This window comes from Bradyrhizobium sp. MI1.11 (genome assembly GCF_055811255.1).
In genome coordinates this window covers 139,309-196,979 of record NZ_JBVVPM010000005.1, presented here as the reverse complement: position 1 = coordinate 196,979, position 57,671 = coordinate 139,309, and the positions used below count along the sequence as shown (strand labels likewise).

46 protein-coding genes (1 of these 46 running past the window's edge) are annotated in these 57,671 nt (G+C 64.1%); 26 read left to right on the top strand and 20 right to left on the bottom strand.

The annotated features are described in order from the left end of the window. A protein-coding gene (locus tag AC0L30_RS07555; RefSeq protein WP_007599767.1) for a type II secretion system F family protein crosses the window boundary here: on the top strand, positions 1-752 show its 3' portion. The gene continues 223 nt to the left of window position 1, outside the view; only the last 752 of its 975 coding nucleotides appear in the window; its start codon lies beyond the left edge, outside the window; it ends in the stop codon at positions 750-752. Positions 753-826: 74 nt separating this feature from the next. Here AC0L30_RS07555 and AC0L30_RS07550 read toward each other — a convergent pair whose 3' ends face one another. The 3 genes from AC0L30_RS07550 to AC0L30_RS07540 all read right to left on the bottom strand — a co-directional run bounded on the left by AC0L30_RS07550 (position 827) and on the right by AC0L30_RS07540 (position 3,748). After that, positions 827-1,669 carry a tetratricopeptide repeat protein gene (locus AC0L30_RS07550; protein WP_354200433.1) on the bottom strand — a complete coding sequence of 281 codons (843 nt, stop codon included), beginning with the start codon at positions 1,667-1,669 and terminating at the stop codon, positions 827-829. Positions 1,670-1,763: 94 nt separating this feature from the next. Then, positions 1,764-3,278 carry a metallophosphoesterase family protein gene (locus tag AC0L30_RS07545; protein WP_007599764.1) on the bottom strand — a complete coding sequence of 505 codons (1,515 nt, stop codon included), beginning with the start codon at positions 3,276-3,278 and terminating at the stop codon, positions 1,764-1,766. A 266-nt stretch (positions 3,279-3,544) separates the two neighbouring features. Beyond that, on the bottom strand, positions 3,545-3,748 hold the full coding sequence (locus AC0L30_RS07540) for a hypothetical protein (RefSeq protein WP_007599763.1): 204 nt from the start codon (positions 3,746-3,748) through the stop codon (positions 3,545-3,547). Between the two features lie 200 nt (positions 3,749-3,948). Between AC0L30_RS07540 and AC0L30_RS07535 the strand changes: the two genes are divergently transcribed. Both AC0L30_RS07535 and AC0L30_RS07530 read left to right on the top strand, forming a co-directional pair. After that, complete coding sequence (locus tag AC0L30_RS07535; protein ID WP_354200434.1) at positions 3,949-5,322, top strand: leucyl aminopeptidase family protein; 1,374 nt, start codon at positions 3,949-3,951, stop codon at positions 5,320-5,322. Beyond that, positions 5,315-6,169 (top strand): C40 family peptidase, encoded by an 855-nt coding sequence (locus AC0L30_RS07530; RefSeq protein WP_354200435.1) that lies wholly within the window; start codon positions 5,315-5,317, stop codon positions 6,167-6,169. The genes AC0L30_RS07535 and AC0L30_RS07530 overlap by 8 nt, the downstream gene beginning before the upstream one ends. A 6-nt stretch (positions 6,170-6,175) precedes the next feature. Here AC0L30_RS07530 and AC0L30_RS07525 read toward each other — a convergent pair whose 3' ends face one another. The 6 genes from AC0L30_RS07525 to AC0L30_RS07500 all read right to left on the bottom strand — a co-directional run bounded on the left by AC0L30_RS07525 (position 6,176) and on the right by AC0L30_RS07500 (position 14,664). Then, entirely contained in the window at positions 6,176-7,813 is a 1,638-nt protein-coding gene (locus tag AC0L30_RS07525) for an ABC transporter ATP-binding protein (RefSeq protein ID WP_007599757.1), read from the bottom strand. A gap of 4 nt (positions 7,814-7,817) precedes the next feature. Then, positions 7,818-8,999, bottom strand: a complete 1,182-nt coding sequence (locus AC0L30_RS07520; RefSeq protein ID WP_007599755.1) for an ABC transporter permease — start codon at positions 8,997-8,999, stop codon at positions 7,818-7,820. Next, positions 8,999-10,108, bottom strand: a complete 1,110-nt coding sequence (locus tag AC0L30_RS07515) for a microcin C ABC transporter permease YejB (protein WP_007605353.1) — start codon at positions 10,106-10,108, stop codon at positions 8,999-9,001. The genes AC0L30_RS07520 and AC0L30_RS07515 overlap by 1 nt, the downstream gene beginning before the upstream one ends. Next, a complete protein-coding gene (locus tag AC0L30_RS07510) occupies positions 10,105-11,985 on the bottom strand; it encodes an extracellular solute-binding protein (RefSeq protein ID WP_354200436.1) in 1,881 nt (626 codons plus the stop codon). The genes AC0L30_RS07515 and AC0L30_RS07510 overlap by 4 nt, the downstream gene beginning before the upstream one ends. A gap of 14 nt (positions 11,986-11,999) precedes the next feature. Further along, positions 12,000-13,901, bottom strand: a complete 1,902-nt coding sequence (locus AC0L30_RS07505) for an extracellular solute-binding protein (protein ID WP_007599751.1) — start codon at positions 13,899-13,901, stop codon at positions 12,000-12,002. A gap of 208 nt (positions 13,902-14,109) precedes the next feature. After that, positions 14,110-14,664 carry a c-type cytochrome gene (locus AC0L30_RS07500; RefSeq protein WP_007605350.1) on the bottom strand — a complete coding sequence of 185 codons (555 nt, stop codon included), beginning with the start codon at positions 14,662-14,664 and terminating at the stop codon, positions 14,110-14,112. A 231-nt stretch (positions 14,665-14,895) separates the two neighbouring features. On the opposite strand from AC0L30_RS07500, the gene AC0L30_RS07495 reads away from it, so the two are divergent. Continuing rightward, positions 14,896-15,636 carry a 3-deoxy-manno-octulosonate cytidylyltransferase gene (locus tag AC0L30_RS07495; RefSeq protein WP_007599748.1) on the top strand — a complete coding sequence of 247 codons (741 nt, stop codon included), beginning with the start codon at positions 14,896-14,898 and terminating at the stop codon, positions 15,634-15,636. 21 nt (positions 15,637-15,657) lie between these two features. After that, positions 15,658-16,503, top strand: coding sequence for a prephenate dehydratase (locus tag AC0L30_RS07490; RefSeq protein WP_007599747.1), 846 nt, complete (start codon positions 15,658-15,660; stop codon positions 16,501-16,503). 45 nt (positions 16,504-16,548) lie between these two features. Here AC0L30_RS07490 and AC0L30_RS07485 read toward each other — a convergent pair whose 3' ends face one another. Then, entirely contained in the window at positions 16,549-17,562 is a 1,014-nt protein-coding gene (locus AC0L30_RS07485; protein WP_473404100.1) for an LLM class flavin-dependent oxidoreductase, read from the bottom strand. A gap of 392 nt (positions 17,563-17,954) precedes the next feature. On the opposite strand from AC0L30_RS07485, the gene metF reads away from it, so the two are divergent. The 5 genes from metF to AC0L30_RS07460 all read left to right on the top strand — a co-directional run bounded on the left by metF (position 17,955) and on the right by AC0L30_RS07460 (position 25,222). Then, positions 17,955-18,866, top strand: coding sequence for a methylenetetrahydrofolate reductase [NAD(P)H] (metF, locus tag AC0L30_RS07480; RefSeq protein ID WP_354200437.1), 912 nt, complete (start codon positions 17,955-17,957; stop codon positions 18,864-18,866). Positions 18,867-18,871: 5 nt separating this feature from the next. Next, positions 18,872-22,735, top strand: coding sequence for a methionine synthase (gene metH, locus AC0L30_RS07475; protein ID WP_354200438.1), 3,864 nt, complete (start codon positions 18,872-18,874; stop codon positions 22,733-22,735). 515 nt (positions 22,736-23,250) lie between these two features. Then, entirely contained in the window at positions 23,251-23,382 is a 132-nt protein-coding gene (locus AC0L30_RS07470; RefSeq protein ID WP_007599743.1) for a hypothetical protein, read from the top strand. Beyond that, positions 23,343-24,131: a hypothetical protein gene (locus AC0L30_RS07465; RefSeq protein ID WP_219682920.1), complete on the top strand. Its 789-nt coding sequence runs from the start codon at positions 23,343-23,345 to the stop codon at positions 24,129-24,131. Before AC0L30_RS07470 ends, AC0L30_RS07465 begins: the two co-directional genes overlap by 40 nt. An 83-nt stretch (positions 24,132-24,214) precedes the next feature. Continuing rightward, a complete protein-coding gene (locus AC0L30_RS07460) occupies positions 24,215-25,222 on the top strand; it encodes a DUF3592 domain-containing protein (RefSeq protein WP_088941392.1) in 1,008 nt (335 codons plus the stop codon). 284 nt (positions 25,223-25,506) lie between these two features. On the opposite strand, the gene AC0L30_RS07455 is transcribed toward AC0L30_RS07460, so the two are convergent. Further along, on the bottom strand, positions 25,507-26,136 hold the full coding sequence (locus tag AC0L30_RS07455) for a glutathione S-transferase family protein (RefSeq protein WP_035995420.1): 630 nt from the start codon (positions 26,134-26,136) through the stop codon (positions 25,507-25,509). Between the two features lie 118 nt (positions 26,137-26,254). Here AC0L30_RS07455 and AC0L30_RS07450 point away from each other — a divergent pair, with 118 nt between their 5' ends. After that, a complete protein-coding gene (locus tag AC0L30_RS07450; protein ID WP_354200439.1) occupies positions 26,255-26,674 on the top strand; it encodes a DUF6636 domain-containing protein in 420 nt (139 codons plus the stop codon). A gap of 283 nt (positions 26,675-26,957) precedes the next feature. Here AC0L30_RS07450 and AC0L30_RS07445 read toward each other — a convergent pair whose 3' ends face one another. Together AC0L30_RS07445 and glpK are read right to left on the bottom strand one after the other, a co-directional pair. After that, positions 26,958-27,563: a GNAT family N-acetyltransferase gene (locus AC0L30_RS07445; RefSeq protein ID WP_354200440.1), complete on the bottom strand. Its 606-nt coding sequence runs from the start codon at positions 27,561-27,563 to the stop codon at positions 26,958-26,960. A gap of 266 nt (positions 27,564-27,829) precedes the next feature. Then, positions 27,830-29,335 (bottom strand): glycerol kinase GlpK, encoded by a 1,506-nt coding sequence (gene glpK, locus AC0L30_RS07440; protein ID WP_354200441.1) that lies wholly within the window; start codon positions 29,333-29,335, stop codon positions 27,830-27,832. Between the two features lie 418 nt (positions 29,336-29,753). Here glpK and AC0L30_RS07435 point away from each other — a divergent pair, with 418 nt between their 5' ends. Further along, positions 29,754-31,112 (top strand): MBOAT family O-acyltransferase, encoded by a 1,359-nt coding sequence (locus AC0L30_RS07435; protein ID WP_473404099.1) that lies wholly within the window; start codon positions 29,754-29,756, stop codon positions 31,110-31,112. Position 31,113: 1 nt separating this feature from the next. Further along, positions 31,114-32,007: a hypothetical protein gene (locus AC0L30_RS07430; RefSeq protein ID WP_354200443.1), complete on the top strand. Its 894-nt coding sequence runs from the start codon at positions 31,114-31,116 to the stop codon at positions 32,005-32,007. A 14-nt stretch (positions 32,008-32,021) separates the two neighbouring features. On the opposite strand, the gene AC0L30_RS07425 is transcribed toward AC0L30_RS07430, so the two are convergent. From AC0L30_RS07425 to AC0L30_RS07400, 6 genes are all read right to left on the bottom strand, one after another. Beyond that, a complete protein-coding gene (locus AC0L30_RS07425) occupies positions 32,022-32,795 on the bottom strand; it encodes an SDR family NAD(P)-dependent oxidoreductase (RefSeq protein ID WP_007599725.1) in 774 nt (257 codons plus the stop codon). 125 nt (positions 32,796-32,920) lie between these two features. Then, positions 32,921-34,063, bottom strand: coding sequence for a pimeloyl-CoA dehydrogenase small subunit (gene pimD, locus AC0L30_RS07420; protein WP_473404098.1), 1,143 nt, complete (start codon positions 34,061-34,063; stop codon positions 32,921-32,923). Between the two features lie 188 nt (positions 34,064-34,251). Further along, complete coding sequence (gene pimC, locus AC0L30_RS07415) at positions 34,252-35,442, bottom strand: pimeloyl-CoA dehydrogenase large subunit (RefSeq protein WP_007599723.1); 1,191 nt, start codon at positions 35,440-35,442, stop codon at positions 34,252-34,254. Between the two features lie 132 nt (positions 35,443-35,574). Beyond that, positions 35,575-36,762, bottom strand: coding sequence for an acetyl-CoA C-acyltransferase (locus tag AC0L30_RS07410; protein ID WP_354127154.1), 1,188 nt, complete (start codon positions 36,760-36,762; stop codon positions 35,575-35,577). After that, the gene (gene pimA, locus AC0L30_RS07405; RefSeq protein ID WP_354200445.1) at positions 36,759-38,453 is read right to left on the bottom strand and encodes a dicarboxylate--CoA ligase PimA; all 1,695 of its coding nucleotides are present in this window, start codon (positions 38,451-38,453) and stop codon (positions 36,759-36,761) included. Before pimA ends, AC0L30_RS07410 begins: the two co-directional genes overlap by 4 nt. A gap of 205 nt (positions 38,454-38,658) precedes the next feature. Then, the gene (locus AC0L30_RS07400) at positions 38,659-40,755 is read right to left on the bottom strand and encodes a 3-hydroxyacyl-CoA dehydrogenase NAD-binding domain-containing protein (RefSeq protein WP_354200446.1); all 2,097 of its coding nucleotides are present in this window, start codon (positions 40,753-40,755) and stop codon (positions 38,659-38,661) included. 128 nt (positions 40,756-40,883) lie between these two features. Here AC0L30_RS07400 and AC0L30_RS07395 point away from each other — a divergent pair, with 128 nt between their 5' ends. The 10 genes from AC0L30_RS07395 (at position 40,884) to AC0L30_RS07350 (ending at position 53,113) form a co-directional block, all read left to right on the top strand. Then, positions 40,884-41,750 (top strand): IclR family transcriptional regulator, encoded by an 867-nt coding sequence (locus AC0L30_RS07395; RefSeq protein ID WP_007599713.1) that lies wholly within the window; start codon positions 40,884-40,886, stop codon positions 41,748-41,750. A 66-nt stretch (positions 41,751-41,816) separates the two neighbouring features. After that, positions 41,817-42,614, top strand: coding sequence for an ABC transporter ATP-binding protein (locus tag AC0L30_RS07390; RefSeq protein ID WP_007599710.1), 798 nt, complete (start codon positions 41,817-41,819; stop codon positions 42,612-42,614). Beyond that, positions 42,611-43,324, top strand: coding sequence for an ABC transporter ATP-binding protein (locus AC0L30_RS07385; protein ID WP_007599709.1), 714 nt, complete (start codon positions 42,611-42,613; stop codon positions 43,322-43,324). Before AC0L30_RS07390 ends, AC0L30_RS07385 begins: the two co-directional genes overlap by 4 nt. A 12-nt stretch (positions 43,325-43,336) precedes the next feature. Next, a complete protein-coding gene (locus AC0L30_RS07380) occupies positions 43,337-44,215 on the top strand; it encodes a branched-chain amino acid ABC transporter permease (RefSeq protein WP_007599708.1) in 879 nt (292 codons plus the stop codon). 2 nt (positions 44,216-44,217) lie between these two features. Continuing rightward, the gene (locus tag AC0L30_RS07375) at positions 44,218-45,234 is read left to right on the top strand and encodes a branched-chain amino acid ABC transporter permease (protein ID WP_007599707.1); all 1,017 of its coding nucleotides are present in this window, start codon (positions 44,218-44,220) and stop codon (positions 45,232-45,234) included. A gap of 31 nt (positions 45,235-45,265) precedes the next feature. Further along, on the top strand, positions 45,266-46,501 hold the full coding sequence (locus tag AC0L30_RS07370; protein ID WP_007599706.1) for an ABC transporter substrate-binding protein: 1,236 nt from the start codon (positions 45,266-45,268) through the stop codon (positions 46,499-46,501). A 120-nt stretch (positions 46,502-46,621) separates the two neighbouring features. Next, positions 46,622-47,848 carry an ABC transporter substrate-binding protein gene (locus AC0L30_RS07365; protein ID WP_354200447.1) on the top strand — a complete coding sequence of 409 codons (1,227 nt, stop codon included), beginning with the start codon at positions 46,622-46,624 and terminating at the stop codon, positions 47,846-47,848. A gap of 239 nt (positions 47,849-48,087) precedes the next feature. Beyond that, positions 48,088-49,317 carry an ABC transporter substrate-binding protein gene (locus AC0L30_RS07360; protein ID WP_007599704.1) on the top strand — a complete coding sequence of 410 codons (1,230 nt, stop codon included), beginning with the start codon at positions 48,088-48,090 and terminating at the stop codon, positions 49,315-49,317. 193 nt (positions 49,318-49,510) lie between these two features. Next, positions 49,511-50,794 (top strand): glycerate kinase type-2 family protein, encoded by a 1,284-nt coding sequence (locus AC0L30_RS07355; RefSeq protein ID WP_354200448.1) that lies wholly within the window; start codon positions 49,511-49,513, stop codon positions 50,792-50,794. 222 nt (positions 50,795-51,016) lie between these two features. Then, positions 51,017-53,113 (top strand): putative bifunctional diguanylate cyclase/phosphodiesterase, encoded by a 2,097-nt coding sequence (locus AC0L30_RS07350; protein WP_354200449.1) that lies wholly within the window; start codon positions 51,017-51,019, stop codon positions 53,111-53,113. A gap of 60 nt (positions 53,114-53,173) precedes the next feature. Here AC0L30_RS07350 and AC0L30_RS07345 read toward each other — a convergent pair whose 3' ends face one another. After that, the gene (locus tag AC0L30_RS07345) at positions 53,174-53,695 is read right to left on the bottom strand and encodes a MarR family winged helix-turn-helix transcriptional regulator (protein ID WP_219682933.1); all 522 of its coding nucleotides are present in this window, start codon (positions 53,693-53,695) and stop codon (positions 53,174-53,176) included. Between the two features lie 176 nt (positions 53,696-53,871). Between AC0L30_RS07345 and AC0L30_RS07340 the strand changes: the two genes are divergently transcribed. Genes AC0L30_RS07340 through AC0L30_RS07330 form a run of 3 tightly spaced genes read left to right on the top strand, consistent with a single transcriptional unit; the run spans position 53,872 to position 57,417 of the window. Continuing rightward, positions 53,872-54,912 carry a branched-chain amino acid ABC transporter permease gene (locus AC0L30_RS07340; RefSeq protein ID WP_354200450.1) on the top strand — a complete coding sequence of 347 codons (1,041 nt, stop codon included), beginning with the start codon at positions 53,872-53,874 and terminating at the stop codon, positions 54,910-54,912. A 7-nt stretch (positions 54,913-54,919) separates the two neighbouring features. Continuing rightward, the gene (locus tag AC0L30_RS07335; protein ID WP_354200451.1) at positions 54,920-56,689 is read left to right on the top strand and encodes a branched-chain amino acid ABC transporter ATP-binding protein/permease; all 1,770 of its coding nucleotides are present in this window, start codon (positions 54,920-54,922) and stop codon (positions 56,687-56,689) included. Then, entirely contained in the window at positions 56,686-57,417 is a 732-nt protein-coding gene (locus tag AC0L30_RS07330; RefSeq protein WP_007599691.1) for an ABC transporter ATP-binding protein, read from the top strand. Before AC0L30_RS07335 ends, AC0L30_RS07330 begins: the two co-directional genes overlap by 4 nt. Positions 57,418-57,671: the final 254 nt, after the last annotated feature.

The window sequence follows — 57,671 nt, the reverse complement described above, 5'->3', positions numbered from 1 at the left end:
CGAAGCAGCTCGTCTCGAAGGTCGTCGATGACTTCAACCTGACCAAATGGCTCGCGCAGGAAGCTGCGCGGGACAAGCTCATCATGGCGGGCTATCGAGGCCAGGCGCCCTACATCACCTTCCTGTTCGCCCGCCTGGTTGCCCCGATCGTGCTATTCGTCGGTTCGGTCATCTACGTGTTCCTGATCGCGCACATGCAGCAGTCGTTGCCGATCAAGATCGGCATCTGCGTCGGTGCGGCCTATCTCGGACTTCAGGCGCCAATGCTGTTCCTCAGGAACGCGATCTCCAAGCGCCAGCTCTCGATCAAGCGCGCCTTTCCCGATGCGCTCGACCTGCTCCTGATCTGCATCGAATCCGGCATGTCGGTCGAGATGGCGTTCCGGAAGGTCGCGGTCGAAATCGTGAGCCAGTCGATCGCGCTGTCCGAGGAGTTCACCCTGACCACGGCCGAGCTATCCTATTTGCAGGATCGCAAGGTCGCCTACGAGAACCTCGCGCGGCGCACCGGGCTCGAGGGCGTCAAGTCGGTATGTCTCGCGCTCCAGCAGGCCGAGCGTTACGGCACCCCGCTCGGTCAATCCTTGCGGGTGATGGCGCAGGAAAATCGCGACATGCGCATGAACGAAGCCGAGAAAAAGGCCGCAGCACTGCCGCCGAAGCTGACGGTACCGATGATCCTGTTCTTCCTGCCGGTGCTGTTCGTCGTCATCCTCGGGCCGACGGGGATCAAGGTCACCGAGATGCAATGACGTTAGACGCGGACCGCGCACGGTCCGCGGGCGCCTTCAAGATTGGAAGATCAAGACTCGAAGATCACGTCTGATCAGTCGGGCTGGCCGAGCGAGGCGACCGGAATCCGCTTCGGCGCACCACGCCGGACGTCGTTGCGGGTCAGCATTTCCTTGAGATAGGCGACGTTGGCCACAGCCTGGTCCGGCGGCAGGTCCGCTTTCACGATGGTCTCGGCTTCGGCGAAGCGGCCCTGGAGACCGACGACCAGACCGAGATTCTGCCGCACCCGCGCGTTTGCGCGCGGCGAGGCATAGGCTTGCCGCAGGGCGTCTTCGGCCTTCGGCAGGTCTCTCGACAACATATAGGACAGGCCGAGATTGGAGAGCACACCGGGATCGCCAGGCGCGATCTTGAGCGCGCTCGCATAATAGGAGCGCGCTTCCTCGTGACGGCCCATCTGATCGAGCGCCGTCCCCTGTACCGAGAGCAGGCGCCAATCCGGGTTATCGGGCGAATGCGCCTTCGACAACACGTCGAAGGCTTGCTGGAAATTGCCGTTGTCGGAGAGCGCGCGGCCGTATTGGGCCATCAGCGCCTTGTTGCCGGGATTGGCGATGGTCGCCTGCTCGAGCACGGCGGCGGCCTGGGCGTGCTGGCCGCTGGCGCGCAAGGCCTGACCGTAGGCGAGCGCCGCATCGGCGTCTTTGGGATTGGCACGATAGCGCTCGCCATAGACTTCGGCAGCACGCGCGGGATCGGTGGGAGCGGCTTCCGCTCGCGGCCCGACCGAGCCCGTGACGTCGGAGAGTTTCGACATCGCCGTGCAGCCGCCGAGGCCCATGGCCACCGCCGCGACCAGCGAGGTGGACGCGAAAAGCCGGGCAAGACTGAGCCGTCCAAGACTGAACCGTTCAAGACCGAACCGTTGACGCATGACGCTTTGACTCTCGAGCCGATTGATCGAGCCGAACGCGCCAGCAATAGACTGTTAACCCTAACGGCCGGTTAATTCCCCGGACCCGCGTCCCTCACTGCGGCGCCGGCGGCGGGACCTTGCCGCCGAGACCCGGATCGAGACCGAGCGCCTTTGCCTGCTCGTTCAGGTCTCGCAGCAATTGCAATCGTTGCCGCGTCTCGATCTCGAGATCGATACCCGGGCGCGCCACCCTCGGCAATTCGCGCCGAAGGTCGTCACGATTGACCAGACGCCTCGCGCGGAGCTCGTCGAGCTGAAAATCGTCGATGCCGAGCACATTTGCAGATTGTTCGATCAACCGACGCAGCAGCGATGTCACCGTGGCCGCGGCGTCGACCTCATGCTTGCGTGCGGATCTCGATAACTTGCTTTCGAGATCTGCCCAGACGTGGGAGGTGACGAGATAGACGTGGAGCAAATCGGCCCAATCCGCCTCGCCATCGGCATAGAAGGCGCGGCGCAGCAGGAGCCGGCGGGCGAATGCCGCGACCTGATCCCGTTTCAGCGTCGTGCATGCGTCGATCTCGATGCCCGACTGGACGGCCGGATCTCGGGAAAAATCCCGCCCGGCCGGCAGCCCGACGACGCCGTGCGGCAGGTTGGAATCGAGGAGCCTGAAGACACCATCCTTGCGCGGACGTGAGTAGCGGGCGATCGCGAAGCGATACTCGGTGCGGCCGCCATGGGACATCGGATGGGACATCGGGCCGAAATGGATGACGTTGAAGCCGGCGTCGTCACCGGCCTGCCCGGTCGATGACGGACAGGACAAGACGTAGATCGTGCGCCAGAATGCTTCATCGCTCTCGCTCGACATGGCGCGCGGATCGGGAATCGAATAGCGCGTCAACCCTTCGACATGCCGGTGTCCGTGCAGAACCAGATCGACGTTGAGCGATGTCGCCGCTTCGAGGAAGGTCGCGGGCGCGGCGAGATACATCAGCGGTTCGTCGGGCACGCCGAGAAACCGCTTTCCTTCTCCGGTCGCCTGCGGCAGTGGATGATGGTGCAGCGCCAGCACGCGCACGAGGTTTTCCACCGGCTCGGCATAATCGGCGCGGCCGCCCGAGCCGAGGCTGCCCGCGAGCTCGACGCTCAGCCGCGCGGAATCCGAAACCATGGCGTGATAGGCGCTCTGGTCGACGTTGCCGCTCGCGAGCGTCGTGAGGCTCGCGCGGTTGGAATCCAGCAGCACCAGATCGAGGCCGGCCTGACGGTAGTAGACGCTCTTCGAGGTCCGCGGCAAATGCAGGTAATCATAGACGTCGTAGCGGCCTGCACGCTGGCTCGAGCGCTTGACGTCGTGATTGCCGGCGATTGCCTGGATGTCGGTGAACAGCCCGGTCTGTCGGAAGGACGCGATGACTGCGAGCGCTTCGTCGAGCGCAGGCGGCGTCGGGTCGTCCACGATATCGCCGGTGATCAGCAGGATGCGATCGGGAATGTCCGCGAAGTCCGCCATCCTCTCGCGAATTGCGGCATTGAGCGTCTCGATCGTCGCAAGCAGTCGACCAGACCCGTCCAGATGCAGGTCGGAAATCTGTACGATGACGAACGATCTATCCATTTTGCGTCGCTCATTTGCGAATGTCGCGCCGCGCAAACGATGAGAGAAATGCCTTCGACGATCAGATTCAGGCCGGTTTCAACCCAGGCCGTGATGAGCCAGGTAGCAATGACTTTCGCCACGTGCAGAACCCGCACGACACAATCTAAAATATTGGCCAATAATGCCACAACCGCAGCGCTAGTAAAGCCCCGCGGCCGCTCGCGCGAACCGCGGATCTTGGCATGAGATACGGGGCCCGCCCGATGATGGTTTCGCACACTTGATCAATATTCGATGGCGAGCCGCTTGCGGATTTCGTCAATGCGCTTGTCCAGTGCATCGAACCGCGCGTGAACGGAGCGGTCGTGGAGATAGAAGGCGTAACCGCCGGCAAGGAACGCGAATATCCAATGATGATGCTCGACATAGCCAAAAATCGCCTCGACCGCCTGGCCGATGAATGTGACCACGCTCCACACAAATTCCATTGCATTTCCTCCCGGCCGGCTTTGTCGTCGGCCGCCGGAGATCTCCGCACCCGACGGCCGTTGCCGGAACCTAGCATGGCCCCCTTGCTGCGAGTAGCGGATCGCTGAACGGTGGCAGCAAAGCTGATTGCGGCGGCGGCAAAACTCTGCGAAATCTCGTCCGTTCGTATGACCCGCTCGATCTGGATCCGGACCCGCCAATGCCTTCTGTCTTCGAGACGTCGCCTACCGCCATCCCGATCACCTTCGTCACCAAGTCGAGCTGGGATCAGGTCGCCGAGGGGCTACCGGCGGCGCAACGCCAGTTCGCCATTGCGAGCGCCTTTACCGCAAAGCCGGGCGGCTATCTCGCGCTGCCCGCGCTCGATGGCGCGATCGCGCAAGTGCTGTTCGGGCTCGAGGACGAAGGTGCAAGATCGCGCGACCTGTTCCGACCGGGCGCCCTGCCCGGCCTGCTGCCGCCGGGCATCTATCGCTTCGCCAATGCACCGCACGATGCACGGCTCGCCGCACTCGCCTTCGCGCTCGGCAGCTACCGCTTCGCCCGGTACCGCAAGGCGGATCGCCCCGAGGTCCGCCTCGTGCCGCCCGACGGCGTCGACGCGACCGAGATCAACCGCATGGCGAACGCCGCAACACTGGCGCGCGACCTCATCAACACGCCGGCCAATGACATGGGGCCGGAGGAGCTGGCCGCGGCCGCGCAGGATCTCGCCGCCGAATTCGGTGCAAGCTTTGCCTGCACCATCGGTGACGACTTGAAGACGAATTTTCCGCTGATCCACGCCGTCGGCATGGCATCTAGCCGCGCGCCGCGGCTGATCGACATCGGCTGGGGCGACCCGGCCCATCCCAAGGTGACGCTGGTCGGCAAGGGCGTCTGCTTCGACACCGGCGGGCTCGACTTGAAGCCGTCGAGCGGCATGCTGATCATGAAGAAGGACATGGGCGGCGCCGCCAACGTGCTGGCGCTGGCGCGCATGGTGATGGATGCGAAGCTGAAGGTGCGACTGCGCGTGCTGATTCCGGCCGTGGAGAACGCGGTCGCGGGCAATGCCTTCCGCCCGCTCGATATCTTCACCTCGCGCAAGCGCATCACGGTCGAGATCGGAAATACGGACGCGGAGGGACGGCTGGTGCTCGCCGACGCGCTGGCGCTGGCGGACGAGGAAAAGCCGGACCTGCTGATCGATCTCGGCACGTTGACGGGAGCGGCACGCGTCGCGCTGGGGCCGGATTTGCCGCCCTTTTACACCAATGATGAGGCGCTGGCCGCCGACGTCGCACGATGCGCGGCGAGGGAGAACGATCCGTTGTGGCGCATGCCACTGTGGCCGCCTTACGATGCGTGGCTGGACTCCAAGACGGCCACCATCACCAACGCACCGTCAGGCGGCTTTGCCGGCTCGATCATCTGCGCGCTGTTCCTGCAACGCTTCGTCGAACAGGCCAAGAGCTGGCTGCATGTCGACATCTACGGCTGGACGCCGTCGGCGAAGCCCGCACGCCCCGAGGGCGGCGAGTGCCAGGCCGCGCGCGCGATCTACACATTGCTGAGCGAGCGCTATGCGTGATCCGGGACGAGATCCAAGGCTGACACCCGCGCGCGGCGACCTCGCCGCGAAGTATCTCGAAGGCACGGTGCAGGCGGATCGCTTCGTCACGGGCGAGGAATTCGAGATGATCGAGGCGATCGCGCCCGTGCGCGAGCAGCCGTCGCCGAACGCGATGCTGATGACGCAAGCGTTGCGCGGCGAGCGCGTCACGGTCTACGACCGCAACAGCGAAGGCTGGGCATGGGGTCAGCTTTCCGGTGACGGCTATGTCGGCTGGCTGCCGGACGCAGCGCTCATGAAGCCTGCGGCCGCGCCGACCCACATAGTCAGGGCTTTACGAACCTTTGCCTTCCCCGGCCCCTCGATCAAGCTGCCGCCGGCGGACACGCTGGTGATGGGATCGAAGATCGCGGTTGCACGCGAGGACGGCAGCTTCGCCGTGACGGGCGACCGACAATATCTGCCCAAGGCCCATCTCGCCCCGCTTGGCCATCGCGAGCCGGATTTCGTCGCAGTCGCCGAGCGTTTCGTCGGCACGCCCTATCTCTGGGGTGGCAAGAGCAGCCTCGGCGTCGATTGCTCCGGCCTCGTCCAGATCTCGCTGACATCAGCGGGCATCGGCTGCCCGCGCGACAGCGACATGCAGCAGGCCGGCCTCGGCCGCGCGCTGGAGCCGCATGAGCGGAGCAGCTTGCTGCGCGGCGATCTCATTTTCTGGAAGGGTCATGTCGCCATCGTCCGCGACGCCGACACTATGGTCCACGCCAATGCGCATCACATGGCAACGGCGATCGAGCCGATCGAGCCGGCCATCGCAAGGATCAAGCAAGCCGGCAGCGAGGTCACCGCGATCAAGCGGCTCTGACGGACGCTAAGTCGCCGCAGACCCATTCCCCGCCGTCTCCAGCCGGAACGCCGCCGCAAACAGCGCGCGCGTGTAATCCGTCTTCGGGTTCTTGAAGAGCTCGGCGGCCTGGCCTTCCTCGACCACCTTGCCGCCGCGCATCACGATCAGATGGCTGGCGAGCGAGGCGACGACGCGCAGATCGTGCGAGATGAACATGTAGGTGAGATCGCGCCGGCGCTGCAATTCACGTAGCAGATCGACCATTTGCGCCTGAATCAGCATGTCGAGCGCACTGGTCGGCTCGTCCAGCACGACGAAATCCGGCTCCAGCACCACCGCCCGGGCGATGCTGATGCGCTGGCGCTGGCCGCCGGAGAATTCATGCGGATAACGGTGGCGGGTATCCGGCTTCAGTCCGACGTCCTCGAGCGCCTTGACGACGCGCTCCTCACGCTCGCCGCGCGAGAGCTGCGGCTGATGCACGGTGAGGCCCTCGGCGACGATGTCGGCGACCGACATGCGCGGGCTGAGCGAGCCGAACGGATCCTGGAACACGATCTGCATGTCGCGCCGGAACGGCCGCATCTCCTTGAAGCGCAGGCCCTGGATATCCTTTCCCAGGAACACAATGCGTCCGTTCGACGAGATCAGCCGCAGCAATGCGAGCCCCAGCGTGGTCTTGCCCGAGCCGGACTCGCCGACGACGCCAAGCGTCTCGCCCTTGCGCACGGCGATGCTGACACCGTCGACCGCCTTGATGTGACCGACCGTCTTGCGCATCAACCCGCGTTTGATCGGAAACCAGACTTTCAGGTCGTCGGCCGACATCACCACCGGCGCATCCGGCTGCGGCGGCGCCGGATCCGGCTTCGGCTCCGCGGCAAGCAGGTCGCGCGTGTAAGGATGCTTCGGGGTCTTGAACACTTGCTCGACCGGCCCCTGCTCGACGATCTCGCCGCCCTTCATGACGCAGACCTGGTCGGCGATGCGGCGCACGATGCCGAGATCGTGGGTGATGAAGAGCAGGCTCATGCCGAGGCGACTGCGGATCTCCGCGAGCAGCGTCAGGATCTGCGCCTGCACGGTGACGTCGAGCGCCGTGGTCGGCTCGTCCGCGATCAAGAGGTCAGGCTCGTTGGCGAGCGCCATCGCGATCATCACGCGCTGACGCTGGCCGCCGGAGAGCTGGTGTGGATAGCTCTTCAGCCGCGTTTCAGGCTCGGGAATGCCGACCTGCGTCAGCAATTCCAGCGTCCGCCTGCGCGCCTCGGCATTGCTGGTCGGATTGTGCAGCTGGATGATCTCGCCGATCTGCGCCTCGATCGTGTGCAGTGGGTTGAGCGAGGTCATCGGCTCCTGGAAGATGATGGAGATGTCGCTGCCGCGAATCTCCCGCATCTCCTGCTCCGACCGGTCGATCAGTTCCTGGCCCTTGAAGTGGATGCTGCCCGAAGGATGCGAGGCGTTCGGATAGGGCAAGAGCTTGAGGATCGAGAGCGCGCTGACCGACTTGCCGGAGCCGGACTCGCCGACCAGCGCCACGCACTCGCCGCGCCTGATCTGGAACGAGATCTTGTCGACCGCGAGCGTGGTGACGCCGCCCTGGTGGAAGGCCACCGAGAGCTCGCGCACGCTGAGCAGGGGCTGGTTGATCGCGTCCATTGGCTTACCTGAACGTCTTGCGCGGATCGAACGCGTCGCGCACGGCCTCGCCGATGAAAATCAAGAGCGACAGCATGATGGCGACCGAGAAGAAGCCGGAGAAACCGAGCCAGGGCGCCTGCACGTTGGACTTGCCCTGCGACAGCAGCTCGCCGAGCGACGGCGAGCCGGGCGGCAGTCCGAACCCGAGGAAGTCGAGCGCCGTTAGCGTCATCACCGAACTCGACACGATGAACGGCAGGAACGTCATGGTCGCGACCATCGCGTTCGGCAACAGATGCCGGAACATGATGACCTTGTTCGACACGCCGAGCGCCCGCGCCGCCTGGATATACTCGAAATTGCGCCCGCGCAGGAATTCCGCGCGCACGAGTCCGACCAGCGACACCCAGGAAAACAACAGCAGGATGCCGAGAAGCACGAAGAAGCCGGGCACGAGCACCGACGACAGGATCAGCAGTAGATAGAGCGAAGGAATCGCAGTCCATATCTCGATGAAACGCTGGAACAACAGGTCGATCCAGCCGCCGAAATAGCCCTGCACCGCGCCGGCCGCGATACCGACGATGGAGGAGACGATGGTCAGGCAGAGGCCGAACAGCACCGAGATGCGGAAGCCGTAGATCAGCCGCGCCACCACGTCGCGGCCCTGATCGTCGGTGCCGAGCCAGTTGTATTCGAGATCGCGGCAGCTCTTGAGGCCTTTCTTCTCGACGACAGGCTTGCATTGCGCTTCCGTCAGCATCCAGGTCGGCTTCGACGGCGCCGGCGTCGGCAGATCGAGATTGTGGGTGTCGTAGGAATAGCGGATCAGCGGCCAGACGATGCTGCCACCCTTGTCCTTGATCAACTTCTGCAGATAGGGATCGCGATAGTCGGCCGCCGTTTCGAAATCGCCGCCGAAAGTGGTTTCCGAATAGGTGACGACGGAGGGCCAATAAAGGTGGCCATCATATTTGATCAGGAACGGCCGATCATTGGCGATCAGCTCGGCGAACAGCGACACCACAAACAGGATCAGGAAGATCCAGAACGACCAATAGCCGCGCCGGTTCGCCTTGAAATTCTGCCAGCGGCGCCTGTTGAGCGGCGACGGCACGAACGGTTTGCGCGTGATCGGCACGGCATTGCCGAGCGGCGACTTCGCAGTGGTTTCGATCGGCGTGGTGGGGGCGGCCAGCGTCATCAGACCTCCCGCGCCTCGAAATCGATTCGCGGATCGATCCACATATAGGTCAGGTCAGAGATCAGGTTGATCACGAGGCCGACGAGCGAAAAGATGAAGAGCGTGCCGAACACCACGGGGTAGTCGCGGTTGAGAACGCTCTCGAAACTGAGCAGTCCCAGTCCGTCCAGCGAGAAGATGGTCTCGATCAGAAGCGAGCCCGAGAAGAAAGCGTGAATGAAGGTCGAGGGAAAGCCGGCGATGACGATCAGCATCGCGTTGCGGAAGACGTGGCCATAGAGCACCCTATTCTCGCTGCAGCCTTTCGCGCGCGCGGTCATCACGTATTGCTTGCGGATCTCGTCCAGAAACGAATTCTTTGTCAGGAACGTCATGGTGGTGAACGCACCGAGCCCCATGGCGATCAGCGGCAGCGTCAAATGCCAGAAATAATCGATGATCTTCCAGTACCACGGAAATTGCGACCAGCCGTCTGACGTCAGTCCGCGCAGCGGGAACCAGTTGAAGAACGAGCCACCGGCAAACAGGATGATCAAGAGGATCGCGAACAGGAACCCGGGTATGGCGTAGCCGAGCACGAGCACGCTCGACGTCCAGGTGTCGAAGCGCGTCCCGTCCCTGACCGCCTTGCGGATGCCGAGCGGAATCGAGATCAGGTAGGTCAGCAGCGTCAGCCATATGCCGAGCGAGATCGAGACCGGCAACTTCTCCTTGACGAGTTGCAGCACGCTGACATCGCGAAAATAGCTCTTGCCAAAATCGAAGCGGGCGAAATTCCAGACCATCAGTGCGAAGCGCTCCGGGGCCGGCTTGTCGAAGCCGAACTGCACTTCCAGCTTTTTGATGAAATCGGGATCGAGGCCTTGCGCGCCGCGATATTTCGAATTGATAGCGTCGCCGCCAGCGCCTAACTGCCCCGGGGCGCGTTGCGCAAAGTCGCTGCCGCCCGAAATGCGCGAGGTCCCGCCGGTATCGGCGCCCGAGAGCTGCGCGATCACGCGCTCGACCGGCCCGCCCGGCGCGAACTGCACGACGATGAAGGAGACGAAGAGGATCCCGAGCAAGGTCGGGATCATCAGCAGGATGCGGCGGGCGATATAGGCGCTCATGGCTGTTTCGCCTGCTCGAGCCTGGCGGCTTTGCCGCCCTCGTACCACCAGATGTCGGGGGCACCGACGCCGTTGGCATAACGCGGCGGCTTCTGCGGATGACCGAATTGGTCCCAATAAGCAAGCCGGTGCGTCTTGTTGTACCATTGCGGCACCCAATAACGGCCGGCGCGGAACAGCCGATCGAAGGCCCGGCAGGCGACGGTCAAGTCCTCGCGATTGTCCGCCGCCATGATCTTCTCGATCATGGCGTCGATGGCCGGACTGGCGACGCCCGCGAGATTATAGGAGCCCTTGGTCGCCGCGACCTGCGAGGAAAAGAACGCGCGCATAGCATCGCCCGGTGTCGCCGACATGCTGAAGCGCTGGATCGTGATGTCGAAGTCGAAATCTTCCTGGCGCGCCTTGTATTGCACGGCATCGACGAGGCGCACGCTCGCTTCGATGCCGAGCGTCGCGAGATTCTTGATGTAGGGCGCATGGTGCGGCTGGAACGAAGCCTCGTCCAACAGGAATTCGATCCTGAAGATCTCGCCGTTCGGCAGCACCCTCTTGCCGTCCTTGATCGGCAGGCCGGCGTCGCTGAGCAGTTGCTGCGCCTTGCGCAGCAGGCTGCGGTCCTGCCCGGAGCCGTCCGAGACCGGCGGCGTGAACGGCGCAGCGAACACCTCGTCGGGAATCTGGCCGCGAAACGGCTCCAGCAGCTTCAGCTCTTCCGGCGGCGGAGGCCCGTCGCTCGCCATGAGGTCCGAGTTCTGAAATGGCGACACCGTGCGGGCATAAGCACCGTACATGATGGTCTTGTTGGTCCACTCGAAGTCGAAGGCGTCGATCAGTGCCTCGCGCACGCGGGGATCCCTGAACTTGTCGCGCCGCGTGTTGATAAACCATCCTTGCGCGCCGGAGGGCGTGTCGTCGGGCACGACCTCCATCTTGACGCGACCGTCCTTCACCGCAGGGAAGTCATAGCGGGTCGCCCAGATCCGAGAGGTGAACTCCTCGCGATAGAGATAGTTCTTACCGGTGAAACCTTCGAAGGCGACATCGCGGTCGCGGTAGAATTCGTAGCGCACGACGTCAAAATTGTAGCTGCCGCGACAGGAGGGCAGATCGGCAGCCCACCAATCCTTGACGCGCTCGTATTCGATGTAGCGGTTGACCTCGAACTTGCCGACCTTGTACGGCCCCGAACCCAACGGGATCTCCAGAGACGTTTCGTCGAACGAACGGGAGGCATAGTAGGCTTTCGAGAAGATCGGCAGACTCGCCACATAGAGTGGCACGTCGCGCGCGCGTCCCTTGGCGAAGGTCACAACAAGCGTCGCATCGTCAACAGCTTCCGCGCTGACCATATCGCGCATCTGCACGATGATCAGGGGATGGCCCTTCGTCTTCAGCGACGTCAGCGAAAACGCCGCGTCGTGCGCGGTCAGCTTGGTGCCGTCGTGGAATTTCGCCTCGGGTCGCATCGTGAAGCGATAAACCAGCCTGTCTGCCGATATCTTTACAGACTTGGCGGCAAGCCCGTACATCCCGTCCGGTTCGTCATTGGCGCGCACCATCAGCGGCGCAAAGGTCATGTCCATGCCCTGCGCGCCATCGCCTTTGAGGATGAAGGCATTGAGCGAGTTGAAGGTCTGATAGGATTGATTGTAGGCGCGCACCGACGGGATAAGCGAGAAAGTGCCGCCCTTCGGCGCGTCGACATTGACGTAGTCGAAGTGATGGAAATCGGCGGGATATTTGAGGTCGCCGAAGGCCGACATGCCGTGGGCCTCGGCAGGCATCTCGGACGCTGCCGCGCCCCGGAGCCAGGAGACGCCGAACGCGCCACCGGCACCCAAGGCCAGCACATGCCGGCGTGAAAGCTGCGCCATGCGGAGAATGTCCTTCACGACTTCTTTGCGATCCGCGCCGCCTTGTCCGCGTCGTACCACCAGATGAACGGAAAGCCGGACTGACCGTATTTGGGTAATTCCGCCGGCCGGCCGAACCGATCCCAGCGCGCGGTGCGGACCTTCGTATAAGTCCACTGCGGCACGACGTAGTGATTCCACAGGAGCACGCGGTCGAGTGCCTTGGTTGCCGCGACGAGATCGTCGCGACCCTTGGCGTAGATCACCCGCTCGATGAGCTTGTCGACAGCCGGATTCTTGATGCCGGTAATATTGCGTGAACCGGCGATGTCGGCCGTCTTCGAGGACCAGAATTCGCGCTGCTCGTTGCCCGGCGACTGCGACTCGCCCCAGGAGTTGGTGACGATGTCGAAATCCCACTCGCGCGTCCTGTTCTCGTACTGGGTGGGATCCACCGTCCGCACGCTGACGGCAATGCCGAGCCGTTCCAGCGAAGGCTTATAGAACAGCGTGATCCGCTCGAAACTCGGATCCGAGTTCAGCAACTCCAGGGAGAACTGGGTGCCGGTCTTGACGTCGATCAGCTTGCGGTCGCGCACCTCGTAGCCGGCTTCCTTGAACAGGCGCAGCGCTTCGCGCAGATTGTCGCGCACGGCTTCCGGACTGCCGCCGACTGGATTGGTATAGGCCGTCGTGAAGACTTCGGGCGGAACCTCGGCGCGGACCGTCTCGAGAATCTCGAGCTCCTTGCCCTGCGGCAACCCGGTCGCCATCAGCTCATCGATGCCGTCGAAATAACTGCTGATGCGCTTGTACTGGCCGTAGAAGATCTGCTTGTTCATCTCCTCGAAGTCGAACGCGTAATTGAGCGCGCGTCGCACGCGCGGATCCTTAAACTTGGCGCGGCGCAGGTTCGGCACGAAGGCCTGCATGACGCCCGAGCTGCGATTGGCGAACTCCTCGAGGATCACGCGCTTTTCGGTGACGGCCGGGAAGTCGTAGGCTGTCGCCCAGTTCTTCGCGCTGTTCTCGGTGCGCCAATCGACCTGATCGGCCTTGAAGGCCTCGATCGCCACGGTGGCGTCGCGGAAATACTCGTAGCGCAGCTCGTCGAAATTATTACGGCCCACATTGGCGGCGAGATCGCGTCCCCAATAGTCCTTGACGCGCTCCAGCGCGATCGACCGCCCGGCAACGAATTCCTTGACCCGGTAGGGGCCCGACCCCAGCGGCACTTCGAGCGTGGTGGCGGAGACATCGCGCTTGCGGCCCTGCGCGTCGGTGCCCTCCCACCAATGCTTCGGCAGGACCGTGAGCTGCCCGACGATCTGCGGCAATTCGCGGTTGCCCGGCGCGTCGAACACGAATTTCACCTCGCGCTCGCCGACCTTCTCGGCCTTCACCACATGGCTGTAATACGCCGAGTACTGCGGGTGGTGCTTCTTGAAGGAATCGAGCGAGAAGATCACGTCGTCGGCCGTAACCGGCTTGCCGTCGTGCCATTTGGCTTGCGGCCGCAAGCGGTAAGTCACGAAGGAGAAATCATCCGGATGGCTGACGGCCTCGGCCAGCGCGCCGTATTCGGTCGAGACTTCGTCGAGCGCGGCCGTCGTGAGGGATTCGTAGATGAATGCTACGGCGCCGGCGACTTGCCCCTTCACACCGGAGACGACGATGTTGAAATTGTCGAATGTGCCGACGGCGATCTGGCGCGCGACGCCGCCTTTTGGCGCTTCCGGATTGACGTAGTCGAAGCGCTTGAAGTCCGCGGGGTATTTGACCTGTCCGAACAGCGACAGAGCATGGCGCCAGGTGGGCTCGTTGGCGGATTGCGCGTGTGCCACGCCGACGGCGGGAAGGCCCGCTACGGAACCAAGGGCGGGGAGCGTTACGGCAGCAGTGCCAGTGAGCAGGAGATCGCGTCGGGTAAGGGCCAAATCAACATTCCTGTCTTGAAGGAGGCTACTCCTTTAAGTTCCCAATATAGGCGAGGTTTCGACGGAATATGTTGCTTTTTCCTCATCTTGGAAGGCCGGCTGGCTGATCGCTGCGGCCAAACGCCCCGATAACAACGCCGCGAGGCCCGGATAAGCGAACGGCCGGGCTTTGAGCCCGGCCGCGTACGAAGAGCGAAGTCGACAGGCCTTACTTCGCCGCGGTGGGCAGCGGCTTCGGGCTGTCGGAGAGGCTGTTCAGGTAAGCGATCACGTCGGCGCGCTCGCTATCCTTCGGAATGCCGGCAAAGCCCATCGCGGTGCCCGGGACAGCCGCCTTGGGATTGGCGATGAATTTGTTGAGCGCATCGAAGTCCCACGTGCCGCCCTTGGCCTTCATCGCTGCCGAGAAGTTGAAGCCGCCGCGACCTTCGCCAACATGGTCGCCGACAACGCCGTAGAGGTTCGGACCGACACGGTTGGGGCCGCCCTTCTCGAAGGTGTGGCAAGCGCCGCACTTCTTGGCGGCGGAAGCGCCCTTCTCGACCGAGGCGGTCTGCAGCAGCTTTTCGATCGGCTCGGCGGCCGTGGGGGCAGCTCCGCCTTCCTTGCCGTGGCCGGCGTCTTCCTTCACTGCGATCTCGAACCCCGGCTTTTCCGGCATCTTGGGCGAGAACAACGCCTGGGCGGTGAAGCTCGTCACCAGCAGAAGGAGACAGGTGCCGAGCACGGCACCGAGAATCTTGTTCAGTTCGAAAGAGTCCATTTCCGGCCAGGCCCCACACCGCAAGAAGGATCGAGCGGCCCAATGCGGCCGCCAGGACGAGCCTCGGAGAATCAACGTTCCTTACTGTTTCCCCGAGTTTTGCCATTGAGATATCGGTTTGCCCGGGGTCTGGCAACCCGTATAAGCGAGCGGGCTTCAAGCCCGTCCCCACCCATTTCTCGGCGCGGAAAACGCCCCGTTTCCAGGCCCTTGAACCCAGGCCCTTGAATCATGATCGATCCCCGCATCCTGGTGCTTATTCCGGCCCGCATGGCCGCCACCCGCCTGCCCGGCAAGCCGCTCGCCGATATCGCGGGGCAGCCGATGATCGTGCACGTCATGCGCCGTGCCGAAGCCGCCGGGATAGGCCGGGTCGCGGTCGCAACCGACACGGCGGAGATCGCGTCCGTCGTGACCGCCCATGGCGGCGAGGCCGTGATGACCCGCCCGGAGCACCCGTCCGGCTCCGACCGCATCCACGAGGCCATGCTGAAGCTCGATCCGGACGGCAAAGCCGAGATCGTGGTCAATCTGCAGGGCGATTTCCCGACCATCACGATCGACAACATCCGCGAGGTGCTGCCGCCGCTGCAAGACCCCGTCGTGGACATCGCAACGCTGGCTTCGCAGATCCACACCGAGGAGGAGGACCTCGCGCCGAGCGTCGTGAAGGCGATCGGGACCTCGCTCGGCGGCAGACGTATGCGCGCACTTTATTTCACCCGCGCAACCGCCCCGACCGGCGACGGACCGCGCTACCACCATATCGGTCTCTATGCCTATCGCCGTGCCGCGCTGGAACGCTACGTCCGGCTCCCGCCCTCGCCGCTGGAATTGCAGGAGAAGCTCGAGCAGCTCCGGGCGCTCGAGGCCGGAATGCGCATCGACTTCACCATTGTCGATACCGTGCCCCGCGGGGTCGACACGCCGGCGGACCTGGAAACCGCCCGCAGCATCCTTTCCAAATCCTGAGCCGCTGTTACAAGGCCGAGCATGAGCAAGCTGAAAATCGCATTCCAGGGCGAGCCTGGCGCCAATTCCCACATCGCCATCGTCGAGGCCTATCCCGACGCCGAGCCGATGCCCTGCGCCACCTTCGAGGACGCCTTGTCGGCGATCTCGTCCGGCGAAGCCGATCTCGGTATGATCCCGATCGAGAATTCGGTCGCGGGCCGCGTCGCCGACATCCATCATTTGCTGCCGGCCTCCGGCCTCTTCATCATTGGCGAATGGTTTCTGCCGGTCCGGCATCAGCTGATGGCGGTGAAGGGCACCCGGCTCGAAGACATCAAGAGCGTCGAAAGCCATGTGCACGCGCTCGGCCAGTGCCGGCGCATCATCCGCAAGCTCGGCATCAAGCCAATCGTGCACGCCGATACCGCCGGCAGCGCCCGCGACATCTCCGAGCGCAACGACAAGACGGTGGCCGCGATCGCCTCGCGCCTGGCCGCAAAGATTTACGGCCTCGACATTTTGGCCGAGGACATCGAGGACGAGGCCCACAACACCACGCGCTTCGTGGTGCTGGCGCGCGAACCGAAATGGGCCGCACAGGGCTCCGGTCCGCTGGTCACGACTTTTGTGTTCCGGGTGCGCAATTTGCCGGCCGCGCTCTACAAGGCGCTCGGTGGCTTTGCCACCAACGGCGTCAACATGACCAAGCTCGAGAGCTACATGGTCGACGGCAATTTCTTCGCCACCCAGTTTTACGCCGACGTCGACGGCCACCCCGAGGACAAGGGCCTCGCTTTCGCGATCGAGGAGCTGAAATTCTTCTCGCGCGAATTCCGCATCGTCGGCGTGTATCCAGGCCACCCGTTCCGCGCGACGATGGAATAGTCCCGTGTCCCGGACGCGCGAAGCGCGAGCCGGGGCACGAGAGCTTTATCCGACCGCCTTAAGTCCGAACGCCTCCGCCAGCAGCGAATACGATTTCTTGCGCGCCTCGTGATCGTACACGGCGGTGATCACCATCAACTCGTCCGGCTTGCTCGCGTCGATCAACGGCTGCAGTGTCTTCTGCACGGTTGCAGTGCTGCCGACGAACAGGCGCGAGCGGTTGCGCCGGATCGAGATCCGCTCCGAGTCGCTATAGGGATAGGCCAGTGCCTCTTCGACGCTCGGCAACGGAAGATACTGGCCGCGGTCGCGGCGCAGGCGGTTGAGGTCGAAAGACGCGGCGAGCTTTTCGGCTTCGTCATCGGTGTCGGCCGTGATGACGGCGACCGCGAGGATCGCGCGCGGACTCGCACTCCAGGCCGAGGGCTGAAAACGATTGCGATAGTGCACCATCGCATCGATCGCATCGTGGGACGCAAAATGATGGGCGAATGCGAAGCCCATGCCGACCTGCGCGGCGAGCTCCGACGAATAATCGCTGGAGCCGAGCAGCCAGATCGGCGGCAACGGCGTATCGTCGGGCATCGCGACGACGTTGTGGTAGGGATGGCCCGAGGGGAATTCCCGGGTCTGCCACAGGATCAATTCGTGCAGCCGCTCGAGGAAATCATCGCCTTCGCGGCGGTCGAGCCGGCTGCGCAGCGCATAGGCCGTGGCACCGTCAGTGCCGGGGGCGCGGCCGAGGCCGAGATCGATGCGGCCGGGAAACAACGCCTCCAGCATCTTGAAGCGCTCGGCCACGACCAGCGGCGCGTGATTTGGCAGCATCACGCCACCGGAGCCGACGCGGACGTGCTTCGTCACCGCCGCGATTTGCCCGATCATCACGTCGGGCGCCGGACTAGCGACAGAGGCGAGATTGTGATGCTCGGCGAGCCAGTAGCGGACATAGCCGAGCCCATCGACATGGCGCGCCAGGTCGATGCTGTTGCGCAGCGCCGCGGCGGGCTTTGTGCCGCTTGTGACGACGGAGAGGTCGAGGACTGAGAGCGGGATCATGGCGCGCTAACGTAGTGGAGAGCGGCGCAGCGGCAATGGGCCGGGCGCGCAGGTCTGACGTGCAGGCCGCGGACTCGCGGGACTTCGCCGCAGTGTTGGGACAGCGACCGCGCTAATAGTATCATTTTCATATTGCCCACCGACAAATTCGCGCCGAACGAACCACCCTCCTCTATTATATATCTGATATATCAGATATTTTATCTAAAATCGAATTTCCCACCTCGACCTCTAACCTCAGACGTTTCTTAATTTATACCCGTAAAGTGGGCAATTTCCCATCACTGATGGGCTGTCGAGAGCGGCCGCTTTGGCCTATCTTGACCTCTCCCAATCTAGACCTGACCGCCGGCCGCCAACGACCCGGCGAGCCCTTGGAGTGAGTGGTGCCCATGACTGACGCGACGATGCCTGCCCACACCGACGGGTACCTGAAGCGGCCTGCGATCTCCTTCGAGTTCTTTCCGCCCAAGACGGAAGATATGGAGCGCAATCTCTGGGACACCATCAACCGCCTGGCCCCGCTCGACCCGAAATTCGTCTCAGTGACCTATGGCGCCGGCGGCTCGACCCGTGAGCGGACCCACGCGACCATCTCGCGCATCCTGAAAGAGACCGCGCTGCTGCCGGCCGCGCATCTGACCTGCGTCGGCGCCTCGCGCGGGGAGATCGACGAGATCGTCGACCGCTATCACGAGGTCGGCGTCCGCCACATCGTGGCTTTGCGCGGCGATCCCGCCGGCGGCATCGGCACGGCCTACTCCAGCCATCCCGACGGCTACCAGAGTTCCGCCGACCTCGTCGCCGGCATCAAGAAGCGGCACGGCGATATCGAGGTGTCGGTGTCGGCGTACCCCGAGAAGCATCCCGAGGCGCGCGACTTCGACGATGACATCGACACGCTGCAGGCCAAGGTCGATGCGGGCGCGACCCGCGCGATCACGCAGGTGTTCTTCGATAACGACCTCTACTTCCGCTATCTCGACCGCGTGCGGGCGCGCGGGATCAACATCCCGATCGTGCCGGGCATCATGCCCATGCACAATTTCAAGCAGGCTCGCAATTTCGTCACCCGCGCCGGCACCTCCGTGCCGGATTGGTTCGCCGCGAAATTCGAGGGCCTCGACGACGACGCCGAGACCCGCAAGCTGGTGGCGGCCACCGTCGCCGCCGGCCAGGTGCAGAAGCTGGCCAAGCACGGCGTCGACACCTTCCATTTCTACACCATGAACCGCGCCGATCTCGTGTTCGCGATCAGCCACTTGCTCGGCATTCGCGCCAAGAGCGCACAGAAGGCGGCGTAAGAGAAATGACCGTATCTCCCTCTCCGAAGCGAACTGCCCTGCTCAATGCCGCTCGCGAGCGCATCCTCGTGCTCGACGGCGCCATGGGCACGATGATCCAGAACCTCCAGTACGACGAGGCCGCCTTCCGCGGCGAGCGCTTCAAGGATTTCCATCGCGACCTGCGCGGCAACAACGATCTCTTGATCCTGACCCAGCCGCAGGCGATCGAGGACATCCACGCGGCTTACTTGCGCGCCGGCGCCGACATCGTCGCGACCAACACGTTCTCCACGACCTCGATCGCGCAGGCCGATTACGATCTCGCCGACATCATCTACGAGATGGCGCGCGAAGGCGCCCGCCTCGCCGGCAATGCCGCACGCCGCGTCGAGGCCGAGGACGGCAAGCCGCGCTTCGTCGCGGGCGCCATCGGACCGACCAACCGCACCGCCTCGATCTCGCCCGACGTGTCCAATCCCGGCTACCGCGCCGTCACGTTCGACGATTTGCGCAAATCCTATGGCGAGCAGATCAACGGCATGCTCGACGGCGGCGTCGATCTGCTGCTGGTCGAGACCATCTTCGACACGCTGAACGCCAAGGCGGCGCTCTACGCGATCGCCGAGATCACCGAAGAACGCGGCATCGACATGCCCGTGATGGTGTCGGGCACCATCACCGACAAGTCCGGCCGCCTGCTGTCCGGCCAGTTGCCGGAAGCGTTCTGGCATTCGGTGCAGCACGCCAAGCCCGTCACCATCGGCTTCAACTGCGCGCTCGGCGCGGAAGATCTGCGCGCGCATATCGCCGATATCGGCCGCGTCGCCGACACGCTCGTTTGTGCCTATCCCAATGCCGGCCTGCCCAACGAGTTCGGCCAGTATGACGAGACCCCGGAATACATGGCTCGCCTGGTCGGCGAGTTCGCGCGTGATGGTTTGGTCAATATCGTCGGCGGCTGCTGCGGCACCACGCCGGACCATATCGCGGCGATTGCGGCTGCGGTCGCGCCGCACAAGCCGCGCATCGTGCCGGAGATCGAACCTCGCTTGCGGCTCTCCGGCCTCGAGCCGTTCATCCTGACCGACGCGATTCCTTTCGTGAATGTCGGCGAGCGCACCAACGTCACCGGCTCCGCCCGCTTCCGCAAGCTGGTCACTGCCGGCGACTACACCGCCGCGCTGCAAGTCGCGCGCGACCAGGTCGAGAACGGCGCGCAGATCATCGACGTCAACATGGACGAGGGTCTTCTGGACTCGGAAGCCGCGATGGTGACCTTCCTCAACCTCGTCGCCGCCGAGCCCGACATCGCCCGAGTCCCGGTGATGGTCGATTCCTCGAAATTCTCGGTGATCGAGGCCGGCCTGAAATGCGTGCAGGGCAAGCCGGTCGTCAACTCGATCTCGATGAAGGAGGGCGAGGAGAAGTTCGTTCACGAGGCCAAGATCGCCCGCCGCCACGGCGCGGCCGTCGTGGTGATGGCGTTCGACGAGGTCGGCCAGGCCGACACGTTCGCCCGCAAGACCGAGATCTGCAAGCGCGCCTACGACATCCTGGTGAACCGCGTCGGCTTCCCGCCGGAAGACATCATCTTCGATCCGAATATTTTCGCGATCGCAACCGGCATCGAGGAGCACAACAATTACGGCGTCGACTTCATCGAGGCGACGCGCTGGATCCGCAAGAATCTGCCGGGCGCGCACATTTCTGGCGGTGTGTCCAACCTGTCATTCTCGTTCCGCGGCAACGAGCCGGTGCGCGAGGCCATGCACTCGGTGTTCCTGTATCATGCCATCAAGGCCGGCATGGACATGGGCATCGTCAATGCCGGGCAGATGATCGTCTATGACGACATCGATCCCGAATTGCGCCAGGTGTGCGAGGACGTCATCCTCAACCGCGACCCCGGTGCGTCCGAGCGTCTGCTGGTGCTCGCGGAAAGATTCCGCGGCAACAAGACCCAGACTAAGGAAGCCGATCTCAGCTGGCGCGAATGGCCGGTGGCGAAGCGGCTGTCGCATTCGCTGGTGCACGGCATCACCGAATTCATCGAGCAGGATACCGAAGAGGCCCGCAAGGCCTCGACGCGCCCGCTCGACGTGATCGAGGGACCGCTGATGGCCGGCATGAACGTAGTCGGCGATCTCTTCGGCGACGGCAAGATGTTCCTGCCGCAGGTGGTGAAGTCGGCCCGCGTGATGAAGCAGGCTGTCGCCTGGCTAATGCCCTTCATGGAAGAGGAGAAGGCGCGCAATCTCGCCAACGGCATCGGCACGGAAGGCTCCTCGTCCGCCGGCAAGATCGTGCTCGCGACCGTCAAGGGCGACGTCCACGACATCGGCAAGAACATCGTCGGCATCGTGCTCCAGTGCAACAATTACGAGGTGATCGACCTCGGCGTGATGGTGCCCGCGGCCAAGATCGTCGAGACCGTGAAGGCGGAGAAGGCCGACATCGTCGGGCTGTCCGGCCTGATCACGCCCTCGCTCGACGAGATGGCGTTCTTCGCCGGCGAATTGCAGCGCGAAGGCCTCAAGCTGCCGCTGCTGATCGGCGGCGCCACCACGAGCCGTGTGCATACGGCGGTGAAGATCGACCCGAGCTATCGCGCCGGCCCCGTGGTGCATGTCAACGACGCCAGTCGCGCGGTCGGTGTTGCGTCCGCGCTGCTGTCGCCCGAGCGGCGCGAGGCCTATGCTGCCGAAGTCCGCGCCGAATACGCAAAGATCTCGGATGCGCATATGCGCGCCCAGGCCGACAAGAAGCGGCTGAAGCTGGCGACCGCCCGCGCCAACCGCGTGCCGGTCGACTTTGCCGCCAACAAGCCGGTGAAGCCGACCTTCCTCGGCACCAGGAGCTTTGACGACTACGATCTCGCCGAGCTGGTGCCCTATATCGACTGGACGCCGTTCTTCCAGACCTGGGAGCTCGCCGGGCGCTTCCCCGCCATCCTTAGCGATGCCAAGGTCGGCGAGGTCGCGCGCTCGCTCTACGAAGACGCGCGGAAAATGCTCGACCTGATCGTCAAGGAAAAATGGTTCCGAGCGCGCGCCACCGTCGGCTTTTGGCCGGCCAATGCAGAGGGCGACGACATCGTGCTTTATGCCGACGAGAGCCGGACCAGGACGATCGCGACGCTGCACACGCTGCGCCAGCAGCTCGAGAAGCGCGCGGGCCGTTTCAACGCCGCGCTGTCCGACTTCGTCGCACCCGCCACCACCGGCGTGCCCGATTATGTCGGGGGCTTCGTCGTCACCGCCGGCATCGGCGAGGATGTGGTCGCCGACCGGTTCAAGATGGCCAATGACGACTACTCCTCGATCCTGTGCAAGGCGCTGGCCGACCGCCTCGCCGAAGCCTTTGCCGAGCGCATGCATGCCCGCGTCCGCCGCGAGTTCTGGGCCTATGCGCCCGACGAGGCGCTCTCGACCGACGAGTTGATCCTCGAAAAGTACCAGGGCATCCGTCCCGCCCCCGGCTATCCCGCGCAGCCCGATCACACCGAGAAGGCGACGCTGTTCGAGCTGCTCGACGCCGAGAACACCGCCGGCGTGAAGCTGACCGAGAGCTTTGCGATGTGGCCGGGCTCTTCCGTGTCGGGGCTCTATCTCGCCAGTCCCGAGAGCTATTATTTCGGCGTCGGCAAGATCGAGCGCGATCAGGTCGAGGATTATGCTGCGCGCAAGGGCATGAGCGTCGCCGAGACCGAGCGTTGGCTCGCGCCGATCCTGAACTACATCCCGGCGCGAGAGGGCGCGAGCGACAAGGCGGCGTTCGCGGCAACGCCGGCGAACGACGAAACGTCGAAGGAGCTTGCCTCGCATCCGCCGGGCTGCACCTGCGCGGTGCATTTAGTCTGGCAGAAGAAGCGCGCGGGCGCGGGTTAGGCGCCCTCCAAACAAAAAGCGAGAAATCAACCCCATGCACAGTAGACATGGGGTTGAAAAAGCTCGATAAATTTCGGTATTGCCGAAATGACTTGCGGCGTCGGGCAAAACACCTGTATGAATGCATGATCGCCCACCGCGCCCGTTTGACACTCGCTGCCTCGTCCGTCGCGATCATGCGCGCGTACCACACGTTCGGTGTCGTCCGTTCGGTGTCGTCTTGGCGAAGGCCAGGACCCATACCGCGTGATCCATCGGTGACCATCGCTGGTAATACCGAACGACCAATCTTCGCCAAATGACCCATTTGGGTCATGGGTCCTGGCTTTCGCCAGGACGACATTGGTGAAGCAAATGCTCGGCCTGTACCGGAACGACGCAGCACATCGAACAGCTGCGAATGCGCCCTCGCAAGAATCGGCCGCTTGTGAACTCGTTCACTTGTCCGCTCAACCTTGGTTCGCTACTCTCTCGGCCTACTACCTTCAACCGACGATTTGCTTGGGATCGAACAAATGAAGCAGTTCATTGCACCGTTCCTCGCCGCGATCGCTCTCGTCGTGCTGCCCACGATTGCCGCGGCGGACTGTCCGAAAGGCTATGTGCCATGCGGCGAGAAAAATCAGTTGTGCTGCCCGGGAAAATAGCAAGCCGCAAATGGCTTTGGCTTGGTAGCGGAGTCTTCATCGCGATCGGCCTCGTGATGGTCGCGGTCTACGCCGGATTCCCGCGGAAGAAGCAGACGATCACGGCCATCCTCTCCGAGACCGGATATTTCGAGGTGGTGCCGCCAAGCACGTTCGGCGGCCCCGGCACGATCAACACCATCGAGTATCTGAGCAACGGCCGGCTGGAGCTGCATCCGACTTGTGATGTCGATCCAACGCTGCTGACCGGCAAGATCCAGAAATCGCGGACCGTCGACCGGGACCTGAAGCAGTCGCTCGAGAAGAGGCTCGACGTGTCGGCCCAGGTCAAGGACAAGCTGTCGGCCCTCGCCGGAATGCAGCAGGTCGAGGCCGTCAACCTCAAGCTCGAGAATGCCAGCATTCTGCTGATATCCGACGAGTCGCTGATCTCGGCCCGCAACGCCTTGCTGAAGGCCGAGTGTGAGGACGCGGTCACTCAGAACGTTTCGAGCGGCGGCGTCGTGTGCCAGACGCGGTCCGTGCTGGAGGCCGACGTCGTCTACGAAATCAAATATCACAACGCGATTTCGATGGAGGAGAGGGCCAAACTGACCTCCGAGATCGCGACGAAGCTCGATCTGGACGTCCATGAGGGGACGAACGACAAGGTCTCCGGCTCTCAATTGTTCTTTGGCATCAGACTGTCGCCCAATCCGATCGTGATGCACTCTGCCTCGGGCGAGATCAAGCCCTGCACGAGGAGATAGGATCGGCGCCGCACCCCTGCCATGAACGCAACCCGCGTTCGCTGCGACCAATGGCGGTCGCCGCCGAAGCGCAGGGGAATCGGATGCTGAACGCCCAACAATTGATGTGGACACAGATTGCCGCCGGCATCGCCGTGCTGCTGTTTGGATTGACGCTGTTCAACCTGGTCCGCATGCGCGGCCGGATGGTGGCCGCGCGGAGCTGGGACAAGGTGGAGGGCATCATCACGGTCTCCCGAGTCGACCAGCCGGCGGCGCATTCCTCGGACGATCGGAACGACGCCAAGCCCATCATCCGCTATCGCTATCAGGCCGGCGGCCAGGAGCTGGAAAGCGACAAGATCTTTGTCGGCGGCCCCGTCATCACGACGAGGGTCTTGGCCGCAAAACTGACCGGACGCTATCCGGTCGGCGCCCATGTCGAGGTCCATGTCGATCCGAAGCAACCGACCGAGGCGCTGCTGGAGCCCGCCGCCGCGCAGAACGTCGCGGCGCTGGTGGCGTTCACGTTGGTGTTCGGAATTATCGCCGCCACCCTGACCGCGCATTCGTTCGCAGGCCACGTGCTCTACGCCGACAAGGGCGTCCCGCTATTCGCGTTCGCGGTGCCGATCATCGTGCTCGTGGGCGGGGTGTTCTTCGCCGCCGATTATGTCCGGACGCGCCGGCTGGCGAGCGCCAGCCTGCGCTGGCCGACCGCGTCGGGCAGGGTCATCCATTGCGACGTGATCGAGGAAATCATCGAAGAGAAGACCGAGCACGACAATCGACCGACGACATCAAAGCTCGTCCACCGCTATCAGGTCGACCTGCGCTACGCCTACAGGGTCGGCAAGCGCGACTTCATCGGCACCGAAGTCGATTGGAACGGCACCATGATCTCCGGCCTGCGCGAGGTCGCCGAAGAGGGCGCGGCGAAATATCGGCCCGGGAAGAGCGTCCAGGTCTATTACGATCCGGACCAGCCGGGACAGGCCGTGCTGGAGCCGGCACGCCGGGAGGGCGCGCTGGGGCCGCTGATCGGTGCCGCGGTCTGCGCGGTCGTCGGCGGCCTTTTCCTGATGATCCTGATCAAGGTCGGGTTCGCGTAGCGGCGCTTCTCCGTTCGCCTCTCCCCTCTGGCTGAAGGACAAACGGATATGACGTCTCGGCGGCGCTTGAGCGAGCGCCTCGTCCTTCGAGACGGCCGCTTCGCGGCCTCCTCAGGATGAGGCTCAGCTGCATCCATCCGCGTGAAGTGCTGCCGCATACGCATCCCTCATCCTGAGGGCCCGCCGCAGGCGGGCGTCTCGAAGGATGGCCGCAGCCGAGCTTCCAGCCATATGCTTCTTCATATGCGATGGCCCTACCGCCCGCGGGAGAGATTGAAAGAGCCTCACCCCTTCGGCGGTGCCAGCGGTTGCACGATCTCCCGGAACGGCGCCAGCGCCTCGCAAGCGTCGGCATGCGCCGATAGCGACGGATAGCGCGATGGCTCGAACAGAAGCGGGTGCGCCTCACGGGTGAAGCGGACGACGCAGGCGACCACAACGTCGGCGTGGCCGATACGATCGCCCAGCCAGTATGGCGTGGTCACCCTGGCGCGCTCGGCCTCCAGCGCTTTCAGCACGTCCGCGATCTGCGCCTGGCAACGCTCGACCCACAGCGCAAGCTGCTCCTTCCGCAACACGCGCTCGTAGAGCAGGCTGACCGCCTTGTCGCCGAGGCCGGACGCGAGCGCGCAGATGCGCAAATGACGCCGGCGCTCGGCGCCGGAGCGCGGCAGCATCGCCTTCTCCGGCCCTACCAATTCGTCGAGATAATCGAGGATGACCGTGCTCTCGATCAGCGCCTCGCCATCATCGAGCACCAGCGTCGGCACGCGTCGCAGCGGATTGTAGGGCGCGATCTTGTCGGCATCGCCGAAGGTCGACCACGGCTTGTGCTCGAAGGCGAGGCCGTAAAGCCGCAGCGCGATCGCGACGCGGCGGACGAAGGGGGAATCGTATTGGCCGATCAGGAACATGGTTTGGCAGCCTTTGTCATTGCCGCACTTGACCCGGCAATCCATCTCTTCTCAGATTAGGAAGCGATGGATGCCCGGATCAAGTCCGGGCATGGCAGAGCTGGGCGCAGGAGCATGCATGACGCAACGACTTGCAACGGTCGCACTCGGGCTCTCCCTGCTGGCCGCGAGCCTCGCCCACGCGCAGGACCGTCCGATCGGCTTTCAGACGCCGTCGAAAAACATCGCCTGCCAGTTCTTCACTGACAATGGTCAAGGCGTGCTCCGCTGCGACATCATGAACCTGGAGACGCGGCCGCGCCGTCCCGCCGATTGCGAGCTCGAATGGGGCAACGCCTTCGAGATGAGTGCGAAAGGCAGCGCAGGCCGCATCTGCGCCGGCGATACCATCATGGACCCGTCATTGCCGGTGCTGTCCTATGGCGAGGTCTGGCAGCGCGCGGGGTTTACGTGCCGGTCGGAGCCGACGGGGCTGACGTGCTTCAATGCGATGCAGCGAGGGTTTTCGTTGGCACGGGCAGAGCAGAAGGTGTTTTGAGCGTGTAGCCCGCATGGAGCGGAGCGGAATGCGGGGACGCTGTCCCGGATTTCGCTCCGCTCCATCCGGGCTACGCTTCCGAGGCTTGATTGCTTGCGTCGCGTCAACTTGGGAGCGCGTAGCCCGAATGAAACGCGACGACAGCGCCACACTCCGTCGTTGCGAGCGCGGCGAAGCAATCCAGCCACCGATTTAGGGGAGGCTCAGTATCTTTCCACGGAAACAGTCTGGATTGCTTCGTCGCAAGGGCTCCTCGCAATGACGGCGGGGAGGCAGCTGCGCACTATTCGATGATCGGCACATGCTTGGCCGCGGTCCGTGGCGCGGTGCCATCGAGGCGCGGGTCGTCGGCGATCTCGATCTGGCGGCGGAACGGGCGGAAGCCCGAGCGCTGGTAGAACGCGACGGCCGACGGATGATCGAAGGTGCAGGTGTGCACCCAGACGCGGGACAGGTCGCGTGACCATGCGAGCTCAAGCGCGCGGTTCATCATAAAACGGGCGGCACCGCTCCCGATCAGTTTCGCGGTGACACCGAAATACACGAGCTCGCACTGGCCGGCCTCGCGAAAGTCCAGCTCCAGCAGGCCTTCATCGTGGCCGTCCACGACAAGCCCATAGACCTCGACGCCCGGTGCGTGGATGATTGCGGCGAGCTCGGCGTCGTTCATGCGCGCCCGCGAAAACCACAACCACTCCTCGCCAACGCGACGATGGAGGTCGCGATACCAATGAAGCGCGGGGGTATCGACCTTGCGCAGGGTCCAAAGACCTGATGGAGCGCCCGGCGGATCGGCGCGGCGCGCAGGGCGCGCGGTCATCTCGAGATGGGTGACGACGGCAACGATCTTGCCGGCGGGGATGTCGGAATAGCCGTCGGGGAGGATCATGGGATGCGTCCCGTTGAAGCTGAGCGCCGGCCACACATTCCGGGTCGTCCTGGCGAAAGCCAGGACCCATTACCACAGCTGGTCGCCGTTGCGGCAGGCTGGGGCCGACAGCGGTCCAAGGCAACTTAGCACGGTGGTTATGGGTCCTGGCTTTCGCCAGGACGACGGCGGAGTTTGTGGATACGCCTCGTTCATCGCGGCGTCAGGGTAATCGCTTCCAGAGAACCCCGGATTTCACTGCGCTCCATCCGGGCTACGAGATCGGCCTAACCCTCGCCCTCGTCGCTCGCGAGCACGCCCTTCACCGCCCTCGCCCAGCCCGCCAGCTTCCGCTCGCGCGTCGCCTGGCTCATGTTCGGCTTGAAGCGATGCTCGAGGCGCCAGTTGTCGGCGAACTTGGTCGGTTCGGGATAGACGCCGGCCTCGAGACCCGCGAGATAGGCGGCGCCCAGTGCCGTCGTCTCCTGGATCAGGGGGCGATCGACCGGCGCGTCGAGCAGGTCGGCGAGGCGCTGCATGGTCCAGTCGGATGCGGTCATGCCCCCATCGACGCGGAGGACCACGCTCGCCACCTCCGAGCTCGGCCAGTCGGCCCGCATCGCGGCCCAGAGGTCGAAGGTCTGGTAGCAGACGCTTTCCAGAGCGGCGTGGGCAAGCTCGGCGGGGCCGGTGTTGCGGGTGAGGCCGAACAGCGCGCCGCGCACGCGCGGATTCCAGTACGGCGCGCCCATGCCGACGAAGGCCGGGACGAGATAGACGCTCTGCATCGAATCCGATTGATCGGCGAGAGGTCCGGTCTCGGCGGCGTGCTTGATGATGCCGAGGCCGTCGCGCAGCCACTGCACCGCGCTACCTGCGACGAAGATCGAGCCTTCGAGCGCGTAGGTGCGTTTGCCACCGAGCTGGTAGGCGATGGTGGTGAGCAGCTTGTTCTTCGAGGCCACGGGCGTGGTGCCGGTGTTGAGCAGGGCGAAGCAGCCGGTGCCGTAGGTGGATTTCATCATGCCCGGACGGAAGCAGGCCTGGCCGATGGTCGCGGCCTGCTGGTCGCCGGCGATGCCGGAGATCGCAATCGCGCCGCCGAACAGATCCGGCGTGCTCTCGCCGAAGCGGGCTGAGGAATCCTTTACCTCGGGCAGCATCGAGCGCGGCACGCCGATGATCTCCAAGAGCTCGTCGTCCCACTGCCCGGTGTGGATGTTAAACAGCAGCGTGCGCGAGGCGTTGGTGGCGTCGGTGGCATGCACCTTGCCGCCGGTGAGGCGCCACAGCAGATAGCAATCGACGGTGCCGAACATCAATTCGCCGCGCGCGGCACGCGCCCGCGCGCCGGGGACGTGGTCGAGAATCCAGGCGACCTTGGTGCCGGAGAAATAGGGATCGATGATCAGGCCGGTCTTCTGCGAGATCACGGGCTCTCGGCCGTCGGCTTTCAGTCTCGCGCAGATGTCGGCGGTGCGGCGGTCCTGCCAGACGATGGCGCGATGCACGGCCTGCCCGGTGGCGCGATCCCACACCACGGTCGTCTCGCGCTGGTTGGTGATGCCGATCGCGGCGATGTCCTTTGCACTGATGCCGGCCTGCGCGATCGCCTCGCGGCAGACCGTCATGGTCGAGGTCCAGATGTCCTCCGGCTCGTGCTCGACCCAGCCCGAGGCGGGGAAATGCTGCGGAAACTCGGCCTGCGCCTTTGCCGCAATGGAAATGTCGCCGCGAAACACGATCGCGCGCGAGGAGGTGGTGCCCTGGTCGATGGCGAGGACGAAAGACATGGCGGCTTGCCCTTGGCGTGTTCCCGTGAGGAGGGGTTGTTGTGTTGGGGCAGAGAAAACGGGATTGCCGGCAGCAGGTCAAGGCGCGGGCGTTGATCCTCCCCTGGGGGGTGCGGCGGCATCGGCAGTGCGCTCCCTCCCCCGCTTGCGGGGGAGGGCTGGGGTGAGGGCTGTCTCCGCAATAGGATTGTCGAGAATTGCGGAGGGAATCCCCAAGGGGTGAGAGCCCTCACCCGCCGCGCGCGGACGATGCTTCGCATCGCCCGGGGCGCGTCGGCCTCTCCCGCAAGCGGGAGAGGCGGAGCAAGCGGCGCGGTCCTTTTGAATTTCATATGCCACTGCCCTGGAGCGGGGGAGGACACCGGACTAGGACAGAGAATGCGAAAATGCTACATGCCGGGCGGGCAGATGGGGCGGCATGACCTTCACTTCTTTTCAGTTCGGCGTCTTCGTCGCGATCGTGTTCGGCGTCTATTACCTGCCTTCACTGCGCAGCTTCCAGGTCCCGCTGCTCGTCCTTGCAAGCGTGTTCTTCTATGGCTTCGGGCAGCCCGAGCTGCTGCCGCTGCTGCTCGTCGCGGTGCTCGGCACCCATCTCTGCCTCGCGCTTGCGTTTGATAACCGAACTTTCTGGATGCCGGCCGGCATCGTCTTCAATCTCGGCCTGCTGGCGTTCTTCAAATACAAGTTCCTGTTCGTTGACGCCGCCGCGGCCCATCTGACCGGCTCCGCGCCGATCGACTTCCTGCTGCGGCTGCCGCTGCCGATCGGCATCTCGTTCTTCGTGTTCCACAACATCAGCCTGCTGGTCGACCTGACGCGCGAGAAGCGCACCGTGCGCTTGCGCGAGGTGTTCCTCTACATCATCTTCTTTCCGCAGCTGGTGTCCGGGCCGATCACGCGTGCGGCCCAGTTCATGCCGCAGATCGTTCCCAAGCAGCTCGGCGACGTTGCCTTCGTCGAGGCCGCGAAGTGGATTCTGGTCGGCTATTTCTTCAAGCTGTATGTGGCGAACAATCTCAACGAGATGACGTCCTATATGGACTTCCCGCTCTACGAGACGCTGCGCACGCAGGATCGCTGGCTGCTGGTGTTCCTCTACAGCTACCAGATCTACGCCGACTTCTTCGGCTATTCGGCGATCGCGCTCGGCCTCGGCCTATTGTTCGGCTATCGCCTGCCCGTGAACTTCAACCTGCCCTACATCTCGATTTCATTCTCGGAGTTCTGGACGCGTTGGCACATCTCGTTGTCGAGCTGGCTCAGGACCTATTTGTACATTCCGCTCGGCGGCAACCGTCATGGACCGGCACGAACCTGTCTCAACCTGATGATCGTGATGACGCTTGGCGGTCTCTGGCATGGTGCAAGCCTGAGCTACGCGCTGTGGGGGATGGCGCACGGGTTTCTGCTCGTGATCGAACGACCGTTCCTGAAGCTGCTGGGCGATCGAAGCCCCGCGGTGCGGGTGATCCGGATGGGCGTCGTGTTCTTCTGCGTCACGATGCTCTGGATCTTCTTCAAGCTGCCGAACTTCGACCACGCGCTCAGCTATCTCAAGGGAATGTTCATGGCGACGGACGCGCCCAATCCGCCAAAACTGTTCACCAATCTGGCTTTGCTTTACGCCTTGCCTGTTATCATCCAGCATGCGGGCATCGGCGCGCTCATCGAAGGCCGGTTGCGGCGATGGGAGCCGTATCTCTACGGCGCGCTCGCGGCGCTCGCCTGTCTCGAGGCGGGGCCCGACAGCACTTTCATCTACTTCCAGTTCTGACATGCAGCAGGATTTTTCGCTTTCATGGCTGATCAAGTGCGCGGTGGCGGCAGCCGCGCTGCTGCTGGCCTGCGCCTTCACCACGGCGCGCATCGGCTCGGCCCTGCAGCAGCCGGCGGTCACGACCCGCGGCGGCAGCCTCGTCAGTCTCAACCGCTATGTGCGGGATCCCACGCCTGATATCGTGCTGGTCGGCAGCTCGGTCGCCTGGCGCCTCAAGGAGGAGTATTTCTCGCCGCCGCGCGTCCGCAATCTTTCGCTGGCGGGCGGCTCACCGGTGACGGGTCTCGAGATCGTCGCGAACCGACCGACCCCGCCGAAGATCGTGCTGATCGAGACGAATGTCCTGACGCGCGAGCCGGATAGCGCGCTGATCGAGAAATTTTCCGGCGGCGCGCGTACCGAAGCGCTGCTGCTGCGCCCGGTGCGAACAGCGGTCGCGGGCTATGAAAGCTGGAAACACGGTGAACCCGATCCCGCCCGGGCGCGCGCCGAGCGGGATCGCCTGCTCAGCCAGCCGCCGGGCACGTTCGACAACAAGGTCTATCTCGACCGCGCGCTGGAGCAGATGAACGAAGCTGACCCGACCGTGCCGGTACGCGCGAATGTGGTCCGCGTCAGACAGCTCATCGAGGAACTGCAGCGGCGCGGCACCCGCGTGTTTCTGATTCACGTTCCGTTTGCGCCGGAGATCGAAGGCTCGCGCATGGTCCGGATCACCAACGAGATCGTCGACGAAGCCTTCCCGGATCGCGCGCTTTGGCTGCCGATCGATCCGCCGCGACGCGAGCTGCGTTGGGACGACGGCGTGCATCTCGACGAACGTTCGGCCCTGATCGTCGTACGCGCCATCGAGAGCGCCATCGAACGCACCTTGGCCGAGCGCCGCCCGTAGCGGAGGAGCGGCGGCTACGGCGCCGCCGTGGTCACGCCGCCGTCGATGACGATGGTCTGTCCGGTCATGAAGCTCGAAGCATCCGAGGCGAGGTAGGCCACCGCGCCTGCGATTTCGTCGGGTTCGCCGATGCGGCGCAGCGGGGTGGTGGCGGTGCGGCGCTTTAGATTTGCTTCGTCTTCCCACAGCGCGCGGGCAAAGTCGGTCTTGACGAGGCCGGGCGCGATGCAGTTGACGCGGACGCCTTTCGGGCCCCATTCGCCGGCGAGCGAACGACACAGCGCGAAGTCAGCGGCTTTCGAGATGCCGTAGGCGCCGATCACGGTCGAACCGCGCAGGCCCCCGATCGAGGAGATGATGACGACGGAGCCGTTGCCGCGCTCGGCCATCTGCGGGATCGCCAGCGCGGAGAGCCAGATGTTGCTCTTGACGTTCGAGCCCATGATCTTGTCGAAGGCTTCGTCGGTGATGTCGAGCAGCGGGCCGTAATACGGGTTGACGGCGGCGTTGCAGACGAGGATGTCGATCTTGCCGTAGTGCTTGATCGTGCCCGCGATCAGCGCCTCGACCTCTTGCTTGCGCGCGATGTTGCAGGGAATGACGGTTGCCTCGCCGCCGGCCGCCTTGATGCCGTCGGCGACGTCCTGGCAGGCATCGGCCTTGCGCGAGGAGACCACGACTTTGGCGCCGAGCTTTGCGAGCAGTTCGGCGGAAGAGCGGCCAATGCCGCGGCTGGAGCCGGTGACCACGGCGACCTTGCCGGTGAGATCGAACGGGGTGTTTTTCATTGTTGTTGCTCCGTTGAGGCCGCGTACTCCGTCATTGCGAGGAGCGTAGCGACGAAGCAATCCAGACCGTCTCCGCGGAAAGACTCTGGATTGCTTCGCTTCGCTCGCAATGACGGTGGAGAGCCCTAGATCAACCCGCCACCATCCGCCACGCGGCGCTGATGGTAGTCGGTGTCGCCGAACGAGTTCTCGATCATGGTCAGGCGCTTGAAGTAATGGCCGATCTTCGCCTCCATGGTCATGCCGATGCCGCCGTGGAGCTGGATCGCCTGCTGCCCCACGAACTTCAGCGACTTGCCGATCTGCACCTTGGCCGCGGCAACGGCGTTGCTGCGCTCCTTGGCGTCCTCGAAATCAGCAGCCATGGTCGCGAACATCGACATCGATCGCGCCTGCTCGGTGGCGACGAACATGTCGGAGGCGCGGTGCTGCAGCGACTGAAACGAGCCGATCGCGACACCGAACTGCTTGCGCGTCTTGATGTACTCGACCGTGGTCTTGAGCGATTCGTCCATCAGGCCGACCGCTTCGGCGCAGAGCGCGATGCGGGCTTCGTCGACCACACGCTCGATCAGCGCGAGCGAATCGTCGGGATTGCCGAGCGCGGCGTCGGCACCGACCTCGACGCCGGTGAAGGTGATGTCGGCGGCGTGCAGGCCGTCCTGGGTCGGATACGACTTCTTGGCGACGCCCTTGGCGTTGGCCGGCACCAGGAACACGCCGATGCCGCTCTTGTCGTGGCGCTCGCCCCTGGTGCGCGCGGTCACGATGAGGGTGTCTGCGTTCTCGCCGTTGAGCACGACGAACTTCTCGCCGTCGATGACCCAACCATCACCCCTCTTCTTCGCCGTCGTGGTGACGTCGAAGAGATCGTAGCGCGAGTTCTTCTCAAGCTGGGCAAAGGCGAGCGTCTTGCTGCCGTCGACGATGCTGGGCACATGCGCGGCCTTCTGCCCATCGCTGCCCGCATGGCGCAGGAAGCCGCCGCCGATCACGACGGTTGCGAGATAAGGCTCGAGCACCAGCGCCTTGCCGAGCGCTTCCATCACGATCATGGTCTCGACGCCGCCGCCGCCGAAGCCGCCATCGGCCTCCGCGAAGGGCAGACCGAGCAGGCCCTGCTCGGCGAGCTTGCCCCAGACGGTCCGGCTCCAGCCGCCCTTCTCCTTCATGTACTTCTTGCGGCTCTCGAAATCGTAGGAATCGGTCAAGAGGCCGTCGATGCTTTCCTTGAGAAGCCGCTGCTCCTCGTTCAGATCAAAATCCATGTTTCTCTCCAAATCGGCCGGAATTGCCGTGCCGTCGCCTCACTCTCAGACGTCATCCCCGCCTTGTGCGCAATTGCGCACTGGAGCGGGGATCCAGTAAACGCAGCCGTCCGCTTGTACTCACGACCGCCGCGGCGTACTGGGTCCCCCGCCTTCGCGGGGGACGACACCGTCCTGTATTCAATCGATCACAGCCCCAGCACCGCCTTGGCGATGATGTTGCGCTGGATCTCGTTGGAGCCGCCGTAGATCGAGACCTTGCGGTTGTTGAAGTAGCTCGGCGCGATCTGGGCGGTCCAGTCCATGGCTTCGTTCGAGCCGTCGTCGCCGTGCACGTCGTAGGGCGCTGCGAACGGGCCGATCACTTCCATCAGCAGCTCGGTGGTGGTCTGCTGGATCTCGGAGCCCTTGATCTTCAGCACCGAGGAAGCCGGATTGGGCTTGCCCTTGCCGTGCTTGCCTTCGTCGGCGACGACGCGGAGCTGCGTCAGCTCGAGCGCCTTCAGCTCGATCTCGCAGGCCGCGAGCTTGTCGCGGAAGGCCGCGTCCTGGATGATCGGCTTGCCGCCGGATTCGACCTTGCCGGCGAGGTCGCGGATGCGGCGCAGCCGCTCCTTGGAGACGCCGACGCGGGCGATGCCGGTGCGCTCATTGCCGAGCAGGAATTTCGCGTAGTCCCAGCCCTTGTTCTCCTCGCCGATCAGGTTCTCGTAGGGCACTTCGACGTCGTCGAAGAAGACCTCGTTAACCTCGGCGCCGCCGTCGATGGTCTGGATCGGACGCACGGTGACGCCCTTCGACTTCATCGAGAACACGATGAAGGAGATGCCCATCTGCTTCTTGGCGGACGGGTCGGTGCGGCAGAGGCAGAAGATCATGTCGGCGTGCTGGGCGAGCGTGGTCCAGGTCTTCTGGCCGTTGATGATCCACTTGTCGCCCTTGCGCTCGGCCTTCGTCTTCAGCGAGGCGAGGTCGGAGCCGGAGCCGGGCTCGGAGAAACCCTGGCACCACCAATCGTCGACATTGGCGATGCGGGGCAGATACCGCTTCTTCTGCTCTTCATTGCCGAAGGTGTAGATCACGGGACCGACCATGCTGACGCCGAAGGCGAGCGGCTGCGGCGCCGGATAGGACTGCAGCTCCTCGTTGAAGATGTAGTGCTGCACGGAGGTCCAGCCGGTGCCGCCATATTGCTTGGGCCAGTGGCTGACGCCCCAACCCTTCTTGTTGAGGATGCGCCACCACGTCACCATCTCGTCCTTCGAGAGGTGGCGGCCCTCGACCAGCTTGCGCCGGGTATCCGGCGGCACGTTGTCGCGGAAGAATGACCGCACTTCCTCGCGAAACGCCTGCTCTTCTTTCGTGAATGCGAGATCCATCGGATCCTCCTGTTTCCTCGTCGTCCTGGCGAAAGCCAGGACCCATTACTACCGGCCTTCGTTATGCGAAGGCTGTCTGAGCACCACACTCCGGCTGCGGAGTATGGGTCCTGGCTTTCGCCAGGACGACGGCTACTGCAACACCTCAAAAAGCCCCGCCGCGCCCATGCCGCCGCCGACGCACATGGTGACGACCGCGTACTTCGCCTTGCGGCGGCGGCCTTCGATCAGAGCGTGGCCGGTGAGGCGCGCGCCCGACATGCCGTAGGGATGGCCGACCGCAATCGCGCCACCGTCGACGTTGATCTTGTCGGGGTCGATGCCGAGCTTGTCGCGGCAATACAGCACCTGCACCGCGAAGGCTTCGTTGAGCTCCCACAGGCCGATGTCGTCGACGGTGAGGCCATGACGCTTGAGCAGGCGCGGCACCGCGAACACCGGGCCGATGCCCATCTCGTCCGGCTCGCAGCCGGCGGAGACGAAGCCGCGGAAGATGCCGAGCGGGTTCAGCCCGCGCTTCGCCGCTTCCTTGTCGCTCATGATCACGCTCGCGCTGGCGCCGTCCGAAAGCTGGCTGGCATTGCCGGCGGTGACCGAAAATCCCTCGCCGCGCACGGCCTTGAGGCCGGCGAGACCTTCAGCGGTGGTCTCGGGGCGCGGGCCCTCGTCCTGCGAGAGCGTGACGTCCTTGAACGAGACTGCACCGGTCGCCTTGTCGGTCACCGCCATCCTGGTGGTGATCGGCGCGAGTTCGTCCCTGAACTTGCCGCCCTGCTGGGCCGCGGCCGTGCGGCGCTGGCTCTCCAGCGAATATTCGTCCTGCTTCTCGCGCGAGATGCCGTAGCGCTTGGCGACGATCTCCGCCGTGTCGATCATGGGCATGTAGACCTCGCCCTTGATCTCGAGCAGCGCCGGGTCCTGCGCGTGGAAGCCATTCATCTTGTCGTTCTGCACCAGCGAGATGGACTCGCCGCCACCGCCGACCGCGATTTCGACGCCGTCGAAGATCACCGAACGTGCGGCGAGCGCGATCGCCTGCAGGCCCGAGGCGCATTGCCGGTCGATGGTGGTGCCGGCGACGGTAACCGGCAGGCCGGCACGGAGCAGCGCCTTGCGCGCGATGTTGCCGCCGGTAGCGCCCTGCTGGAGCGCTGCGCCCATCACGACGTCCTCGACCTCCTTGGGGTCGACCTTGGCGCGCGCGACGGCCTCGCCGATGGCGTGGCCGAGCAGCGTTGCGCCCTCGGTGGCGTTGAGCGCGCCGCGATAGGCCTTCCCGATCGGGGTGCGGGCGGTGGAAACGATGACGGCGTCGGTCAAGAGCGATCTCCTGATGCAAGTCGGGTGACAAGTTGGGCGGATTGTGATGGTTTCTGCTGCTGGCGCAACTCATGGCGCGACAGCTTTCCGACCGGCGTGCGCGGCAGATCGTCGACGAATTCGACCTCCGCCGGCAATTCGTGCCTGCCGAGCTTGCCGGCGAGCTGCGCGCGCAGCTCGTCGAGCGAGAACGGCTTTGCGCCGGGCCTGAGCTTGATGAAGGCTTTTGCGGCCTCGCCGCGATACGAGTCGGGAATGCCGAGCACGATCACCTCGTGCACGCCTGGTAGGGTGTAGATCGCCTGCTCGATCATTTGCGGATAAACGTTGAAGCCGCCGGAGATGATCATGTCCTTCTTGCGGTCGACCAGGAAGAAATAGCCGTCGCTATCGACATAGCCGATGTCGCCGGTGACGAAGCGGCCGTCGACGAAGGCCTCCGCGGATCCCTCGGGCTTGTTCCAGTAGCCCATGGTGACGTTCGGGCCCTTGATGCGGATCTCGCCGACTTCGCCCGGCGGCAGCACTTTTGTGGGATCTTCCAGGGAAACGACGTCGAGTTCGATGCCGGGCAGCATCAGGCCGATCGAGCCCGGCTTGTCAGGGCCTGTGGGCGGATGGCCGGTGCCGGGCGAGCAGGTCTCGGTCATGCCCCAGCCGCTCTTGAGCTTCTTGCCGACCTTGCGCTCGAAGAAACTCGCAATCTCCACCGGCAGCGGCGCGCCGCCGGAGCCAATGGTGCTGAGCGAGGAGAAGTCGCGCTTGTCGAGATCCGGGAGCGCTGCAATCGCGATCCACATCGTCGGCACGCCTGGGAAATAGGTCGCGCGCTTGACCTCGATGTCGCGCATCACGGCTTCGACATCGAAGCGCTGATGCAGCGAGATCAGATAGCCGCGGCGGAGCGAGCACAGCAGCACGAGGCTCAGCGCATAGATGTGGAACAGCGGCAGCACGCCGATCACGCGCTCGACCACGTCGCCACGCGCGGCTCGGGACGGCTTGCCCCAGATGTCGAAGATCGACACCGCCGAGGTGAGATTGCCGTGCGTCAGCATGGCGCCCTTGGGCAGGCCGGTGGTGCCGCCGGTATATTGCAGCAGCGCGACATCGTCGGCGCTCACTTGCGGCCACTCTGCCGGCGCAGTGGCGCCCTCGACAAAGGCCCTGAAGGTGACGATGCGGGGATCATCGGGGATCGGTGCCTGCGGCGTGCCGACCCTGCCCCAACTGTCCTCCTCGCAGACGATCAGGCGGTCGATCAGGCCCTTGTCCAGGAATTTCAGCGCGGTCGGCAGCAGCGCCGCGAGGTTGGTGGTGACGAGCAGGCGCGAACCGGAATCGGAGATCTTGTGGGTCAGCGCGATCTCGCCGTCGAGCGGTGAGAGATGCGCGACACGGGCGCCGGCCTTCAGCGCGCCGAAGAAATTGACGGGGTGGTCCGGCGTATTGCCGAGGAACAGGGCGATGGAAGCATTCTTGCCGCAACCGGCGCGCAGGAACGCGGCAGCCGCACGCTCCGCCATCGCGGCGAGTTCGGTGTAGGTGATCGGACGATCCCGGAATTCCAGCGCGGTGCGCGGTCCGTACTCTGCGGCGGCTTTTGCCAGCAGGTCAGGCAACGGGCCCTGGACGATGGTCTCGTCCCAGCGCACGCCCTCGGGATAAAACTGTTCGCCGGGATGGGTCATCAACGATCAATGCTCTGCAAACGTAAGGCGGGTACGGACAGACGGGCTCCCTTCCCCCTTGTGGGGAAGGGTTGGGGAAGGGGGTGCCACGAACTCGGACCTCGCCCGGGGCTACCCCCCTCCCTGACCCTCCCCCACAAGGGGGGAGGGAACGGAGAGAGCGTTGCCCTGGCGAAGGTGTTCGCGGTCACCGAGCCCAATCCAATCACGCCGCCTTTGATGTCGCGGCCAATGACGCAAAGGTCTTGCCTTCGGCCGCGAGCTTCTTCAGCAGCGGCGCGGGCTCGAGGCTGGGGTCGTTGGTCTCCTTGGCATAGAAAGAGAGACGATCGGCGATGTGCTTGAGGCCGACGGTGTCGGCCCAGAACATCGGGCCGCCGCGGTAGATCGGCCAGCCGTAGCCATAGAGCCAGACCACGTCGATATCGGACGGGCGCGCGGCAATGCCTTCTTCCAGGATCTTTGCGCCCTCGTTGATCATCGGATACATCATGCGCTCGAGGATCTCGTCGTCGCTGACGACGCGCTTCTTGCGGCCCAAACGAAGCAGCGTCTCGTCGATCAGCTTCTCGACTTCCGGATCCGGCAGCGCCGAACGGGAGCCGGCTTCGTATTTGTAATAGCCCTTGCCGGTCTTCTGGCCGAAGCGCCCGGCTTCACAGAGCGCATCCGCGATCTCCGATTTGATGCCGCGGTCCTTGCGCGAGCGCCAGCCGATGTCGAGGCCGGCGAGGTCGCCCATGGCGAACGGCCCCATCGGCATGCCGAACTTCGTCACGACGGCGTCGACCTGCTGCGGAAGCGCGCCTTCGAACAGCAGTTTCTCCGACTGCTTGCCGCGCTGGGCCAGCATGCGGTTGCCGACAAAGCCGTCGCAGACACCGACCACGGCCGGCACCTTTGCGATTTTGCGTGCGATCGAGACAGCCGTGACGAGGGCATCGGGCGCGGTCTTGTCGGCGCGCACGATCTCGCACAGTTTCATGACGTTGGCGGGCGAGAAGAAGTGCATGCCGAGCACGTCCTGCGGCCGCTTGGTCGACTTCGCGATCTCGTCGATGTTCAGGTACGAGGTGTTGGAGGCGAGCACGGCGCCCGGCTTAACGTACTGGTCGAGCTTGCCGAACACTTCCTTCTTCACCGCCATGGTCTCGAACACGGCTTCGATGACGAGGTCGGCGTCGCCGACGTTCTCGATGCCCACGACGCCGTTGATCAGCGCCATGCGCTTGGCGGGCGCGTCCGCCGGGATGCCGCCGCGCGCCGCGGTCGCTTCCCAGTTCTTCTGCATGATGCCCATGCCGCGCTTGAGCTGCTCCTCGCCGGTCTCGATCAGAGTGACGGGAACGCCGGCATTGGCAAAGGACATCGCGATGCCGCCGCCCATCGTACCGGCGCCGAGGATGGCGACGCGGTTCACGGGCCGCGGCTTGGTCCCCTCAGGAACGCCGGCGATCTTGCTGGCCTCGCGCTCGGCGAAGAAGGCATAACGCTGCGCCTTGGACTGATCGCTGGCGACGAGCTTCAGGAAGCCCTCGCGCTCCTTCTTCAGCCCTTCATCGAATGGCAGGTCGATGGCGTAGCCGACGGCGTCGGCCGCCGCGAACGGCGCTTCCAGGCCGCGTGACTTCTTGGTCATGGCCGCGACCGCATTGGTGAAGATCGAGCGGTCGGCCTTGGCCGCCGCGATCTTGGAGTCGTCGTCACGCAGGCGGCGCAGCGGACGCTTTTCAGCCAGCAGCTTTCGTACGAAGGCTTCGCCTCCGGCGGCCGGGCCCTCGACGATCTCCTCGATCAGACCGTTCTTCAGCGCTTCCGCAGCGCCGATCGGATCACCGCCGACGATCATCTTGACCGCGAGCTCCGGTCCGACTGCGCGCGGCAGGCGCTGAGTGCCACCGGCGCCCGGCAGCAGGCCGAGCTTCACCTCGGGCAGGCCGAGCTTGGCTTCCTTCACCGCAACGCGGAAATGACAGGCGAGCGCGACCTCGAGGCCGCCGCCGAGCGCGGTGCCGTGGATCGCGGCAACGACCGGCTTCGGTGAATTCTCGATCTCGGAAAGCACGTCGTTGAGGGCGGGCGGCTTCGGCGGCTTGCCGAATTCGGTGATGTCGGCGCCTGCGATGAAGGTACGGCCGGCGCAGGTCAGCACGATGCCCTTGATTGCGGGATCGGCGACCGCGGCCTTGATGCATTCCAGAATTCCGCCGCGAACCGCGGCGCTCAGCGCGTTGACCGGAGGGCTGTCGACCGTGACGATCCCGACTTCGTCATGACGCTCAAGCTTGACCACTTCGCTCACGGTGTCCCTCCTTGGTGGGGTAACTTTTGTTCAATTTCGCACTGCGGAATTTAATTCCGCATCTTGACGGCAGGGTTATTTTGAAGCACGTGGCTTGTCAACGACTCCGCGCAAGAAGCAGATCAGGGATGAAGCGTACAGGAAAGAAGACAGCGACCGATCGGAATTTCGTCGTCGCGCTTTCCCGCGGGCTAGACGTATTGCGCGCATTCCAGCCCAGCGACGGACTTCTTGGCAATCAGGAAATCGCGGCCCGTACCAATTTGCCCAAACCGACCGTTTCGCGGCTGACCTATACGTTGACGAAGCTCGGCTATCTGACGCCGGTTCCCCGCTTCGAGAAATATCAGCTTGCGCCGGCCGCGATGGCGCTCGGCTACGCCGCGTTGTCCAATCTCGGCGTTCGGCATTTGTCCGAACCGTTCCGCGAGGAAATGATGCGCGCGACCGGCGGAGCCGTTGCCGTCGGCGGCCGCGACCGTCACAGCATGATCTATTTCGGGCAAAGCCGCGGCAGCGAGACGGTCGGCGTTCAACTTGACGTCGGCTCCCGCGTGCCGATTGCAACCAGCGCGATGGGCCGCGCCTATTTTTGGGCGCTCGAGGAAAACGATCGGGCGGAACTGTCTCGTGTCTTGCGCGAACATTACGGCAGCCGCTGGCCCAAGATGCGCGACGGTTTGGAACGCTCCGGCGAGACGGTCGCGAAATACGGATTTGCGATTTCGGTCGGCGACTGGCACGACGATATCGGCGCCGCCGGCGTCGCGCTCAGGCTCAACGACGGAACCGGTCCTTACGCATTCAATTGCGGCGCGCCGGCATTCCGCTTCACGGAAGAGCGTTTGATCAACGACATTGGACCGCGTCTGCTTGCGATGGTAAGGAACATCGAAGCGGCACTTGGGGGTCTGATGCCGCATTCCAAAAAAGACGTCAGCAAAAAGCTGAAATCAGGAGGGAAAGTTGCGCGTGTGGCCGAGGGGATCAGATAGCCTTTGTCGTCATCGGGAGCGGTTCACATCGCCCCTTCGCTCACTGAACACAGTGGGCGAGACGAGATGACGCAGGCACAACTCGCGCAGGGGACATCGCCCCTGCTCGCGGTTCGCGACGTCAGCGTCGTGTTCGGCGGCATCGTCGCGCTCAACGGCGTGTCCTTTGACATGCACAAGGGCCAGATCCTCGGCTTGATCGGCCCTAACGGCGCCGGCAAGACCACGCTCTTCAACTGCCTCTCGCGGCTGTACCAGCCGTCGTCCGGCGACATCCTGATGGAGGGCGCGAGCATCCTGACGCGCCCGCCGCACCGGATCGCGGAGATCGGCATCGGCCGCACTTTCCAGAACGTGGCGCTGTTTCCGAATTTGTCGGTGATGGACAATGTCCGCGTCGGCACCCATGCCCGCACCTCCAGCGACATCATCAGCGACTCGCTGCGGCTGGCCTGGGTTCGCCGCAGCGAGAGCGACGTCAACAAGAAGGTGCATGAGATCCTCGCCTATCTCGACCTCGAGGACGTCGCCCACACCGTCGTGTCGGGCCTGCCGTTCGGCACGCAGAAGCGCGTCGAGCTGGCGCGCGCGCTCGCTGCCGATCCGAAGATCCTGCTGCTCGACGAGCCCGCCGGCGGCCTCAACCACGAGGAAGTCTACGTGCTCGGCGACCTCATCCGCCGCATCCGCGACGAACGCCATATGACCGTGCTGCTGGTCGAGCATCACATGGGCCTCGTGATGTCGATCGCCGACCACGTCGTCGCGCTGAATTTCGGCAAGAAGCTCGCGGAAGGCACGCCGGCCCAGGTGCAGGCGGATCCCGACGTCATCAAGGCCTATCTCGGGAGCAAGGACCAATGACGACGCTCCTCAACGTCAAGGACCTGCGCGCCTATTACGGCCAGGTCCAGGCGCTCCACGGCCTGTCCTTCTCGCTCAGCGAGGGATCGCTGACCACGCTGCTGGGGGCCAACGGCGCCGGCAAGACCACCACGCTGCGCGCGATCTGCAACATGGTGCGCTCGACCGGCGGCATCGAGTTCGACGGCAAGCCGCTGAACAACCGCTCCACCGAAAGCATCGTGCGGTTCGGCATCGCCCATGTGCCGCAGGGCCGCGGCACCTTCACCACCATGACGGTGGAGGAAAACCTCCAGCTCGGCGCCATCACCCGCAAGGACAGCGCCGGCATCGTCTCCGACATCGAGCGCATGTATGCGCATTTCCCGGTGCTCAAGCAGCGGCATACGCAGCAGGCCGGCACGCTCTCGGGCGGCGAGCAGCAGATGCTCGCGGTCGCCCGCGCCCTCATGCTGCGGCCGCGGCTGATGCTGCTGGACGAGCCCTCGTTCGGACTGGCGCCGCTAGTCGTGCGCGACCTGTTCGGCATCCTCGGCAAGATCAACCGCGAGGACAAGGTGTCGATCCTGGTGGTCGAGCAGAACGCCCAGCTCGCGCTCGAGCTCGCCGACCAGGCCTATGTGATCGAGACCGGGCGCATCGTGATGTCGGGCAACGCCAAGGACATCGCGAACAACGAAGAAATCCGCAAATCCTACCTGGGTTACTGAGGAGCCGGCACGATGGAGCTGTTCACCAACCAAGTGCTGGCCGGCATCGCCACGGGCGCGATCTACGCCTGCATGGCGCTCGCCGTGGTCATGATCTATCAGGCGATCGACCATCTCAACTTCGCTCAGGGCGAGATGGCGATGTTCTCGACCTTCATCTCCTGGCAGCTGATGCAATGGGGCATCCCCTATTGGGCCGCCTTCGTGATCACGCTGGCATTGTCCTTTGTCGGCGGCATCGCGATCGAGCGCATCCTGTTCAAGCCGCTCGCCAAGGCGCCGGTGCTGACCAACGTCGCCGGCTTCATCGCGCTGTTCGCGATCATCAACTCCTCGGCAGGCCTGATCTGGGACTTCACCATCAAGCAGTATCCGACCCCGTTCGGCTCCTCGCCGTTCCTCGGTAGCCAGCTGATCTCGACCCACCAGGCCGGCATGATCGGCGTCACCGTGCTGCTGCTGCTCGGCCTCTACTTCTTCTTCCAGTACACCAAGATCGGCCTCGCCATGCGCGCGGCCGCCTCCGTGCCTGAATCGGCGCGGCTGGTCGGCATCAACACGAGCTGGATGATTGCGCTGGGCTGGGGCATGGCGTCCGCGATCGGTGCGATCGCCGGCATGCTGATCGCACCGGTCGTGTTCCTCGAGCCCAACATGATGGGCGGCGTGCTGATCTACGGCTTCGCTGCGGCGGTGCTCGGCGGATTGACCAGCCCGTTCGGCGCCGTGGTCGGCGGCTTCCTGGTCGGCGTCTTCGAAAACCTCGCCGGCACCTACATTCCCGGCGTCGGCAACGAGCTGAAGCTTCCGATCGCGCTCGCGCTGATCATTTCCGTCCTGGTCGTCAAACCCGCTGGCCTGTTCGGCCGGCAAATTGTCAAGCGAGTTTGATCATGAGCGCTGCAGAAGACGTCGTCACGGAAGCCCCGGCCGTCGAGGCGGTTCCGAAGCGGGCGATGACGCTGGGCACGGGCACCTCCCTGCTAGTGCTGGCGGTGCTGTTGATCGTGCCGATGTTCGTGAAGAACTTCATCATCTTCCAGATGACGATGCTCCTGATCTACGGGCTCGCGGTGCTGGCCTTGAACATTCTGACGGGCGGCTCCGGCCAGTTCTCGCTCGGCCAGAGCGCCTTCTATGCCGTGGGCGCTTATACGTCGGCGGTGCTGATGGAGTACTTCAACGTCAACTATGCGCTGACAATTCCGGTTTCCGCCGCGGTCTGCTTCGCCTTCGGCTACCTGTTCGGCAAGCCGGCGCTGCGGCTGTCGGGCGTCTATCTCGCGCTCGCGACCTTTGCGCTTGCCACCGCGATGCCGCAGCTACTGAAGCTGAACTTCCTCGAGCACTGGACGGGCGGCGTGCAGGGCCTCGTCGTCACCAAGCCCGACGCGCCGTTCGGGTTGCCGATGTCGCAGGACACCTGGCTCTACTACTTCTCGCTCGCGGTCGTGCTCGCGATCTACATCTTCTCGGTGAACCTGCTGCGCTCCCGCTCGGGCCGCGCCTTCATGGCGATCCGCGACAACGAGATCGCGGCCTCCTCGATGGGCGTCAACGTCGCACTGTACAAGACACTGGCCTTCGGCGTGTCCGCCGGCATCACCGGCGTTGCCGGCTCGCTTGGCGCCATCGCCGTGCAGTTCGTCGCGCCCGACAGCTACACGATCACGCTCGCGATCTCGCTGTTCCTCGGCATGGTCGTCGGTGGCGTCGGCTGGCTGCCCGGCTCGTTCGTCGGCGCAGCCTTCATCATCTTCGTGCCGAACATGGCGGAGGGCATCTCCAAGGGCCTCTCCGGCGCCGTATTCGGCGTACTCCTGTTCGCCGTCATCTACCTGGTGCCGCACGGCGCGAGGCAGATCGCGATCATGGGCCAGCAACTCGTCGGCCGGCTCAGAAAGAACTGACAACCCGTTGATTAAGCCAAGGAGACCCGAATTGTTTTTTGAAAGAACACTGCGAACCGCTGCGCTGGTAACGGCAACGGCGGTCATCACTCTCACCTCCGGCGCCGCTTTTGCCCAGAAAAAATACGACACCGGCGCGTCCGATACCGAGATCAAGATCGGCAACATCATGCCGTACAGCGGTCCGGCGTCGGCCTATGGCATCATCGGCAAGACCGAAGAAGCCTATTTCAAGATGATCAACGACAAGGGCGGCATCAACGGCCGCAAGATCAACTTCGTCACCTATGACGACGGCTATTCGCCGCCAAAGGCCGTGGAGCAGGTCCGCAAGCTGGTCGAGAGCGACGAAGTGATCGTCGTGTTCAACCCGCTCGGCACGCCCTCGAACAGCGCGATCCAGAAGTATCTGAACGCCAAGAAGATCCCGCAGCTGTTCGTCGCCACCGGCGCCACCAAGTGGAACGACCCGAAGAACTTCCCCTGGACCATGGGCTGGCAGCCCTCCTACCAGAGCGAAGCGCAGATCTACGCGAAATGGCTGTTGAAGGAAAAGCCCGACGCCAAGATCGCGATCCTCTATCAGAACGACGATTTCGGCAAAGACTACCTCAAGGGCACCAAGGACGGCTTGGGCGCCAAGGGCGCGTCCATGATCATCATGGAAGAAAGCTACGAGGTGTCCGAGCCCTCGATCGACGGTCACATCGTCAAGATTAAGGCGGCCAATCCCGACGTGCTCCTGATCTACGCGACGCCGAAGTTCGCGGCCCAGACCATCAAGAAGACCGCGGAGCTGAGCTGGAAGCCGCTGCAGATCCTCACCAACGTGTCGATCTCGGTCGGCAGCGTGATGAAGCCGGCCGGCTTCGAGGCCTCACAGGGCGTGCTGTCGGCGGCCTATGCCAAGGACTCCACGGACCCGCAGTGGGCCAACGACCCCGGCATGAAGAAGTGGAACGAGTTCGTCGACAAGTACATGCCGGGTGCCGACAAGTCCGACACCAGCATGGTCTATGGCTACGGCGCAGCGTCGACGCTGGCCAAGGTCCTGGAGATGTGCGGCGACGATCTGACCCGGGCCAACATCATGAAGCAGGCGGCCTCGTTGAAGGATTTCGCACCGGACACCTTGCTGCCCGGCGTCAAGATCAACACCGGCCCCACCGACTTCGCCCCGATCGCGCAGCTCCAGATGCAGCGCTTCAAGGGCGAGAAGTGGGAACTCTTCGGCGAAATCATCAGCGGCGACATCGCCACCGAGTGACGCTCTGACGCAATAGTCCGACACCTCGAGAAGCCCCCGCGAACGATCGCGGGGGCTTTTTGTTGACGTCCCGCATCAATCTTGTTCAATGCGGCGGCGATCCGTTCCGGGTGGAGAAAGATGACTGCCGTTCGATTTCAGGTTGCGGGCGTACTGGCCGCATTCGCGTTGTGCACTGCGATGAGCGGCCCAGCCCTGGCGCAGAAGAAATACGACAGCGGCGCTTCCGATACCGAGATCAAGATCGGCAACATCATGCCCTATAGCGGCCCGGCCTCCGCCTATGCGGCGATCGGCAAAGCCGAGGAAGCCTATTTCAACAAGATCAATGCCGAGGGCGGCATCGCCGGCCGCAAGATCAAGTTCATCTCCTACGACGACGGCTATTCGCCGCCGAAGACGGTGGAGCAGGCCCGCAAGCTGGTCGAGAGCGACGGGGTGCTGCTGATCTTCGGCTCGCTCGGCACCTCCACCAACGGCGCCATTCGCAAATACATGAACGAGAAGAAGGTGCCGCAATTGTTCGTGGCGAGCGGCGCTTCGAAGTGGAACGATCCGAAGCAATATCCCTGGACCATGGGCTGGCAGCCGAGCTACGCGAGCGAGGCGCGCATCTACGCCAAGTACATCATGAAGGAGAAGCCGGACGGCAAGATCGGCGTGCTCTACCAGAACGACGATTTCGGCAAGGACTATCTCAAGGGGCTGAAGGACGGCCTTGGGCCCAAGGCCTCGATGATCGTGCTGGAAGACGGTTACGACACTTCGGAGCCGGCGATCGACGAGCACGTCGTGAAATTGAAGGCCTCCGGCGCCGACATCTTCGTCAGCATCACCACGCCGAAATTTGCAGCGCAAGCGATCAAGAAAGCGGCCGAGATCGGCTGGCATCCGGTCCACATCATCTCCAACGTCTCGGCTTCCGTCGGCGGCGTGCTCGAGCCGGCGGGGCTCGAGATCTCGCAAGGCATCCTGTCGGCGAGCTACACCAAGGACGGCTCCGACCCGCAATGGAATGCCGATGACGGCATGAAGAAGTTCTACAACTTCCTCGCCAAATACGATCCCAAGGCCAACAAGCTCGATGCCGGCGTGGTGTTCGGCTATGCCGCCGCGCAGACCATGGTGAAGGTGCTGCAAATGTGCGGCGACGACCTCACCCGCGACAACGTCATGAAGCAGGCGGCAAGCCTGAAGGATTTCGAGCCCGACACCCTGTTGCCCGGCATCAAGATCAACACCGCAGCCGATAATTTCGCCCCGATCGAGCAGCTCCAGATGATGCGGTTCAAAGGCCGGAAATGGGAGCTGTTCGGGGACATCATCTCGAGCGAGCTCGGCCACTGAAGCCACGCAACTCAAACTCGCTCCAGATCGGTTCGTCAACTCAGGCGGATGCACCTTCTCGCAGTCGCACACGAGCGCGCGCCGGTCCGTGACTACTAAAGAAGCAGCCCCTGCGCCCCCGCCGCAGGGGCTTTCTGTTGAAGGCGTCCGGTAAATCGTATTGAATTGCGGCTGCGTCAGCAAAAACAGGCAACACAAGAAAAGGGACGCGCACACACCAAGAAAATAGGGAGATAGGAATGCCCGCTGTCACCGGCAAACTTGCGGCCGCCTCACTCGCGCTCGCGCTCATTGCGGCCTCGGCCTCCACTGCATCGGCCCAGAAGAAATACGATACCGGCGCGACCGATACCGAGATCAAGATCGGCAACATCATGCCCTACAGCGGACCGGCCTCCGCCTACGGCATCATCGGACGGACGGAAGCGGCCTATTTCAAGAAGATCAACGACGAAGGCGGCATCAACGGCCGCAAGATCAACTTCATCAGCTACGATGACGCCTACTCGCCGCCGAAGACGGTGGAGCAGGCGCGCAAGCTGGTCGAGAGCGACGAGGTGCTGTTCATCTTCAACTCGCTCGGCACGCCGCCGAACTCCGCGATTCACAAATACATGAACTCGAAGAAGGTGCCGCAGCTCTTCGTCGCGACCGGCGCCACCAAGTGGAACGACCCGAAGGATTTCCCCTGGACCATGGGCTGGCAGCCCAATTACCAGAGCGAGACGCAGATCTACGCGAAATGGCTGCTCAAGAACAAGCCGGATGCCAAGATCGCCGTGCTGTTCCAAAACGACGATTACGGCAAGGATTATCTCAAGGGCCTGAAGGACGGCCTCGGCGCCAAGGCCGCGTCGATGATCGTCATGGAGGAGAGCTACGAGACCTCCGAGCCGACCATCGACAACCACATCGTCAAGCTGAAATCGACCGGCGCCGACGTCTTCATGAACATCACGACGCCGAAATTCGCGGCGCAGGCAATCAAGAAGAATGCCGAGATCGGCTGGAAGCCGCTGCACTTCCTCAACAACGTCTCGGCGTCCGTCGGCAGCGTGCTCAAGCCCGCCGGGTTCGAGAACTCGCAGGACATCATCTCCGCCGACTACCTGAAGGACATTTCGGATCCGGCGTGGAACAGCGATCCCGGCATGAAGGACTTCGTCGCGTTCATGAACAAGTACTTTCCGGACGGCGACAAGCTCGACCACGGCACCATCGTCGGCTACGGCGTGGCGCAGACCCTGGTCCAAGTCCTCAAGCAGTGCGGCGACGATCTCACGCGCGCGAACGTCATGAAGCAGGCCGCCAGCCTGAAGAACTTCCGCACCGAAGTGCTGCTGCCGGGCGTGCAGATCAACACCTCTCCGACCGACTTCGCGCCGATCAGCCAGCTCCAGCTCGAGAAGTTCAAGGGCGACAAGTGGGAGCTGTTCGGTGACGTGATCAGCGCCGACGTCGGCGGCTAACCGCCTGATACCCACGACGATGAAAACCCCCTGCGAACCATCGCAGGGGGTTTTTGCTTGCGCGTCGATTATGATCACGCGATTGCACAATCGAATGATGGTGAAGCCGGCTTACGCTTTGGCGCATGATGCGGTAGGCAGGTGAGCGGCGCGTTTGCCGCCAGTCTTTCCTGTCCGCTCAAGGCCCTTCGTCATGTCCGATCGACGCCCCCTGCTCCGCGCGCTCTACGACGCCGCCGTTGCCGCCGCTCATCCGAGCACGATTCTGGCGCCGCACCTGCGGCCCGCGCCAAGGGGACGCGTGATCTGTCTCGCCGCCGGCAAGGGCGCGGCCGCGATGGCCGCCGCCGCCGAGCGGCATTATCTCGACGCGCTCGGGCTCGCGCCGGAACGTCTCGTCGGCATCGCCACCACGCGACACGGCTACGGCGTGCCGACGCGCCGCATCCGTGTGGTCGAGGCCGGTCATCCCGTGCCTGACGAAGCCGGCCTGAAGGGCGCGGCCGATACGCTCGCGCTCGCAGCCGAGGCCGGGCCGGACGATTTGCTTTTGGTGCTGCTCACCGGCGGCGGCTCGGCGAACTGGATCGCGCCCGTGGACGGCATCAGCTTCGCGCAGAAGCAGGCGGTCAACAAGGCGCTGCTGCGCTCCGGCGCGCCGATCGGCGAGATGAATGTCGTGCGCAAGCATCTGTCGCGGATCAAGGGCGGGCGGCTGGCGCGCGCCGGCAAAAATGCCGCCGAGATCGTGACGCTTGCGATCTCCGACGTGCCGCATGACGACCCCTCGGCGATCGCCTCGGGTCCGACCGTGCCCGATCCGACCACGCTCAATGATGCGCGCGCCATCGTCGCCAAATACAAGCTCGACATCGACGATGCCGTCCGCCGCGCGCTGGACGACCCCGCCAACGAGAGCTGCAAGCCCGGTGATGCCGCGTTCGCGCGCGCGCATTTCGAACTGATCGCACGTCCGAAGCAATCGCTCGACGCTGCGGTGAGGCTCGCGCATGAGGCCGGTTACGAGACGATCGATCTCGGCGCCGACCTCGAAGGCGAGGCCCGCGACGTTGCCGCCGCTCATGCCAGGCTGGCGCTTCAGGCCCGCGCGGAAGGCAAGCGCGTCGCGATCCTGTCCGGCGGCGAGCTCACGGTCACCGTGCGCGGCAATGGCCGCGGCGGCCCGAACCAGGAATACACGCTGGCGCTCGCCGGCCTCTTGAAGGACACGCCTGACATCTCCGCGCTCGCCGGCGACACCGACGGCGCCGATGGCGGTGCCGGCAACCCCACCGACCCCGCCGGCGCGCTGATCGACGCGGCGACGTTCGCGAAGATGACGGCGCAGGGGCTGCAGCCGCAGGCCTATCTCGACAACAACGACGCGACGACGTTCTTCGAGGCGACGGGCGACCTGTTGCTGCCGGGTCCCACGCTGACCAATGTGAACGATATCCGGGTGATCCTGGTCGACTGACACGGCGGCATCGCCATCCCGCCGGCACCGCGCGCGGTTCGGCGGGACGACATGGTTAACGATCTCTGAATTCTCGTCGGCGTCCTCTTTTCCAGGGGGCGGGCATCGCCGCCCTTAACCTCGCGTTCGCCGCAGTTTCAGGAACATGTCCCGAAACTGGGCGAATTGTTGGGCTGATTCACCACCGCCTGCTCTAATCGCGTCGTTTCGGGGGCAAGGCGCATGGCGGAGAATGATCAGGAGGTCGCAAGCATTGATCCGCTCGTGCTCGGCGAGCTGCTCAAGTGCGCCGCCAATAATCTGTGGCTCGGGATCATCCTGTTCGGCAGCGACCGCAGGGTCATTTTCTGCAATCCGCGCTACCGCGAGATGTACGCGCTCTCGCCCGAGCAGGTGCACCCGGGCACGCCGATCAAGGACCTGATCCAGCATCGGCTCGAACTGGGCCTGAACATCGGCGGAGAAGCCGGCGCCTATGTCCGTGCCCGCACCGAGGGTTCGGTCGTCAGCGAGCAGACGGTTCAGCAGTTCGCCGACGGACGAATCATCGCCTACACCATCCATCCCCTGCCCGACGGCGGCGGCATGGCGACGCACGAGGACATTACAGAGCGCGAAGAGCTCAGTGCGCGGCTACAGGAACGCAATTTCCAGTTCGACATCGCGATCAACAACATGTCGCAGGGACTTTGCTTCTTCAGCGCCGACCATCGGCTGCTGGTCTGCAACACGCACTATATCGAAATGTACGGCCTGCCGCCCGACCGCGTTCGTCCGGGCACGCCGCTCCAGGAGATCCTCGACCTGCGCTTCGAAGCCGGCAGCGTGCCGACAATGACGCGGGAGGAATACGCCACATGGCGGACCGATGTCGCCACGTCGGCCGAGGCCATGGACAGCATCGTCGAGATGCGGAACGGGCGGACCTTCAAGATCAGGCACCGACCGATGCCCGATCTCGGATGGGTCGCGACCCACGAAGACATCACCGAGCAGCGCAAGGCGGAATTGCAGATCGCGCATATGGCGCACCACGACGCGCTGACGGACCTCGTCAATCGCGCCCTGCTCGGTCAGCGCCTCAAGCAGGCGCTCGAACAGGGTGGGATGTTCGCGATCCACCACATCGATCTCGACAAGTTCAAGGCCGTCAACGACACCCTTGGCCACCAGGCCGGCGACATCCTGCTGCAGGATGTCAGCCGCCGCCTCAAGCAGCTCGCCCGCGACAGCGATACCGTCGCGCGTATGGGTGGCGATGAATTCGTCATCCTCCAGTCGCCGATCTCCGATTCGAACGAAGCGGACACGCTGGCGCGTGATGTTGTCAGCGCCCTGAGTGCTCCGTTCGGGCTCGACGGACATCAGGCTATTGTGGGCGCGAGCGTCGGGATCGCCATTGCGCCCGGCGACGGCTCGACGCCCGAGCAACTCCTGCACAATGCCGATCTGGCCCTGTATCGCGCGAAAAGCGACGGCCGCGGCATGCACTGCTTCTTCGAACCGGCCATGGGCGAAGAGGCGCAAAGCCGCCGCGCGCTGGAGCAGGACCTGCACAACGGCCTTGCCGCCGGCGAGTTCGAACTGCACTACCAGCCGGTCGTGAAGACCGACGGCGGCGAGATCAGCGGCTTCGAAGCCTTGATCCGCTGGCGACATCCACGACGCGGACTGGTCGCGCCGAACAGCTTTATCCCGCTTGCGGAAGAGATCGGCCTGATCGTGCCGATCGGTGAGTGGGTGATCCGGCAGGCCTGTGCCACTGCAAGCCGGTGGCCGGACCATCTGCACGTCGCCGTCAATATCTCGGCGGTGCAATTCCGCCAGCCGGGCCTGACCGAGGTGATCGTCGGCACCCTGGCGGCCTCTGGCCTCGATCCGCGGCGGCTGGAGATCGAGATCACGGAAAGCGTTTTGCTGCAGGACAGGCACGGGACGCTGACGACGCTGCACCAGCTCCGCGCGCTGGGCATCAAGGTCGCCATGGACGATTTCGGCACCGGTTATTCGTCATTGACCTATCTGCAATGCTTCCCCTTCGACAAGATCAAGATCGACCGGTCGTTCGTCAGCGGCGTGGAAAACAATGCGGCATCCCTCAGCATCGTGCGCGCGGTGGCGGCACTGGCGCGCGGGATGGGCATGACGACGACCGCGGAGGGCGTGGAGACCGAGGAGCAAAGGGATCGGATCGCAGCGGAGGGCTGCACCGAAATGCAGGGCTATCTGTTCAGCCCGCCCTTGCCCGCCGTGGAAATCGAGCGCCGTTTCCTGTCCGCGGAAGCACCTGCCATGCCCGACCGGTTCGCTGCGGCATAACCGCGGCCAGCCCGCCCGCGCTTCCGGGTTTGATGCCCGGTCGCCGGGGGCAATCAACCGTCAAAACTCGTTGGCGATCTTCGAGAGCATCCCGAGCAGGGCTGCGCGGTTGGACGGCCCGAGCACCTCGTTCAGCCGCGCCTCGTGCTTGGTGGCGACGAGCTTCTTGGCGCGGGCCAGCACGGCCTTGCCCTTGTCGGTCAGCACCAGGATGTGCGAGCGGCGGTCGTTGGTGGAGCGGATCCGCGCGCAAAGGTCGCGGCTCTCGAGATTGTCGAGCATCGCCACGAAGTTCGGGCGCAGGATGCCGAGGGTGGAGGCGATCTCGGTCTGGTTACGGCCGGGGTTTTTCTCGACCAACAGCAGCACTGAGAACTGCGCCGGCGTGAGCTGGAGCGAGGCCATGCAGCGCAGGAAGTTCTCGAACACCTTGAGCTGTGCCCGCTTCAGGACATAGCCGAGCTGCTCCGAGAGCTCGCCGAGCTGGAGGGCTTCGCCAGGCCCGTCGGCCGCGTCCTTGCGGCCCTTGGCGGTCTCGGCGGGTTTTTCAGAGGACTTTTCAGCGGTTTTGGAAACGGTCATCGCCTCATGCTCGCAATCCCGTTAAGTTCGGGAGGATCGTTCGCCACTCTTGATGTTATATTTGATAATTGTTATGGACCATATCAAATATCGTCAGCGCTGTTCAATGGCTGTGAGCGGACCGTCCACCACAATCAGGGGACCGGTCCTGAATCTTTGAGGGGGAGCGTCCGGTCTTGAATACCACCATCATGCTGTTCCTGCTGCAGGACGGCATCACCAATGGCGCGATTTATGCGCTGCTCGGCCTGGCGCTGGTGCTGGTGTTCGCCGTCACCCGCGTCATCCTCATCCCGCAGGGCGAATTCGTCACCTATGGCGCGCTGACCTATGCCTCGCTGGCCGCGGGCCAGATGCCGGGTACGGCGAAACTCGCGCTCGCCCTGGGCCTTGGCGCCTTCGCGTTCGACCTGTTCGCCGCGCGCAAGGCGCTGCACGGGCGCCTGGTGCTGCGCAGCATCCTGACCAACATCGTGCTGCCGGCCATCGTGCTGGCGCTGACTGTCTACTACGCCGCTCAGAAGCCGCCGGTTGCGGTCTGCATCGCGCTGTCGCTGGTGATCGTGGCGATGATCGGCCTGTTTCTCTACCGCATCGCATTCCAGCCGCTGGCGCACACCTCCGTGCTGGTGCTGCTGATCGCCTCGGTGGGCGTCCATCTCGCACTTCAGGGTTTAGGCCTATTGTTCTTCGGCGCCGAAGGTCAGCGCGGACCTGCCGTACTGTCGGGATCTTTCACCACCGGCGCGCTGCGCTTCACAGGCCAGAGCATCACGGTCTACGGCATTACCATCGCCTTCATCGTCGGGCTGTGGCTGTTCTTCGGGCTGACACTCTACGGCAAGGCGCTGCGCGCGACCGCCGTGAACCGGCTCGGTGCCCGGCTCGTCGGCATCCGCACCACGCTATCCGGGCAGATCGCCTTCCTACTGGCGTCCGTCATCGGCGCACTGTCGGGCATCATGATCGTGCCGATCACGACGCTCTATTACGACTCGGGCTTCCTGATCGGCCTGAAGGGCTTTGTCGCCGCGATCATCGGCGGGCTTGTCAGCTACCCCCTCACCGCGGTCGCGGCGCTGGTCGTCGGCATCGTCGAGGCGTTCTCGTCCTTCTATGCCTCCAACTACAAGGAGGTGATCGTTTTCATGCTCTTGATTCCCGTGCTGCTGCTGCGCTCGCTCGCAGCGCCTGCGGTCGAGGAAGAGAAGGACTGACGCCAAAATGCAGAGCCGGCTCCCCATCCTCATCTTCGCGCTGATTATGGCGGCGATCCCCTTTGTTCCGGGCATGCCCCCGTTCTGGATCGTGCTGCTCGACAATGTCGGCCTCACCGCCCTGGTCGCGATGGGCCTCGTGCTGCTGACCGGCGTCGGCGGCCTGACCTCGTTCGGACAAGCGGCCTTCGTTGGCTTCGGCGCCTACACCACCGCGGTGCTGTCAACGACCTACGGCATGTCGCCCTGGCTAACGCTACCGCTGTCGCTGGTGGTCAGCGGATTGCTGGCGGTGCTGCTCGGTCTCGTCACGGTCCGTCTCTCCGGCCATTATCTGCCGCTCGGCACGCTCGCCTGGGGACTCGGCTTGTTCTATCTCTTCAGCAAGCTCGAATTCCTGGGAAGAAACGACGGCATCTCGGCCATCCCGCCGCTGTCGATCGGCTCGTTCAAAATGCTCTCGCCCGGCTCGATCTACTACGCGATCTGGGTTGCCGTGATCCTCTCGGCGCTGCTCACGATGAACCTGCTGGACTCCCGCACCGGCCGCGCCATCCGCGCGCTCCGGCGCGGCCATGTCGCGGCCGAGGCGTTCGGCGTGCACACGCCGCGGGCGAAAATGCTGGTGTTCATCCATGCGGCCGTGCTCGCCGGCCTCTCCGGCTGGCTTTACGCCCATCTTCAGCGCGCGGTGAACCCGACGCCGTTCGGCGCGCAGGCCGGCATCGAGTATCTCTTCATCGCCGTGGTCGGCGGCGCCGGCTATGTCTGGGGTGGCGTCCTGGGCGCAGCGCTCGTCGTGGTCCTCAAGGAAGTGCTGCAGAGCTATCTGCCGCTGATCCTGCCCGGCTCCGGCCAGGTCGAGACCATCGTGTTCGGCATCATGCTGGTGGCGCTGCTCCAGCTCGCACCCGGCGGCGTCTGGCCCTGGCTGATGTCGTTCCTGCCACAGCGCACCGGTGGCAAAAAGCCGGACACCTCGCTCAAGCTGGAGCAGCGCACCCGCTCCCCCGGCCAATCCAGCGTCCTGCTTCAGGTCGAGAAGGCCCGGAAGCAATTTGGCGGCGTGGTCGCGGTGAACAACGTCTCCTTCGACGTCCTGGCTCGCGAGATCGTCGCGCTGATCGGCCCCAACGGCGCCGGCAAGAGCACCACCTTCAACCTGATCACCGGCGTGCTGTCGGCCACCTCAGGCTCGATCTCCGTGCTCGGCAACAAGGTCGACAGGGCACCGCCGCAGGAGATCGTCAAGCTCGGCATCTCCCGCACCTTCCAGCACGTCAAGCTGGTGCCTGACATGACCGTGCTGGAGAACGTCGCGATCGGCGCCCATCTGCGCGGCCATTCGGGGCCGATCTCCTCGATGCTGCGGCTCGACCGCACTGATGAGGCAAAGCTGCTCGCCGAAGCCGCCCGCCAGATCGAGCGGGTCGGACTTGGCGAGCAGATGCATCAGCTCGCAGGCTCGCTTTCGCTGGGACAGCAACGGATCGTCGAGATCGCCCGTGCGTTGTGCGTCGATCCGATGCTGCTGCTGCTCGACGAGCCGGCCGCCGGCCTGCGCCACATGGAGAAGCAGCGGCTCGCGAGCCTCCTGCGGGAGCTGCGCGACGGCGGCATGAGCGTGCTGCTTGTCGAGCACGACATGGGCTTCGTCATGAACCTCGCCGACCGCATCGTGGTGCTCGATTTCGGCACCAAGATCGCAGAAGGAACGCCGGCCACGATCAAGACCAATCCCGAAGTGATCAAGGCCTATCTCGGAGTGGCGGCATGACCGCGCTGTTGTCCGTCGCCGACGCCCATGTCGCCTATGGCAAGGTCGAGGCCGTGCGCTCGGTCTCGCTCGAAGTCGGCCAGAACCAGATCGTCACCATCGTCGGCGCCAATGGCGCCGGCAAGACCACGCTGCTCTCCGCCATCATGGGCATCTTTCCGCTGAAGGGGCGCGTGGCATTCGCAGGTCAGGATCTGTCGCGACTCGACATCGAGGACCGCGTCGCCATGGGACTTGGCCTCGTTCCCGAGCACCGCGAATTGTTCGTGACCATGAATGTCGAGGACAATCTCGAGTTGGGGGCCTTCCGCATCGAGAGAAGCAAGGCGAAAGCCTCGATGGAGCGGGTCTACGCGCTGTTTCCGCGGCTCAAGGAACGGCGCAAGCAGCTCGCCGGCACGCTCTCCGGCGGCGAGCAGCAGATGCTCGCAATGGGCCGCGCCCTGATGGGCGAGCCCAAGCTCCTGATGCTGGACGAGCCGAGCCTCGGCCTCGCCCCGATCATCGTCGCCGACATTTTCCGCATCGTCACCGAACTGCGCGCCGCCGGCGTCTCCGTACTGCTGGTCGAGCAGAACGCGCAGGCCGCATTGAAGATCGCGGATCAGGCCTATGTCATGGAGCTCGGCGAGTTCGTGCTCAGCGGTAAGGCCAGCGACATTGCGGCGAACGAGCGCGTCGCCGCCAGCTATCTCGGCTTCCAGCACGAAGGCGCGAGCGGGCTGTAAGTTCGAGAAATTGCTGACGCCGCACGCGCTGTCTTCTTCCCTTCTCCCCTTGCGGGAGAAGGTGGCGCGAAGCGCCGGATGAGGGGTATCTATCTAAACGGAAAGTGCTTCATTCGTGGAGAGAGGCCCCGCCCCCCGCGGGGGGGGCCCCCCCCCCCCCCCCCCACCCCCCCGCGGGGGGGGGGGCCCCCCCCCCTAGCACGAGCAGTTAAATGGAAGTTAAAAAAAAAAAACCCCCGAAGACCCCAAACCCC

Excerpts from the sequence above, each read along its gene's own strand:
- AC0L30_RS07550 (WP_354200433.1), bottom strand. The coding sequence starts at position 1,669 with ATGCGTCAACGGTTCGGTCTTGAACGGTTCAGTCTTGGACGGCTCAGT.
- AC0L30_RS07545 (WP_007599764.1), bottom strand. The coding sequence starts at position 3,278 with ATGGATAGATCGTTCGTCATCGTACAGATTTCCGACCTGCATCTGGAC.
- AC0L30_RS07540 (WP_007599763.1), bottom strand. The coding sequence starts at position 3,748 with ATGGAATTTGTGTGGAGCGTGGTCACATTCATCGGCCAGGCGGTCGAG.
- AC0L30_RS07535 (WP_354200434.1), top strand. The coding sequence starts at position 3,949 with ATGCCTTCTGTCTTCGAGACGTCGCCTACCGCCATCCCGATCACCTTC.
- AC0L30_RS07530 (WP_354200435.1), top strand. The coding sequence starts at position 5,315 with ATGCGTGATCCGGGACGAGATCCAAGGCTGACACCCGCGCGCGGCGAC.
- AC0L30_RS07525 (WP_007599757.1), bottom strand. The coding sequence starts at position 7,813 with ATGGACGCGATCAACCAGCCCCTGCTCAGCGTGCGCGAGCTCTCGGTG.
- AC0L30_RS07520 (WP_007599755.1), bottom strand. The coding sequence starts at position 8,999 with ATGACGCTGGCCGCCCCCACCACGCCGATCGAAACCACTGCGAAGTCG.
- AC0L30_RS07515 (WP_007605353.1), bottom strand. The coding sequence starts at position 10,108 with ATGAGCGCCTATATCGCCCGCCGCATCCTGCTGATGATCCCGACCTTG.
- AC0L30_RS07510 (WP_354200436.1), bottom strand. The coding sequence starts at position 11,985 with ATGGCGCAGCTTTCACGCCGGCATGTGCTGGCCTTGGGTGCCGGTGGC.
- AC0L30_RS07500 (WP_007605350.1), bottom strand. The coding sequence starts at position 14,664 with ATGGACTCTTTCGAACTGAACAAGATTCTCGGTGCCGTGCTCGGCACC.
- AC0L30_RS07495 (WP_007599748.1), top strand. The coding sequence starts at position 14,896 with ATGATCGATCCCCGCATCCTGGTGCTTATTCCGGCCCGCATGGCCGCC.
- AC0L30_RS07490 (WP_007599747.1), top strand. The coding sequence starts at position 15,658 with ATGAGCAAGCTGAAAATCGCATTCCAGGGCGAGCCTGGCGCCAATTCC.
- AC0L30_RS07485 (WP_473404100.1), bottom strand. The coding sequence starts at position 17,562 with ATGATCCCGCTCTCAGTCCTCGACCTCTCCGTCGTCACAAGCGGCACA.
- metF (WP_354200437.1), top strand. The coding sequence starts at position 17,955 with ATGACTGACGCGACGATGCCTGCCCACACCGACGGGTACCTGAAGCGG.
- metH (WP_354200438.1), top strand. The coding sequence starts at position 18,872 with ATGACCGTATCTCCCTCTCCGAAGCGAACTGCCCTGCTCAATGCCGCT.
- AC0L30_RS07470 (WP_007599743.1), top strand. The coding sequence starts at position 23,251 with ATGAAGCAGTTCATTGCACCGTTCCTCGCCGCGATCGCTCTCGTCGTG.
- AC0L30_RS07465 (WP_219682920.1), top strand. The coding sequence starts at position 23,343 with ATGCGGCGAGAAAAATCAGTTGTGCTGCCCGGGAAAATAGCAAGCCGC.
- AC0L30_RS07460 (WP_088941392.1), top strand. The coding sequence starts at position 24,215 with ATGCTGAACGCCCAACAATTGATGTGGACACAGATTGCCGCCGGCATC.
- AC0L30_RS07455 (WP_035995420.1), bottom strand. The coding sequence starts at position 26,136 with ATGTTCCTGATCGGCCAATACGATTCCCCCTTCGTCCGCCGCGTCGCG.
- AC0L30_RS07450 (WP_354200439.1), top strand. The coding sequence starts at position 26,255 with ATGACGCAACGACTTGCAACGGTCGCACTCGGGCTCTCCCTGCTGGCC.
- AC0L30_RS07445 (WP_354200440.1), bottom strand. The coding sequence starts at position 27,563 with ATGATCCTCCCCGACGGCTATTCCGACATCCCCGCCGGCAAGATCGTT.
- glpK (WP_354200441.1), bottom strand. The coding sequence starts at position 29,335 with ATGTCTTTCGTCCTCGCCATCGACCAGGGCACCACCTCCTCGCGCGCG.
- AC0L30_RS07435 (WP_473404099.1), top strand. The coding sequence starts at position 29,754 with ATGACCTTCACTTCTTTTCAGTTCGGCGTCTTCGTCGCGATCGTGTTC.
- AC0L30_RS07430 (WP_354200443.1), top strand. The coding sequence starts at position 31,114 with ATGCAGCAGGATTTTTCGCTTTCATGGCTGATCAAGTGCGCGGTGGCG.
- AC0L30_RS07425 (WP_007599725.1), bottom strand. The coding sequence starts at position 32,795 with ATGAAAAACACCCCGTTCGATCTCACCGGCAAGGTCGCCGTGGTCACC.
- pimD (WP_473404098.1), bottom strand. The coding sequence starts at position 34,063 with ATGGATTTTGATCTGAACGAGGAGCAGCGGCTTCTCAAGGAAAGCATC.
- pimC (WP_007599723.1), bottom strand. The coding sequence starts at position 35,442 with ATGGATCTCGCATTCACGAAAGAAGAGCAGGCGTTTCGCGAGGAAGTG.
- pimA (WP_354200445.1), bottom strand. The coding sequence starts at position 38,453 with ATGACCCATCCCGGCGAACAGTTTTATCCCGAGGGCGTGCGCTGGGAC.
- AC0L30_RS07395 (WP_007599713.1), top strand. The coding sequence starts at position 40,884 with ATGAAGCGTACAGGAAAGAAGACAGCGACCGATCGGAATTTCGTCGTC.
- AC0L30_RS07390 (WP_007599710.1), top strand. The coding sequence starts at position 41,817 with ATGACGCAGGCACAACTCGCGCAGGGGACATCGCCCCTGCTCGCGGTT.
- AC0L30_RS07385 (WP_007599709.1), top strand. The coding sequence starts at position 42,611 with ATGACGACGCTCCTCAACGTCAAGGACCTGCGCGCCTATTACGGCCAG.
- AC0L30_RS07380 (WP_007599708.1), top strand. The coding sequence starts at position 43,337 with ATGGAGCTGTTCACCAACCAAGTGCTGGCCGGCATCGCCACGGGCGCG.
- AC0L30_RS07375 (WP_007599707.1), top strand. The coding sequence starts at position 44,218 with ATGAGCGCTGCAGAAGACGTCGTCACGGAAGCCCCGGCCGTCGAGGCG.
- AC0L30_RS07365 (WP_354200447.1), top strand. The coding sequence starts at position 46,622 with ATGACTGCCGTTCGATTTCAGGTTGCGGGCGTACTGGCCGCATTCGCG.
- AC0L30_RS07360 (WP_007599704.1), top strand. The coding sequence starts at position 48,088 with ATGCCCGCTGTCACCGGCAAACTTGCGGCCGCCTCACTCGCGCTCGCG.
- AC0L30_RS07355 (WP_354200448.1), top strand. The coding sequence starts at position 49,511 with ATGTCCGATCGACGCCCCCTGCTCCGCGCGCTCTACGACGCCGCCGTT.
- AC0L30_RS07350 (WP_354200449.1), top strand. The coding sequence starts at position 51,017 with ATGGCGGAGAATGATCAGGAGGTCGCAAGCATTGATCCGCTCGTGCTC.
- AC0L30_RS07345 (WP_219682933.1), bottom strand. The coding sequence starts at position 53,695 with ATGACCGTTTCCAAAACCGCTGAAAAGTCCTCTGAAAAACCCGCCGAG.
- AC0L30_RS07335 (WP_354200451.1), top strand. The coding sequence starts at position 54,920 with ATGCAGAGCCGGCTCCCCATCCTCATCTTCGCGCTGATTATGGCGGCG.
- AC0L30_RS07330 (WP_007599691.1), top strand. The coding sequence starts at position 56,686 with ATGACCGCGCTGTTGTCCGTCGCCGACGCCCATGTCGCCTATGGCAAG.